Origin of the sequence: Nocardia mangyaensis (genome assembly GCF_001886715.1) — a bacterium.
GTDB classification, from domain to species: Bacteria; Actinomycetota; Actinomycetes; order Mycobacteriales; family Mycobacteriaceae; genus Nocardia; species Nocardia mangyaensis.
This window is the reverse complement of record NZ_CP018082.1, coordinates 3,789,932-3,847,602: the sequence shown is the minus strand read 5'-3', so window position 1 is coordinate 3,847,602 and position 57,671 is coordinate 3,789,932. Positions and strand designations below refer to the sequence as shown.

At 67.1% G+C, this 57,671-nt stretch carries 40 protein-coding genes (2 of these 40 running past the window's edge); 23 read left to right on the top strand and 17 right to left on the bottom strand.

All coding sequences use genetic code 11. The features are described 5' to 3' along the window. The 5 genes from BOX37_RS17310 to BOX37_RS17285 all read left to right on the top strand — a co-directional run. Window positions 1-450, top strand: the 3' portion of a protein-coding gene (locus BOX37_RS17310) for an FAD-dependent oxidoreductase (RefSeq protein WP_071928566.1). 390 nt of this gene lie to the left of the window's left edge; the window shows 450 of its 840 coding nt (coding positions 391-840); its start codon lies beyond the left edge, outside the window; it ends in the stop codon at window positions 448-450. Between the two features lie 1,134 nt (window positions 451-1,584). Further along, window positions 1,585-2,817 (top strand): helix-turn-helix domain-containing protein, encoded by a 1,233-nt coding sequence (locus tag BOX37_RS17300; protein ID WP_156910435.1) that lies wholly within the window; start codon window positions 1,585-1,587, stop codon window positions 2,815-2,817. Between the two features lie 300 nt (window positions 2,818-3,117). Then, a complete protein-coding gene (locus BOX37_RS17295) occupies window positions 3,118-6,090 on the top strand; it encodes an amino acid adenylation domain-containing protein (RefSeq protein WP_071928564.1) in 2,973 nt (990 codons plus the stop codon). 839 nt (window positions 6,091-6,929) lie between these two features. Further along, window positions 6,930-7,607: a helix-turn-helix domain-containing protein gene (locus BOX37_RS17290; RefSeq protein ID WP_240504907.1), complete on the top strand. Its 678-nt coding sequence runs from the start codon at window positions 6,930-6,932 to the stop codon at window positions 7,605-7,607. Between the two features lie 1,615 nt (window positions 7,608-9,222). Beyond that, complete coding sequence (locus tag BOX37_RS17285; RefSeq protein WP_071928563.1) at window positions 9,223-10,836, top strand: (2,3-dihydroxybenzoyl)adenylate synthase; 1,614 nt, start codon at window positions 9,223-9,225, stop codon at window positions 10,834-10,836. 55 nt (window positions 10,837-10,891) lie between these two features. On the opposite strand, the gene BOX37_RS17280 is transcribed toward BOX37_RS17285, so the two are convergent. After that, window positions 10,892-12,241 (bottom strand): salicylate synthase, encoded by a 1,350-nt coding sequence (locus BOX37_RS17280; protein ID WP_071931596.1) that lies wholly within the window; start codon window positions 12,239-12,241, stop codon window positions 10,892-10,894. 279 nt (window positions 12,242-12,520) lie between these two features. On the opposite strand from BOX37_RS17280, the gene BOX37_RS17275 reads away from it, so the two are divergent. From BOX37_RS17275 to BOX37_RS17205, 15 genes are all read left to right on the top strand, one after another. Continuing rightward, window positions 12,521-15,184, top strand: coding sequence for an ABC transporter ATP-binding protein/permease (locus BOX37_RS17275; protein ID WP_276207203.1), 2,664 nt, complete (start codon window positions 12,521-12,523; stop codon window positions 15,182-15,184). Next, window positions 15,181-16,935: an ABC transporter ATP-binding protein gene (locus tag BOX37_RS17270; protein WP_071928561.1), complete on the top strand. Its 1,755-nt coding sequence runs from the start codon at window positions 15,181-15,183 to the stop codon at window positions 16,933-16,935. Before BOX37_RS17275 ends, BOX37_RS17270 begins: the two co-directional genes overlap by 4 nt. 270 nt (window positions 16,936-17,205) lie before the next feature. Beyond that, window positions 17,206-21,210, top strand: coding sequence for a non-ribosomal peptide synthetase (locus BOX37_RS17265; RefSeq protein WP_071928560.1), 4,005 nt, complete (start codon window positions 17,206-17,208; stop codon window positions 21,208-21,210). Continuing rightward, window positions 21,207-23,039 (top strand): IucA/IucC family protein, encoded by a 1,833-nt coding sequence (locus tag BOX37_RS17260; protein ID WP_071928559.1) that lies wholly within the window; start codon window positions 21,207-21,209, stop codon window positions 23,037-23,039. The genes BOX37_RS17265 and BOX37_RS17260 overlap by 4 nt, the downstream gene beginning before the upstream one ends. After that, window positions 23,036-25,393, top strand: coding sequence for a penicillin acylase family protein (locus tag BOX37_RS17255; RefSeq protein ID WP_071928558.1), 2,358 nt, complete (start codon window positions 23,036-23,038; stop codon window positions 25,391-25,393). The genes BOX37_RS17260 and BOX37_RS17255 overlap by 4 nt, the downstream gene beginning before the upstream one ends. Continuing rightward, complete coding sequence (locus BOX37_RS17250; protein ID WP_071928557.1) at window positions 25,390-26,862, top strand: condensation domain-containing protein; 1,473 nt, start codon at window positions 25,390-25,392, stop codon at window positions 26,860-26,862. The genes BOX37_RS17255 and BOX37_RS17250 overlap by 4 nt, the downstream gene beginning before the upstream one ends. Before the next feature lie 92 nt (window positions 26,863-26,954). After that, window positions 26,955-28,496, top strand: a complete 1,542-nt coding sequence (locus tag BOX37_RS17245; RefSeq protein ID WP_071928556.1) for a pyridoxal phosphate-dependent decarboxylase family protein — start codon at window positions 26,955-26,957, stop codon at window positions 28,494-28,496. Next, complete coding sequence (locus tag BOX37_RS17240; RefSeq protein WP_071928555.1) at window positions 28,489-29,802, top strand: lysine N(6)-hydroxylase/L-ornithine N(5)-oxygenase family protein; 1,314 nt, start codon at window positions 28,489-28,491, stop codon at window positions 29,800-29,802. The genes BOX37_RS17245 and BOX37_RS17240 overlap by 8 nt, the downstream gene beginning before the upstream one ends. A 168-nt stretch (window positions 29,803-29,970) precedes the next feature. Continuing rightward, window positions 29,971-30,219, top strand: a complete 249-nt coding sequence (locus BOX37_RS17235) for an acyl carrier protein (RefSeq protein ID WP_071928554.1) — start codon at window positions 29,971-29,973, stop codon at window positions 30,217-30,219. Next, entirely contained in the window at window positions 30,216-31,379 is a 1,164-nt protein-coding gene (locus BOX37_RS17230; protein ID WP_071928553.1) for an acyl-CoA dehydrogenase family protein, read from the top strand. The genes BOX37_RS17235 and BOX37_RS17230 overlap by 4 nt, the downstream gene beginning before the upstream one ends. Further along, window positions 31,376-32,632 carry a wax ester/triacylglycerol synthase domain-containing protein gene (locus BOX37_RS17225; protein WP_206045669.1) on the top strand — a complete coding sequence of 419 codons (1,257 nt, stop codon included), beginning with the start codon at window positions 31,376-31,378 and terminating at the stop codon, window positions 32,630-32,632. The genes BOX37_RS17230 and BOX37_RS17225 overlap by 4 nt, the downstream gene beginning before the upstream one ends. 44 nt (window positions 32,633-32,676) lie before the next feature. Continuing rightward, complete coding sequence (locus tag BOX37_RS17220) at window positions 32,677-34,314, top strand: long-chain-fatty-acid--CoA ligase (protein WP_071928552.1); 1,638 nt, start codon at window positions 32,677-32,679, stop codon at window positions 34,312-34,314. Window positions 34,315-34,418: 104 nt separating this feature from the next. Continuing rightward, window positions 34,419-34,901 carry an MTB12 C-terminal domain-containing protein gene (locus tag BOX37_RS17215; protein ID WP_071928551.1) on the top strand — a complete coding sequence of 161 codons (483 nt, stop codon included), beginning with the start codon at window positions 34,419-34,421 and terminating at the stop codon, window positions 34,899-34,901. Window positions 34,902-35,010: 109 nt separating this feature from the next. Continuing rightward, window positions 35,011-35,748 carry an ABC transporter ATP-binding protein gene (locus tag BOX37_RS17210; protein WP_071928550.1) on the top strand — a complete coding sequence of 246 codons (738 nt, stop codon included), beginning with the start codon at window positions 35,011-35,013 and terminating at the stop codon, window positions 35,746-35,748. Next, window positions 35,748-36,536 carry an ABC transporter permease gene (locus BOX37_RS17205; RefSeq protein ID WP_071928549.1) on the top strand — a complete coding sequence of 263 codons (789 nt, stop codon included), beginning with the start codon at window positions 35,748-35,750 and terminating at the stop codon, window positions 36,534-36,536. Before BOX37_RS17210 ends, BOX37_RS17205 begins: the two co-directional genes overlap by 1 nt. 36 nt (window positions 36,537-36,572) lie before the next feature. Here the strand turns inward: BOX37_RS17205 and BOX37_RS17200 are convergent, their stop codons facing one another. From BOX37_RS17200 to BOX37_RS17185, 4 genes are all read right to left on the bottom strand, one after another. Beyond that, the gene (locus BOX37_RS17200; protein ID WP_240504906.1) at window positions 36,573-37,373 is read right to left on the bottom strand and encodes an ABC transporter permease; all 801 of its coding nucleotides are present in this window, start codon (window positions 37,371-37,373) and stop codon (window positions 36,573-36,575) included. Window positions 37,374-37,381: 8 nt separating this feature from the next. Beyond that, window positions 37,382-38,200 carry an ABC transporter permease gene (locus tag BOX37_RS17195; RefSeq protein WP_071928547.1) on the bottom strand — a complete coding sequence of 273 codons (819 nt, stop codon included), beginning with the start codon at window positions 38,198-38,200 and terminating at the stop codon, window positions 37,382-37,384. Next, window positions 38,200-39,174, bottom strand: a complete 975-nt coding sequence (locus tag BOX37_RS17190; RefSeq protein WP_071928546.1) for an ATP-binding cassette domain-containing protein — start codon at window positions 39,172-39,174, stop codon at window positions 38,200-38,202. Before BOX37_RS17190 ends, BOX37_RS17195 begins: the two co-directional genes overlap by 1 nt. Window positions 39,175-39,457: 283 nt before the next feature. Next, window positions 39,458-40,102, bottom strand: a complete 645-nt coding sequence (locus BOX37_RS17185) for a TetR/AcrR family transcriptional regulator (RefSeq protein WP_071928545.1) — start codon at window positions 40,100-40,102, stop codon at window positions 39,458-39,460. A gap of 95 nt (window positions 40,103-40,197) precedes the next feature. Here BOX37_RS17185 and BOX37_RS17180 point away from each other — a divergent pair, with 95 nt between their 5' ends. Then, entirely contained in the window at window positions 40,198-41,379 is a 1,182-nt protein-coding gene (locus BOX37_RS17180) for an FAD-dependent oxidoreductase (protein WP_071928544.1), read from the top strand. Between the two features lie 43 nt (window positions 41,380-41,422). Here BOX37_RS17180 and BOX37_RS17175 read toward each other — a convergent pair whose 3' ends face one another. Genes BOX37_RS17175 through BOX37_RS17155 form a run of 5 tightly spaced genes read right to left on the bottom strand, consistent with a single transcriptional unit; the run spans window position 41,423 to window position 47,492 of the window. Then, window positions 41,423-42,790 carry a hypothetical protein gene (locus BOX37_RS17175; RefSeq protein ID WP_071928543.1) on the bottom strand — a complete coding sequence of 456 codons (1,368 nt, stop codon included), beginning with the start codon at window positions 42,788-42,790 and terminating at the stop codon, window positions 41,423-41,425. A gap of 10 nt (window positions 42,791-42,800) precedes the next feature. After that, window positions 42,801-43,637, bottom strand: coding sequence for an ABC transporter permease (locus BOX37_RS17170; protein ID WP_071928542.1), 837 nt, complete (start codon window positions 43,635-43,637; stop codon window positions 42,801-42,803). A gap of 21 nt (window positions 43,638-43,658) precedes the next feature. Further along, complete coding sequence (locus BOX37_RS17165; protein WP_071928541.1) at window positions 43,659-44,597, bottom strand: ATP-binding cassette domain-containing protein; 939 nt, start codon at window positions 44,595-44,597, stop codon at window positions 43,659-43,661. Beyond that, entirely contained in the window at window positions 44,594-45,868 is a 1,275-nt protein-coding gene (locus BOX37_RS17160; protein ID WP_071928540.1) for a glycosyltransferase, read from the bottom strand. Before BOX37_RS17160 ends, BOX37_RS17165 begins: the two co-directional genes overlap by 4 nt. Before the next feature lie 4 nt (window positions 45,869-45,872). Continuing rightward, the gene (locus BOX37_RS17155) at window positions 45,873-47,492 is read right to left on the bottom strand and encodes a condensation domain-containing protein (RefSeq protein ID WP_071928539.1); all 1,620 of its coding nucleotides are present in this window, start codon (window positions 47,490-47,492) and stop codon (window positions 45,873-45,875) included. A 546-nt stretch (window positions 47,493-48,038) separates the two neighbouring features. Between BOX37_RS17155 and BOX37_RS17150 the strand changes: the two genes are divergently transcribed. Then, complete coding sequence (locus BOX37_RS17150; RefSeq protein ID WP_071928538.1) at window positions 48,039-48,410, top strand: YybH family protein; 372 nt, start codon at window positions 48,039-48,041, stop codon at window positions 48,408-48,410. 4 nt (window positions 48,411-48,414) lie between these two features. On the opposite strand, the gene BOX37_RS17145 is transcribed toward BOX37_RS17150, so the two are convergent. After that, window positions 48,415-48,753: an LSm family protein gene (locus tag BOX37_RS17145; RefSeq protein WP_071928537.1), complete on the bottom strand. Its 339-nt coding sequence runs from the start codon at window positions 48,751-48,753 to the stop codon at window positions 48,415-48,417. A gap of 160 nt (window positions 48,754-48,913) precedes the next feature. On the opposite strand from BOX37_RS17145, the gene BOX37_RS17140 reads away from it, so the two are divergent. Next, window positions 48,914-49,636, top strand: a complete 723-nt coding sequence (locus BOX37_RS17140) for a 2'-5' RNA ligase family protein (protein ID WP_071928536.1) — start codon at window positions 48,914-48,916, stop codon at window positions 49,634-49,636. Between the two features lie 198 nt (window positions 49,637-49,834). Here BOX37_RS17140 and BOX37_RS17135 read toward each other — a convergent pair whose 3' ends face one another. The 6 genes in view from BOX37_RS17135 to BOX37_RS17110 are tightly spaced (at most 29 nt apart) and all read right to left on the bottom strand, a layout consistent with a single transcriptional unit that may run on beyond the window. Next, window positions 49,835-52,000 (bottom strand): MMPL family transporter, encoded by a 2,166-nt coding sequence (locus BOX37_RS17135; RefSeq protein ID WP_084759760.1) that lies wholly within the window; start codon window positions 51,998-52,000, stop codon window positions 49,835-49,837. Then, the gene (locus BOX37_RS17130) at window positions 51,997-53,202 is read right to left on the bottom strand and encodes a peptide synthetase (protein WP_071928535.1); all 1,206 of its coding nucleotides are present in this window, start codon (window positions 53,200-53,202) and stop codon (window positions 51,997-51,999) included. The genes BOX37_RS17135 and BOX37_RS17130 overlap by 4 nt, the downstream gene beginning before the upstream one ends. A gap of 29 nt (window positions 53,203-53,231) precedes the next feature. Further along, the gene (locus BOX37_RS17125; protein WP_071928534.1) at window positions 53,232-54,275 is read right to left on the bottom strand and encodes an NAD-dependent epimerase/dehydratase family protein; all 1,044 of its coding nucleotides are present in this window, start codon (window positions 54,273-54,275) and stop codon (window positions 53,232-53,234) included. Continuing rightward, window positions 54,272-55,933, bottom strand: a complete 1,662-nt coding sequence (locus BOX37_RS17120) for a fatty acid CoA ligase family protein (protein WP_071928533.1) — start codon at window positions 55,931-55,933, stop codon at window positions 54,272-54,274. Before BOX37_RS17120 ends, BOX37_RS17125 begins: the two co-directional genes overlap by 4 nt. Next, window positions 55,930-56,829: a beta-ketoacyl-[acyl-carrier-protein] synthase family protein gene (locus BOX37_RS17115; RefSeq protein ID WP_071928532.1), complete on the bottom strand. Its 900-nt coding sequence runs from the start codon at window positions 56,827-56,829 to the stop codon at window positions 55,930-55,932. Before BOX37_RS17115 ends, BOX37_RS17120 begins: the two co-directional genes overlap by 4 nt. Before the next feature lie 8 nt (window positions 56,830-56,837). Continuing rightward, window positions 56,838-57,671 carry the 3' portion of a 3-oxoacyl-ACP synthase III family protein gene (locus tag BOX37_RS17110; protein WP_071928531.1) on the bottom strand. The gene runs 216 nt beyond the window's last position, so the window shows 834 of its 1,050 coding nt (coding positions 217-1,050); the start codon falls outside the window, past its right edge; it ends in the stop codon at window positions 56,838-56,840.

Genomic DNA, 57,671 nt, shown 5'->3' with positions numbered 1-57,671 from the left:
CGCGGGGCCTCGTTCCGCGCCGAATGGGGTCTCGATCGTCAACCGGTGCAGGCGCAGCCCTGGCGATCGGTGACGTTGATGCGGCGAACCGGGAAGATCGGCGCGGGAATCGGTCTCACCACACGCTGGGTCGCTGTTGGTGCCCTACGCCATAGAGGAGCACGCATGATCACCGGCGTGAACTATCGCGCGATCACCGACACGGGCGTGCTGGTAGCGACCGAGCGCGGGCACGAGTTCATCGAAGCCGACACCGTGATCCTCGCAGCGGGACAAGAACGCAACGACGGGTTACTCAGGGCCCTCACCAGTCTCGACATCCCACACCGCGTCATCGGTGGCGCAGCCGACACTGCCGGACTGAATGCGGTACGCGCCACGAGTCAAGGTCTGGAAGCGGCCCATGACCTGGCAAGAGAGCTGCACGGCAGGACGAACACGCGAACTTGAATGCATGCCGAGCTCACAGCTGACCGGTCGCCTCGATACCGAGGAGAACGAACACTCACCTCACCAGTCGCACACTCGCAGTGAGGATGCGAGCATAGGACTTATGGACGAGTAATTGTCGATTCTTGTAGATCTCGTGCTTCTCAGATTGCTCGCAGCCAGTGATCGAGGGCTGCGAATTCGTCGTCGCTACGAGCTCTATCGGGTTCGATTGCTGAGTCGTCGCCAGCAAATCAACGCAGAAGCGAGGTCGAGGAATCCTTGGTGGATGTCGGTGCGCCGTTCCCAGCGGATGGCCAACCGTCGGTATTGGTGCAGCAAGGCCAGGGTTTGCTCGACGATCCAGCGGCCGGCGGTGACCTTGTCGCGAGTGCCGCGGCGTGGGATGTAGCCGGTGATCGGTCGACGCTCGAGCTGGTCGTTGACGCGCGGATAGTCGTAGCTTTGTCCGCGATCAGGGTCGTGATCTTCTCACGTGGTCGGCCTGGGCGTCCTCGAAGCGGCCGTACTCGGTCGAGCAGTTCGGGTAGCACAAGGTGGTCGTTGACGTTGGCCGCTGATTGCATGACCGCGAGCGAGAGCCCGTTGCCGCAGGTCAGGATGTGGTGCTTCGCGTGGGATGTCGTGCCCGCCCAAGGCGTGAGCACTTTTCATTAGGTCGCGGAGTGTTCTCCTGAACGCTACCGATATCGAAAGATGGTGATACACAGGAGGACTGCTGGTGCTTTCGTCGGAGACGACTGGGCCCAAGACCATCACCACGTGGAACTAATGAACCAGGCAGGCAAGAGGCCTGGCCCGAGCCCGGCTACCCGAAGGCGTCGATGGAACCACGCGATTGCACGCACTGATCGGCGAACACCTCGACGCCGACGCCGCAGAAGATGCCGTAGTCATCGGCATCGAGACAGACCGAGGCCCATGGGGCGCGGCCCCAGTCGCCGTCGGAGCAGATCCCCGAGATGTGTGACGGCCACTTGGAGAGATGGATTCTGCATCAACACAACGGATTACAGTCCGAGATTGATGTTTCACCATCACACTTGAGGGCAATCGTCGGCCAACGGCGTTCGGCATGCCACCGAGACTGGTCATCTGCCCGGAGGTCCGGTCGTGGACGATGCAGGGAGCGCGATGGATGCCCTCGAAGGACCTCAGCGCAGCGGACTGACCGTCGGAGAGCGGATCGAAATGTACCGTGTGCAACGCCGACTTTCACGCTCGGTGGTGGCGAACCTGGTCGGTCGCAGCGACGAATGGTTGCGCCTCGTTGAATCGGGGCGGCAACGCCTCGATAGCGTGCAGGTCATGAGCCGACTCGCCGAGGTTTTGCGGATCGACGACTTCAACCAATTGATCGAACGACCGGTCCGCGAGGTTCGCGGAAGTACCGCGGCTGCCCGGCCTATGACAGAGCTCCTGGAACAGGCGATCGTCGACCATCCGAAATTCCATGCCGCGGGGGCGTTGACAGAGAAGGGCGAATCGCTGACGGCTATACGGGATGAACTCTCGCAATGTCAGCACGCTTGGACGACCTCACCTCGACGATATTCCACTTTGGTGGAGCGGATACCGAGTATTCTCGCCGAGGCCCGGGCAAGGAAGCTTCGGCTCGCCGGACTCGAGACGGACCAGCTTCTGGTGCGCGCCTATCACTTGGCGCGCCAGCTTCTCACCCGATTCGGCGAACACGGCCTGGCGTGGACCGTAGCCGATCGGGCAATGGAGATCGCAGCATCCACGCACTCGCCGGGCTTGGTCGCCGCCAGCGCCTGCCACGTCACAAACGCACTGCTGCATCTGGAGCAGATCGATCAGTGCCGAAGCTACGCCCGGTCCGCGGCAACCCATCTACTCGACGAGGTAGTCGACCCCGGGGACCGGGCCGTGCTGTCGGGGACCTTGGCTCTATTGGCTGCCAAAGGGGCGGCCGCGACTCTCGATCTGCTCGAAGCCGACCGGCTCATAGGCCAGGCGCAGCGGGAGGCCGCAGAGCTGGCGTCAGAGCATCAGGTGTTCGGGATCGACTTCGGGCCGTTCCAGATAGCGCTGGCGCGAATGGAAATCGCCCTGGGGCATGCCAGCTTCGACGACGTGGTCCGAATCGGTTCAGATGCCGAGGTCGTGGAAGGATATCCGGTCGGTGGCCGGGCTCGCTACCACATCGCACTGGCCATCGCCTTCGCCCGCCGCGACGAAGACGTGGCAGCCGCATTCGCGCTCGCTAAAGCCGCCGAGGCCTGCCCGGAAGACCTTCGATTCGACCCGGACGCCCACCACACCGTGCTGCACCTGATCCGCCGCGACAATCGGTTGATCAGCAGAGATGTCACCCGGCTGGCGAACCTCGCCGGCCTCGGCTGACTGCGGAATCGGTGGCTGGCGCGCCGCATGGTCGTCCAAATCTATATCGGTATCGGAGTCATTGTGCGACTGTCCATGACATTCGCCGGGAATCCACCACAAATCCAACTAGAGAAAGACACCAAATTCGCTTGGTGCACACCAAAGCCTTGTCGCTAGAATTTCTAGCGACTGTCGCATCGCCGGACTGTACTGCGACAGTTGAGTTCACTCCACAGGTCGGGCCAGGCCGAGTTGACCGTTGCGAATGATTCTGCCACCCAGCTCGGTTCGTGACCTGCCGGGCAAGGATGTTTCGCAATGACGCAGAACTCCATTCTCGATCATTTCCGTCAGCAGGTCGCCGAGCAGCCGAACGCGCGTGCAGTCGTGGGGCCTCGACAGCATTTGACGTATCAGGATCTCGACGAGCTCAGCGACCGGCTGGCCGCCCGGTTGCGGCAAAGGCACATTCCCCGAGGTAGTTTGGTGCCGATCGTGGCGCACCGGTCTTTCGAGCTGGTGATCGCGGCGCTGGCTGTCATCAAGATCGGCGCAGCCTACGTGCCGATCGACCGGCGGTATCCGGCAGCACGCCGCCGACGCATCATCGACCAGTGCCGTGCACCCCTCGTGCTCGCGACCGCCTCGGACCCCGACGAAGTCGCCGGTGCAGGGGTACTGGACGTCGACGCAGTAATAGCCGATGCGGACACGTCAGGATTCCGGCCCGCCACAGTGGCCTCGGCGGACTCGGTCTATGTCATTTTCACCTCAGGCACCACCGGCGAGCCGAAAGGCGTCATCGTCGAGCATCACTCACTGCGCGACCTGGTCGCCTGGCACAACACCCGCTTTGCCATGCGGCCCGAGTGTCGCTCGACCTTGCTGGGTGGGCCGAGTTTCGATGTGACCCAGTGGGAAATCTGGTCACCGCTGGCAGCAGGCGCCAGCCTGCATCTCCTCGATGAGGCCACCCGCTCAGATCCGGTTGCCTTGCTGAGATTCTATGCCGACCACCACATCACCCACGCCTACGTTCCGACCGTCCTGGTTCCAGCACTCGTCGACACCGCGGTGCCGGACGGGTTGGCGCTGCGCTACCTGTTCTGCGCCGGGGAGGCCCTGCATCCACTGGCCACGCACCACCTGCCCTACACCCTCGTCGACTATTACGGACCCACCGAGGCCACCATCTTCGCCACCTACCGGGTGGTAGAGCCACATAGCGAGGACAAACCCCCATCAATTGGTGTGCCCATCATGGACACCGAGGCGTTCATCCTCGATGACAACCTCGATGAAGTGCCCGAAGGCGGAGTCGGGGAACTCTGTTTGGCGGGTAACTGCCTGGCACGCGGCTATCTGGACCCGGCCCTGACAGCTGAACGTTTCATCCGATCCGTAAAACTGGGTCGTCGCCTGTATCGCACCGGTGACTTGGCTCGCCGACTTCCCGATGCCACGATCCAGTTCCTCGGTCGTCGCGACGACCAGGTCAAGATTCGCGGCAACCGGGTAGAACTCGGCGACGTCGAGGCCGCGCTACTGCGGCACCCATTACTCAAAGCCGCTGCGGTACTTGCAGATACGAGCACCGGTGACGCGGTCAACCACCTGGTGGCATTCATCGTCCTCCGTGACGCATCGAGCTCCGACGAAGCTGTCGTCGCCGCAGTGCGCGCCGCGATGCGCCACGAACTGCCCGACTACATGCTGCCCAGCCTCTATCGCTGCCTCACCGCACTACCCACGACGCTCAATGGCAAGATCGATAGATCCGCTCTGCGTCATCTCATCGCCTCCTCGACCTTCTTGCCAAGTCCCACCGCCTTCGACGACGAGGTCGAAGCGTCCGTCGCCACCGTATGGCGCGAGCTTCTCGGCCACGGCCAGTTCACCGCGACCGACAACTTCTTCGACGTCGGCGGCCATTCTCTAATAGCTACCGCGCTGGTCAGAAGAATCGGCGAGCGACTGGGAACCCGGACCTACATCCGCGACATCTACGAAAGCCCCAGCGTGCGCGGCCTTGCCGCGGTGTTACGACAACGCCTACACAGCGAGCAGGCCACCCTCGACAGCGAACCCATTCACCAGCTGCAAGAAGATGTTTGGCTACCCTCGGACCTCGACTTCGGCGCCGGATTCGACCACACACAACTGACTGCCCCACGCCATATCATGCTTACCGGAGCCACCGGCTTCATCGGCGTGCACCTGCTGGCACGGTTGCTGGACACCTGCGCTGCTATGGTGCACTGCCCTGTGCGCGGCATCGACGCCGCCGACAGACTCCGCCAGGTGGCCACACGCTACCGTGTACCGATCACCGACTGGCAGCGGGTCATGGTCTACACCGCCGATCTCGCCGAACCTCACCTCGGTTTGCCCCGCAGTGACTACGACACGTTGTCGCAGCGAGTCGACCTCATCCATCACTGTGCGAGCGCGGTCAACTTCATCCAGCCCTACTCCCATATGAAGCGCGACAATGTGGCAGGACTACGCCACGTGATCGCGTTCGCAGCCCACCAGCGCGTCAAACCACTGATCTTGTCGTCGACCATCTCTGTCTACAGCTGGGGCCATCTACACACCCACAAGACAGTCATGCACGAAGCCGACGACATCGATCAAAACCTGCCCGCCGTCAGCACTGACCTCGGCTACGTCCGCAGCAAATGGGTCATGGAAAAAATCGCCGACCTTGCCGCCGCCCAAGGTCTGCCGCTGATGACCTTCCGCCTCGGCTACGCCACCTGCCACAGCGCCACCGGGCAGTGCGCCGACTATCAATGGTGGGGCCGGATGGTGAAAACCTGTATCGCCCTGCAAGCCATCCCCGACCTGCGCAATCTACGAGAAGGACTCACCACCGTCGACTACATGGTGTCTGCGATATCCGAAATATCCAAACAGTCAAGCGCACTGGGGAAGAAATTCAATCTGATCCCCTCCCCGGAGCGAAATGTCACCCTGCAAGCTTTCTTCGGACTGCTTTCGAAACACTTCGGATACACCTTCGCTGTCCTACCGTTCCGGCAATGGGTGGGGTTGTGGGCGAACGATTCCCAGGCGCCGCTGTACCCGCTGCTCAGCATGTTCGAAGACAACGTGTTCAACGGAAGAACGACAGTAGAATTGTATCAGGACACCTATCTTTGGGACTGCCGAAATGTCGACCTCCACCTCGCCGACAGCGATATTCGCGAGCCGGACTTCAACCACGAGACTCTGGCACGCTACCTCCGTCACCTGCTGGTAGAGCCCTATCTTCCGACCGAATCCTGAAATCACGGCACAACGAATTTCGCGATCACCTGGAACACGGGGCAAACCAGCACCATCAACGCGAATCGCACGTCGACCCTGACAGGCGCGACCGTGGTCGTCACCTCACTGGGAACATCACTTCAGGGCTGTTCGCCGGCCACAGTTTTCTTTCGATCAATACCGGCGTGTCTACCGACTTGGTCGCTTGCAACGCCGGGCTCGGAACTGTTTCCAGAAATTTCGTATTGACCACCCTGGAAATCACATCCCTTTGATGGGGTTCAGGTGTGGGCGAAAAGTACCTCCTACGGAAGTCGGGTGGCGTGCCGATGCTCTTGTAGCCACCGGAGCCAACCGAAGTGCAATATGACAGTCGGCCACCCGCGCAGAGGCAAACAAGGTCTTCCCCGATCTCGAGAGCAGAGACAGGTTGATAACGACCGTCGGCCGCGCTTCGTGCCCAGCGCTGGTTCCCGTCACCGTAGGTGCTCATAACCCGGTGTCGACGCGGTACCGGAAGGTATCGCGCGGTCTGCACCCATCGGGTCTACGTGGCCGGCTACGAACGGCGAGCTTTTGCGACCGCGCAGCCGATCAAGCGTCGCCTTGCGCGGGCGCAATGACGCAGTGAGCCATTCTCATCCTGCCGCTGAAACACGTCGCAGCACAAGAGGAGTCAGGCACTCGGCCTCGATCAGGTTGGCGCGGGTGTCGCGGGTGTCGAGGAGGTCGCCGAGCTCGATCGTGTTCTCGAACTCTCTTCGGAGAGCTCGATCAGTTCGAACCGGTCGGGGAACTTCTGGGCGAGCCGTTTCGCCTCGGCGAGGACGTCGGGATGCGGGGGATCGCCGGCGTGGATGACGTATTCGCTGACCTCCTCGAATCGACGTGAGGCGCAACGGGCTGCGATTGTGCTGGCTTGCGCTGACGGTATGTCGATCGTGTTGACCGTCGAGGAGCATGAAACGTTGCAGCGGTGGGCGCGTAGAGCCAAGTCGTCGCAGGCTCTCGCGGAACGTTGCCGGATCGTATTGGGTTGCGCGGCAAGCAAATCCAATTCCGATGTGGCAGCTGAACTGGGAATCACGGCCCAAACGGTGGGTAAGTGGAGGACGCGCTTCGCGCAGAAACGCCTCGAGTGGTTGTCCGATGAGCCACGGCCGGGGCGTCGGCCCTCGATCCTGTTGGACAAGGTCGAAGAAGTCCTCACGACGACCCTGGAACAGAAGCCGGTCGATGCGACGGATTGGTCGCGGACCTCGATGGCCAAACGAAGTGGGTTGTCGCCCTCGACAATTGGGCGGATCTGGAGCAAGTTCGAGCTGAAACCGCATGTAGCCGACGGGTTCAAGCTCTCGACCGACCCGTTGTTCGTGGACAAGGTCGTCGATGTGGTCGGGCTGTATCACAATCCGCCGGAGAAAGCTCCGAGGCGGGGCTGCTTCCGTCACTGGAGATCATACTGGATACCGGCTCGTCAGCCTCAAAACGGTCGCCAAACGGTCACAAGCGAAACGTGTTGCCATCGTCCGTAGACGTGGCCTACCGGCGGTTCGCGTCTCTCCTTTGGAGTTTGACGTTGCGCCGACGCGGCGTGGTCTTGTGGCTGCGCGATGGCTTCCGGTTTCTCCTATGGACCGACTTCACGTACTTCCCAATGCGCGGGGAGTTCGGTAGACGCTCGACTTGAAACCGCTCGACTATCGGCGTGTCGGAGCGCGAGGTCTGGAGGAATACGGTGAGGCGCGGTTTTCGGCGAAGCCGACGTTCAGATGCAAACTATCGGCCTCCACGACCATCCCGCACGCCGATGGGCACCGAAAACATCTCGCTTGCACCTATTTTCGATACCGCCAGGCTGGCTGTCATGCGCGCCGAACCCATCTACGACTCAGCGCCCACTCATCACATGCCGGGCTGCTACGCACCGCTCTGGACCGGTTGAACCGTACTGAACAGCACAAACCATCCCAACACCCCCTGAAAGGGAACACCTCCCCGGGCCCGTGGACCCGGCAGCCAACCCGCTGACCGGGGCACTACTGATTGCCCGAAAACTGCTGATCAGCAGTTTTCGGGCAATCCGAAACCGATCAGTCCAGGCCGCTGGCCTGGCGAAAGGTCGAGGCTAGACCAAGCTCGTCAGCGTCACCGTGGTCGGACCAGTAACCGAAGAGACGCCACCCCCGAGTAGGCAAGCCATTTGGTCGTTCGCTATCAAAGTCACCTCCGTAATGATCGAATCGCCCTGGAACTGACCACTGGTCACTGTTCCGGTACTCACCGTGACCACATTCCCATTGGGTCGAGTCGCGGTCACGCTCGTGATCTGTGCTGTCGACGAATTCCCGTTGTTCCAGTGGAAGGTCAATGTACCTCCTGCGCCACCGGTCAGGCACCCGATCGTGCCCGACGAAGCGCCACCAAAGGTTCCAGAGGTGAGGGTTGGATCGCTGGAAACAATACAATTCACCTCAGCGTCTGACGTAATCGAGGTGGGCCGGGGTGTGGGAACTAGCGGAGGTGAGTAATTTGCGGTGACGGAGCCAGCGCAAACAATATCCACAGGAGCTTCGGCAACTGCGGAACCAGCCGACAGCAGCGAGCCTGTGACAATCGCCGCTGCTGTCATGCCCACGATTCCTCGAATGCGCATCGTTATCATGAGACTCTCCCCAAAGTCGAGCGTATATGACAGGAATTACATCGACAGTGCTCGGGTGTCCGTTACGGAGCAGCTTCGGGATCGCAGAGCTGGGGCCTCTGCCGTCACCGGAGATCACCCCGGATACCGGCTCGTCACCTTCAAACGGTCACAGGCAGAACGCGCTGTGTCTCCGGCAACTTGGGTACCGAGACCGGTCGCCGGTGCCGCTGGACGAGGGCGCTGGATCTGGCGGCAACCGGGGGGTGCCGCCCAAGTTCGAGGCGCTTGCCCACGGCCCAGGCCGAGATGTTAGCTTAGCCTAAGCGTATTTCGAAAGCGGAAAGTCGGGGTTCGGTGGTGAGCGGCGCGTCGGCGATCCCCACGAGGCCGGTGCGTGCTCGTTCCGGACGGGTCACCGGGCTCGGTGGGCCTCCGAGGCCCGGTTGATCATCGAATCATGAAGACTTGCAGAGGCTCCCGTGCCAGTACCTGAGAGGCGAATCGTGCTTCCCCTTACCTCGTCCACCGCCCATCGCGACGGCTACGTTCCCTTTCCCGCCGGGCCGGCCGCGGAGTACCGCAGCGCTGGCTACTGGCAGGGGCGCTCGCTCGGTGAGCTGCTGCGTGAGACCGCCCGGCGGCATCCTGATCGGACCGCGCTGCTGGGCGCCGATGCGCGTAGTTACGCGACGCTGGACGCGGAGGCCGATCGGATGGCACACGGGTTCCGTGCGCTTGGAATCGAGCCAGGGGCCCGGGTGGTGGTGCAGTTGCCGAATGTGGTCGAGTTCGTGCCGGTGTTGTTCGGGCTGTTGCGGGCCGGGGTGATTCCGGTGCTCACGTTGCCCGCGCATCGGCGTAGCGAGATCGAGCATCTGGCGCGGCTCTCCGAAGCGGTCGGCTACATTGTCGCGGACCGGATGGGTGACTTCGATTACCGAGAGTTGGCTGCCGAGGTGCAAGCGGCAGTGCCGTCGGTGCGCCACGTGCTGGTGCTCGGCGACCCTGGCCCGTTCGTCGATCTGAATTCTGTGCCGCGCGAGGGCGACTCGCTACCGGCGATCGATCCGGGCGATATCGCGCTCATGCTGGTTTCCGGCGGTACCACCGGGCTGCCGAAGCTGATCGCCCGCACCCATGACGATTACGTGTACAACGCGACCGCGAGCGCGCAGGTGTGCGAGCTGACCGAGGGCGACGTGTACCTGGCGACACTGCCCGCCGCGCACAACTTCCCCCTTGCCTGTCCCGGCATTCTCGGCACGATCGCTGTGGGTGGCGCAGTAGCCTTCGTCACCGAGCCCAGTCCCGAGAACGCATTCGCCGCGATCGAGCAGAACCGGGTGACCGTTACCGCGGTCGTCCCGCCGATTGCGCAATTGTGGTGTGCGGCAGTCGAATGGGAGGAGGCCGACCTGTCCTCGCTGCGGTTGCTGCAGGTCGGCGGCGCCCGCTTGGCCGAGGTGAACGCTCGCGAGGTCGAGCCTGCGCTCCAAGCGCGGCTGCAGCAGGTGTTCGGAATGGCCGAGGGGTTGCTCAACTTCACCCGCCTCGACGATCCGGCCGAGTTGGTCCACGCCACGCAGGGTCGGCCGCTGTCCCCGGCCGATGAGATCCGTGTCGTCGACGGTGACGGCGATGACGTCGCTCCCGGAGAGGAGGGTGAGCTGCTCACCAAAGGCCCCTACACGATTCGTGGCTACTACCGGGCCCCCGAGCACAATTCCCGCGCCTTCACTCCGGACGGCTATTACCGCAGCGGCGACCTGGTGCGCCGCCTGCCCAGTGGCCATCTCGTTGTTTCCGGCCGCATCAAGGACGTCATCAACCGCGGCGGTGAGAACGTCTCCTGCGACGAACTCGAGGAGCACCTGCTCGCTCATCCGGCGGTCCGCCATGCCGCTGCGGTCGGGCTGCCCGATGCCGTGCTCGGTGAGAAGGTCTGCGCCTTCCTCGTTGTCGGCGGCGAGATGCCGACGCTGTCCGAGATCAAGGCATTCCTGACCGACCGCGGCGTTGCCACGTACAAGCTTCCCGATGTGCTGCGTCGTGCCGACGGCCTACCCACGACCGCAGTCGGCAAGATCGACAAGAAGGCCCTGCGGAACGGGGGATGACGAGCGGGGTGTTCGGGATGGTGCAGCCGATCGGTGCGGGATTCCGTGGCCGGGCTCAGCGGAGCGTTGGTTGTCCGGTGCCGACGCTCGGTGATGCCGCTACGACGTAGGGTGCGATGCTTTCGAGCTTCTCGCAGGTTTCCTCGAATTCGCGCTCGGGTGTGGATTGTTCGATGATTCCTGCCCCGGCGCGTAGCCACGCGCCGTGGATGTCCTGGTAGACCGCACGCAGCACCAGCGTGGCCTCCAGTGAGCCCGAGGGTGAAACAGTGACCACCGCGCCGGAATACAATCCACGCGGATCGCGGTCGAGCCGGAAGATGGCATCGACGCCTTCGCGTTTCGGGATGCCCGAGGCGGTGACGGCTGGGAACAGGGCTTCCAGGGCATCCCAGCTGGTTCGGTCGGCGATGAGCAGGCCCCGGACGGTGGAGGTGAGATGCTGGACGCTGCCGCGCTCGCGCACTGTCATGAAATCGACGATGGCCGGCGTGTCGGGCGCGGCGATCGCGCTGACCTCGGTGAACGAGGTGTGCACCGACATCGCGTGCTCGGCGATCTCCTTGGGGTCGCCGAGCAGATCCGTGCGCGCGGCGAGATCGGCCGCGGGGCTGTGGCCGAAGCGCCGGGTGCCTGCCACCGGTCTTGTGGTGATGACTCGGTCGTCGTCGACGGAAACGACCAACTCCGGGCTGAACCCCGCCGCCGCCAGCCCGCCCAGTCGCAACAGGAAGGATCGAGCGGGGGTGTTGTGTGCCCGGCCGAGCCGGTAGGTGGCCGGTACGTCGACCATGAAGGGCAGCTCGACCTTCCGCGACAGGATGACCTTCCGGTACCGGCCGTCGCGGATTTCCGCACTCGCCTCGGCAACTCGTTCGCGGTAGCCGGTCCGATCGCTGCGGACATCGGTCGGATGCGGTAGCGGCAGCGCAGTGTCCTGGGCGGCGGTGACCAGATCGTGGATCGCCCGGGCCTCGGCGGGTGTCGCACCGGAGATCCGGATACCCGACATCGCGATCCGCACCTCGATCCGCGGAATCATCAGGTGCGCCAGTGCCGTGGGCGCTGCCACATGGGCGGTGGCATCCAGTGCCCAGGCGCAGAATTCGAATCCGATCCATCCGTAGGCGTTCCGTCCATCCAACGGTAGTGTGCGGAGTGCCTGGTCGAGGGCGCTTGCGGGTCTGCCGGTCCACCGGTGGGTGCTGGTGCGTCCGTCCCATTCGACGCGCAGCTCCTCGACGCCCAGTTCGACAGTGCCGATCGGGTCGGCCGCGAACACCCATTCTCCCGGCCGTTCGTACACCACATACTCGCCGAACAGGTCGGCTCCCGCCAGCCCTGCCACCGCCGCTACCGGATCGGTCACATAGCCCGCGTGCGAGCGCTCGTCCGTGATCGACAACGGGTCCTCCAAGATCATGCCTGACTGCGAGAAATTAGGCTAGCATAGCCTAAATTGGACAGAATCGATACTGCCGCGCAGTGCGAAAGCTCGGTGCTGTCCCGGCGCCGCGGGTATGTGTAGGCTAACCAAGGTTGCTGAACGTGTCCCGGCCGGGACACGGGAAGGCGGCGGATGGCCGGTACGACTCGCGCGTCGTGTTGTTCGGCAGGTGACCTCGACGGTCATCGAGTCTGGTACGGAGGACACACCGCAGTGGCGCGTAGAGGATTTCAAGGTGTGGTACTGAACGCCTTCGGCGTTCAGTACCACACCGCCACCGTCTCTGGTGCAGAGCAATTGACACCGCGAATGCGCCGGGTCTGGTTGAGTGCGCCGACATTGTTGGCCGATATCGATATCGAACCGACGGCGTGGCTGCGGATGTGGTTCCCCGACGACAAGGGCTCGGACGCGGAGTTCCAGCGCGGGTACACGATCGCGGAGGTCGATCCGGATACCGTCGGCCGTTTCGCGGTGGATTTCGTGCTGCACGAGCCCGCGGGGCCGGCCTCGGCATGGGCGTTGAACGTCACCGGCGGGGAGACGATCGAGGTGACCTCGTTCGGGTCGCGAGGGTTCTCGGTGTCGGAGGATCCACCGGCCGGCTATCTGCTGATCGGTGACTCGGCCTCTGTTTCGGCGATCAATACGATCCTGGCGGCGGTGCCGCATCAGGTGGCCGTCGAGGTCTACCTGGAACAGCATCACGACGATGATCTGCTGATGGCGCTGGTTCACCACCCGCTGGCGCGGGTGCACTGGGTCCCGCGGACCTCGGAGGAATCCCTTGCCTCGGCCCTGGAAGTGCGGGACTGGTCGAATTGGTACGCCTGGATGGGGCCGGAATCGAAGGCCCTCAAGCACCTCCGGGCGCGGGTGAAGGAGTTCGGTTTTCCCAAGACCGACGTGTACGCGCAGGCGTACTGGGCGCACGGCCGGGCGATGGGCAAAGAGCGCGGTGCCGAAGAACGTGCTGCCGCGGACTCCGGTCTCCCGGCCGCGGCAGCGCAGGGTACGGCCCCCGCCAGTGCTTCGGGCGATGCCGCGTCGCCGGCGCCCGAAGAGGCGGCGCCGGCGGCTGTCGAGGTCGGATCGACACCCGAGGCGGTGACGGCGGCGGACGTTGCCGTGGACGGTTCGGCGCAGCGTGCACGATCCGTTCGGGCCGGAAGATGGCGCTCCCAGGCGGGCAGCCGCCTGTTCGCCGACGTCAAACCGAAGCTGTACGTCGCGGGCATCCTGCAATTCTTCGTCACGCTGATCCAACTGGCGCCCTATGTGCTGCTGGTGGAACTGGCGCGGGAACTGCTCGCGGGTAGTGGAAGCGACACGCTGTGGCGGCTCGGCCTGTGGGCGCTCGGGCTGTTCGGGCTGGGCACCTTGCTGGAATCGGCGTTGCAACTGTGGCTGCACTCGGTCGACGCGCGGTTCGGTCGTGAGCTACGCGGCCGGTTGCTGGGCAAGCTGGCGAGACTGCCGCTGGGCTGGTTCACCGCGCGCAGTTCGGGTCAGGTGGACAAGCTGATAAACGGTGACACGCTGTCGCTGCACTATCTGATCACGCACGCGGTGGTCGATGCGGTGGCCGCGGTGGTGGCGCCCCTTGCGGTGCTGGTCTACCTGTTCTTCGTGGACTGGCGAATGGGTCTGGTGCTGCTGATACCGATTCTGGCCTACATATTCACGATGATGACGATGATGGCGACCTCGGGGCCGAAGACCATGCAGGCGCAGCGCTGGGGCGAACGGATGAAGCGCGAGGCGACCTCATACATGGACGGCCAGCCGGTGATCCGGGTGTTCGGTGGTTCGGCTGCCTCGCCGTTCCGGCGCAGCCTGGATCAGTACATCGCCTTCTTGGACGGCTGGCAACGGCCGTTCGTCGGCAAGAAGTCGGCGATGGACCTGATCACCCGGCCGGTCACCTTCCTGTGGCTGATCCTGGTGGCGGGAACCGCGCTGGTCGTGGCAGGCAGTGTGGAGCCGGTGGATCTGCTGCCGTTCCTGTTCTTGGGCACCACATTCGGCTCACGCCTGCTCGGCATCGGCTACGGAATGATGGGGTTGCGGGAGGGCCGGGAAGCCGCGCAGAAGATCCAGGTCGTGTTGGACACCGACGAACTCGAGGTGCGACCCGGGCAGCCGAATCCGGCGGATGAGGCGGGCCGGGTGGTGTTCGATGAGGTGAGCTTCGGCTATCGGCCGGGAGTGCCGGTGATCGAGAACATATCGCTCACGCTGGAACCCGGCACGGTCACCGCGCTGGTCGGTTCCTCCGGCGCGGGAAAGTCGACTCTGGCCGCGCTGCTGGCCCGCTTCCACGACGTCGGTTCCGGGGTGATCCGGGTGGGGGGCCGCGATATCGCGACACTGTCACCGGATGAGCTGTACGCGCAGGTCGGCTTCGTTTTCCAGGACACCCAGCTGGTAGGCGGAACGGTGCGGGACAATATCGCCCTGGCGGTACCGGATGCCTCCGATGACGCGATCGAGCGTGCCGCGCGCGACGCACAGATCCACGACAGGATCCTCCGGTTGCCGCAGGGATACGACACGATGCTGGGGGCCGGAACCACAATGTCGGGCGGTGAACGGCAGCGGCTCACCATCGCTCGGGCGCTGCTGGCCGACACCCCGGTGCTGGTGCTGGACGAGGCCACGGCGTACGCCGACCCGGAGGCCGAGTATCTGGTTCAGCGGGCGCTCAACCGGCTGACCATCGGGCGGACGGTACTGGTGATCGCGCACCGGCTGCGCACGATCACCGCGGCCGATCGGATCGTGGTCCTGGACGGCGGCCGGATCGCCGAATCCGGGACCCACACCGAACTCCTCGCCGCCGAGGGCCGTTATCGGCAGCTGTGGAATGCCGGCGCCGATGTGAAGGAGATCGCCCGATGATCCGCACCATGCTGAGTCTGTTGCCGGCCGAGCAGCGCCGCCGGACCACCGGCTATCTCGGCCTCCTGCTCGTTTCGGTGGTCCTGCGAGCGATCGCCGTGGTCCTGGTGGTGCCACTGGTCACGGAACTGTTCGGGGACACCCCGGCCGACGCGTGGCCGTGGGTAGGGGTATTGACCCTCGCCGTCGCCGCCGGCTGGGCTGTGGACACGATCACCTCGCGGATCGGTTTCGATCTGGGTTTCCACCTGCTCGACAACGCCCAGCGGTCGGTATCGGCGCAGGTGGCGCGAATTCCACTGCGCTGGTTCACGGAGGACAACTCGGCCATCACGCGGCGCGCGATCGCCACCACCGGCCCGGACCTCGTGGGTCTGGTGGGGTACCTGATGACGCCGCTGATCCAAGCCGTCGCGCTGCCGGTCGCGATCGCCGTCGCGCTGGTGCCGGTCGCATGGCAGTTGGGCCTGGTCGCGCTGCTCGCCTTGCCGTTGATGCTGGGCTCACTGTGGCTGACCAACCTGCTCACCCGGCGTGCGACCGTGGTGTCCAGGGAAGCCAACAGCGTGCTCACCGAGCGCATTCTCGAGTTCGCGCGTACTCAGGCCGCATTGCGCGCGGCGCGGCGCGCTGAGCCGGCCCGCAATGAGACCGGTGCGGCGCTGTCCGCCCAGCACGGCGCGACGACTCGGCTGCTGTTGTTGAATGTCCCGGGGCAGGTGCTGTTCGGTCTGGCGAGCCAGATCGCGCTCCTGGCGATGGCGGGAACCGTCGCATGGCTCGCCGTGGCGGGCACCATCGGGGTTCCCGAGGCCGTTGCGCTGATCGTGGTGGTGGTGCGGTTCCTCGAGCCGTTCGCCGCGTTCGGTGATCTCGCGACGGCGCTGGAAACCAGTCGTGGTGCGCTGCGCGACATCGGCACTGTCGTCGAGGCGCCCGAACCGAAGCGGAACAGCGCGGCGGTGTGTGATGCCGAGGAGCCCGCCTCGGTGGCGTTGCGCACGGTGTCTTTCGCGTATGGCGCCGAGCCGGTGGTCGATGGTGTCGATGTCGAGTTCGAGGCAGGCCGGGTCACGGCGGTGGTCGGACCGTCGGGGTCCGGCAAGAGCACGCTGCTCGCACTGATCTCGGGCTTGGAAGCGCCTACGTCCGGCAGCGTCACCATTGCCGGTGTGGACCGCGGTGCTCTCGATACCGCGGACCGTTCGGCAGTGGCCAGCATGGTGTTCCAGCAACCGTATCTGTTCGCCGGCACCATCCGGGAGAACGTCCTGGCGGGCGCCCCGGACGCCGATCCGGACCAGTTCGCACAGGCTCTGCGCCTGGCACGGGTCGACGAGTTCGCGCAGCGGCTGCCGGACGGGCTCGACACCCTGGTCGGAGAAGCGGGGACCGCGTTGTCGGGTGGTGAACGTCAGCGGGTGTCGATTGCGCGGGCACTGCTGAAGCCGTCTTCGGTGTTGCTCGTGGACGAGGGCACCAGTGCGCTCGACGCGGAGAACGAGGCCGCGGTGGTTGCCGCCATCACCGGCGATCCGCAGCAGCGCACGCGCGTGGTGGTGACGCATCGGCTCGCCACCATCGTGGGCGCGGACCGGGTGCTGTTCCTGGATGAGGGCCGGATCGTGGAGGACGGCACGGTCGACGAATTGCGCGCTGCCAATGGTCGTTTCGCCGAATTCTGGGCGCAGCAACACGAGGTCGCCGGGTGGCGGATCAGTGCAGACCCCGCGCCCGTGGGTTCGTTCTGACCGCAGGATCTGTCTTCGTCGGGCAGGTCATTCATCGGTAGGCGGGTGCCCGGTTCTGTCCGGCTATGAGGGTAGGCGTAACGCCCCACCCGCGGTCTGTAATAGTGTAGGCTAAGCTAACTTTTGTCCGCCTTGTGGCTCGGGCCCTCATTGTTGCACTGCGGTGCAGTGGGTTTCACCCAGAGTGCATTCGAACGAAAGATAGGTTAGCCTGTCCTAAATGTTTAGGGTAGGCTGAGCCCGCAAGATTGATCCTCGAGAGGCGTTCCCATGGTGATTGCTCGTCCGGAAGCGAGTGTGGATATCGATATCCGGGCAGAGGTGGCAGCGATCCTGGGTATTTCACCGAGGTCTCTCGCGCTCGATACCGACCTGATCTCACAGGGTTTGGACTCGTTGCGCATGATGCGCCTGGCCGGCCAGTGGCGTAAGCGGGGAAGGGACATCGACTTCGCGCGGCTCGCCACGGCGCCGACGATCGCCGCGTGGTCGCAGCTCCTGCGGTCCGGCGACAGCCCGGAACTGCACGGCCGCACCCACGATGCCGCACCCGAGTTCGATATCGAGCAGCCCTTCCCCTTGGCGCCGATGCAGCACGCCTATTGGATAGGCCGCTCCCACAGCCTCACCTACGGTGGTGTGGCCGCACACCTCTACGTGGAGTTCGACGGCCGCGAGCTCGATCCCGAACAGTTCCGGACGGCCGTGGCAGCTCTGGTAGCGCGGCACCCGATGCTGCGGCTGCGGGTGCTGCCCGACGGCCGGCAGATCATCGGGCAGCAGACGGACGTATTCGAGCTGTCCGACCTGTCGTCGGAAACCCCGCAGGCGGCCATCGAGATCCTGGAACGCCGCCGGAGCGAGGGTACGCACCGCGCGCTGCCGGTCGAGGACGGCGAGATGCTGCGCGTGGAACTGACCCAGCTTCCCGCGGGCGGCTCGCGGGTGCACCTGGATGTGGACATGATTGCCGCCGATGCCATGAGTTATCGGGTGCTCGTCGACGATCTGGCCCGGCTCTACCGGGGCGAGGAGCTGCCGGAGCTGGGCGTGACCTTCCCGGAGCTGTCGGCACAGCGCGCCGGGCGTACCGCCCGCGCCGAGGACATCGCCTGGTGGCAGCACAAGATCGCCGACCTGCCGGGCCCGCCGGAACTCCCGGTGAACCAGGACCGAGCCGACTGGGATGCCGCCACAGTGCGGCTACATCACGTCATCGACGCCGGGGACCGGCGCCGTCTCGAGGAACACGCGCATCGTCGTGGAGTGACACCGGCAGCCGCAGTAGCTGCCGTTTTCGCGGAGGCCGTCGGCGCGTACTCGGGCACCCCGCGTTTCCTGCTCACCGTCCCGCTGTTCGACCGGGACATGGCGCACGCCGATGTCGACAAAGTGGTCGGCGACTTCACTTCCTCGCTCGTGGTCGATGTCGACCTGCGCACGCCCGCGACCCTGGCCGAGCGAGCCGCGCAGCTGCGTGCCGCGATGCACGAGGCCGCTGCGCACGGCAGCTTCGATGGCCTGGAGGTGTTGCGCGAACTCGGTCGCCGGCGCGGCGAACCCGTGGTGTCGCCGGTGGTTTTCACCAGCGCACTGGGACTCGGCGAACTCTTCTCGCAAGCGGTCACCGACGTGCTCGGTGAGCCGTCCTGGATCGTCTCCCAGGGACCGCAAGTACTACTGGATGCCCAGGTCACCGAGGTTTCGGGCGGACTGCTGCTGAACTGGGACGTACGTGCCTCCGATCTCGACCTGCGGACCGCGCAAGCGATGTTCGCTTACTACGTGCGCCTGCTGGACCTGCTGATCGCGGGGGAGTGGGACGGCCCCGCACCCGACCCGGTACCGGACGACGTGCGGGCCCAGCGGCGGGCGACCGAGCGCTCGCTACGCCCGGCCGAGGTCTTCGACGGCACACTGCACGGGCATTTCCTGGCCGTGGCCGACCGCCGTGGGGACGCTCCCGCCGTCATCACCGATGCCCGGACATGGACGCATGTCGAGGCCGCCGATGAGGCGCGGTGCATCGCGGGCGCCCTGCACGCCGCGGGAGTGCGGTCCGGCGACACCGTGATCGTCGACCTGCCCAAGAGCGGTGACCAGATCATCGCCGTGCTCGGTGTGCTGACCGCCGGTGCCACCTACGTGCCAGTGGCGCCCACCCAGCCGCGGGTGCGCAGGGCACGGATCGCCACGGTCGCGACCCCCGCCGCCGTCCTCACCGATCGGCCCGACCGCTGGGCGGAATCGCCGAACCAGGTTCTCGACCTGGCGACGGCGCGTCTCGCCCCGGCTGTCGAACCGGTGCAGGTCTCGCCGGACGCGCTCGCCTACATCCTGTTCACCTCGGGTTCGACAGGACAGCCCAAGGCGGTCGAGGTGCCCCATCGCGCCGCGGTCGCCACCCTCACCGACCTGACCGGGCGATACGGTCTCGGTGCCGAGGACCGCAGTCTTCTGGTCTCGTCGCTGGAGTTCGATCTCTCCGTCTTCGACATCTTCGGGTTGCTCGCCGTGGGCGGCGCTGTGGTGGTCCCCGATGCCGACGGCGACACCAAGGTCGACGATTGGTCCCGGCTGCTGCGCGACGGCGCGGTCACCGTGCTCAACTGTGTGCCCTCGATCCTGGGCATGCTGCTGGACCTCGCGCCGCTGCCGGAGTCGCTGCGGGTGGTGATCATGGGTGGCGACAAGGTCCCCGTCTCCTTGCTCGACCGTGTTGGGCAACAGTTGCCGGGTTGCCGGGTTGCCGGTCTCGGCGGTACCACCGAGACCGCGATCCACTCGACCATCTGTGCGGCCGCCGATGTGCCCGCGGGCGCTGCCTTCGTGCCCTATGGAGTCCCGCTGGACGGTGTGCGGTGCCGGTCGGTCGATCGGACCGGCCGGGACCGGCCCGATCTGGTCCCCGGTGAGCTGTGGATCGGCGGTGCGGGCGTGGCCGATGGATACCGGGGTGACCCGGAGCGCACCGCGGACCGATTCGTGGACTACGACGGCGTCCGCTGGTACCGCACCGGAGATATGGTTCGCTACCTGCCCGGCGGCATCCTCGACTTCCTCGGCCGGGCCGACCAGATGGTCAAGATCCGCGGCTATCGGGTGGAACTCGGCGAGGTCGAGGCCGGCCTGCTCACCCTCGACGCCGTCACCGCCGCAGTGGCCTGGTCCGATGGCAAAGAACTGTGCGCGGCCGTGACCGCGGCAAGGTCGAACGGTACGGCGATCCGCGAAGCGCTCACCGAAGTGTTACCGCCGCATATGATTCCGCGGACCGTCACCGTGCTCGACGAGCTGCCGCTGACCTCGAACGGCAAATACGATCGCCGTGCGATCGGCGCCCTGGTCACGGCCGTCGAACGGGTGGAAACCGTTGCTCCCCGCACTCCGCTGGAGAGCGCGCTGGCCACCGTGCTCGGCGAGCTGCTGAGTACCCGTCCGATCGGGGTCACCGACGATTTCATCGCTCTCGGTGGCGATTCCGTGCTGGCCACCGCATTCGTCGCACAGGTACGCCAGTGGCTGGACGTGCCGCGCCTGACGGTGTCGGACATCTTCCGGCGTCGCACCCTGGCGGCGCTGGCCGAACGCCTGGTCGAACTGGAAGGCGCGCGGACCACACAGGTCGCCGAGATCTTCCTCGAGGTGGCGCAACTGTCCGACGAGCAGGTCAGGGCTGAGGTCGGTGACGGGGCCAGGACCTATCACTTCCAATCCCGCGGAATCGATGTGGACCGCGATCTGAAATCCGTACACCGATGGCTCAACCACCCCAAGTCCCACTACTGGGGCATGCTGAACAGCTCGCTCGGCGATGTGGAGAAGCTGATCCACGATGCCGCCGCCGATCAGGATCCGCGCTTCGGTATGCGCATCGGGTATTTCGAGGGTGAACGCCAGTTCCTCTTCGAGTTGTACAACCCACTGACCAGCGATCTGGCTGCGCCGGGCACGGGTTACGTGTACGAAGCCGGTGATGTCGGCATGCATCTGCTGGTCTCCAGCAGTGAGCGGCGCCTGCCCGGCTTCACCGGTGCGGTCATGTTGCACATCATGCGCACCGCCTTCTTCGAGGTCGGCGCCCGTCGCGTGGTGGTCGAACCCGATGTGCGCAACACCGACGTGCAGCGGCTCAATGCCGCCGTCGGTTTCCGGGTGGCCGGTGACATCCCGGTCTCGGGCAAGACGGCCCGGCTCAGCTACTGCACCCGAGACGATTTCGCCCGGGTGACCGACAACGGCCGCACTGTGGTGGCCGGAGAGGCCGAGTCGTGAGTACCGATGTCCGGGGAGCCGTCGAGGCACCTGTTCCTGCTCGCTCGTACCGGCAGGTGTACAACACCCGGCTCGCCAAGAAGATACTGGCCGAGTTCTGCCATGAACGGTTCGTGCGGCCCACCGAGCTGTCTCCGGGCGAGTATGTGGTCTATTCCGACGGTCGCGAGACCGAATACCGGTTCCGCGCCGAGGTTCTGTCACTCGACAGCTGGTGTATCGACGCGGCGTCGCTGCGCCGGATCCGTCGAGGCGAGGAACTCCGAATCGACTCGATCGACCTCGTCGTCGATCTGAGCGGCAGCCTCGGCATCCCGCTCGAGGCCCTACCGGAATACCTCGAGGAGCTCACCAATACTGCCTCGATCAGTATGAATCGGCCCGACACGCGCCGGATCCCGGCGGCAGATCTGGCGGTCGCGGATTTCCAGACCATCGAGAAGACGATGACCGAGGGCCACCCGTGCCTCGTCGCCAACGCCGGCCGGCTCGGATTCAGTGCCGACGATGTCGAGCGGTTCGCCCCGGAGGCGGGCGGTCGTTTCGCGCTGGCCTGGGTCGCGGTGCTGCGGGCGAACACCGATTTCGCCGCGATGTCGGGTATCGACTACGCCGGCCTGGTGCGCGACGAACTCGGTGCCGACACCCTGGCCCGATTCGATCGCATGCTCATTGGGCAGGGGCTCGACCCGGCGTCCTATTACTACATGCCGGTACATCCGTGGCAGTGGGCGGCGAGAATCGCCCGGATCTACGCGGCCGATATAGCGGAAGGCCGGATTGTGCCGCTGGGTGAGGGACCGGATCGGTACCAGCCGCAGCAGTCCATCCGGACCCTGTTCAATGTGTCGGTTCCGGCGCGCCACTATGTGAAAACGGCTCTGTCCATCGTCAACATGGGCTTCACCCGGGGGATGTCCGCCGACTACATGCGCACCACCCCGCTGATCAACGACTGGGTCCGCGAGCGGCTGCACGGCGACCGGTATCTGGCCTCGATCGGTTTCGAGATGATCTACGAGGTCGCCGCCATCGGCTATCGCAACACCACGCTCACCGCGATCACCCAGCCAGGTTCGGAGTACCGCAAGCTGCTGAGCGCGCTGTGGCGCGAAAGCCCCGTTTCCCGGGTCGCCGAACACGAGCAGCTGACCACCATGGCAGCTCTGCTGCATATCGACCACGACGGTATTCCACTGGTCAAGGTCTTCATTCAGAAATCGGGGATTCCCGCGCAGGAGTGGCTGGCCCGGTATCTGCGGGCCTATCTGCACCCGATCATCTACCTCCTCTATCGCTACGAGTTCAAGTTTTCTCCGCACGGCGAGAACCTGATCCTCGTACTCGACGGCGGGGTACCGGTACGCGCGATCCTCAAGGACATCGGTGAAGAGATCTGCATATTCGGTGCTCCCGACGATGTTCCGGAGGACTGCCGTCGTGCGGTAGCCGAGGAAGCCGACGAGATCCGCAATCTGGGTGTGCTCTCGGATGTCTTCGACGATTTCCTGCGCCACCTCGCGCTGCTGCTGCACGAGAGCGGGCTGATCACCGACAGCGACTTCTGGGCCACCGTCGCGCACAGCGTCACCGAATTCCAGGACCGGCATCCGGATCTGGCCGACCGCTTCGAGAAATGGGATCTGTTCGCGCCCACCTTCCCGGCCATTCATCTGAATCGCCTGCAGCTGTCCAACAACCGGCGCATGGTGAACCTCGGCGACTCGTATTCGACACTGGTGGACACCGAGCACGCGCTGGTGAACCCCATTGCCCGGCACCGCTCCACGACCGTGGCGGCCTCCGGTGAGGGGGTGCACGCCGCGTGAGCACCGCAGACAACGGCAGACCCCCTCTGGAGATCATCCGGGACCCGCGGGGCATCCCGCACATCACCGGGGACTCGGCCGAGGCCGCACTGTTCGGCCAGGGATACGCGTGCGGGATCGACCGCGCCTGGCAGCTCGAATTCCTGCGGCTGCGTGCCGAAGGACGCACCGCGGAGGTTTTCGGGGCGGACACCATCGAATGGGACGCCTTTGCCCGTCGCTCCGGAATGGATCGCGCCGCGCGCAGGATCTACCAGAACTCCTCGGCGCGCTCCCGCTCCCTGCTCGCGGCCTACACCGAGGGCGTCAACAGCACTCTCGATGCGGCCGATACCCCGGAGCTGACCGAGCTCGCGCACCGGCCTGCACCCTGGCAGCCGTGGACACCGGTCGCGGTATTCCTCATGCACCACATCCTGTTCGGCCGTTTTCTCACCAAGCTGTGGCGACTGCATGCGGTGCGCGCGCTCGGCCGCGACGCGTTGACATTGTTCGATTGCGAGGGTGTCGATCCGGCGGGAGACACGGTGCCCGAGTATCCGGACGACGCGTTCCTCACCGAACTGCTGGCGAATTTCCCCGCCGGGCCCGAGCGGAGCGCCTCGGCGACACGGTCGTTCGGTGACGCCTTGTCCGGTAGCAATGCCTGGGGCGTCGCCGGTACCCGCACCGCGAGCGGTGCACCGTTGATCGCGGGCGACCCGCACCGGTTCCTGGAGCTACCGGGCATCTACCAGCAGGTCCATCTGGCGGCACCGGAATTCGACCTTGTCGGCTTCGCCTTCGCCGGGGTACCCGGCACGCCGCATTTCGCCCACGCGGGCACCGTGGCCTGGGGCATCACCAATGGGATGGCCGACTACCAGGATCTGTATCTCGAACGTCTCACCCGGGCCGGAGCCGACGTGCTCGCGGACACCGCCACCGGCCGACGTCCGGCCGAGACCAGAACCGAGCGGATTCTCGTGCGCGATGGCGACCCGGTCGAGATCGAGATCATCACCACGGGCAACGGCGCTGTCGTATTCGGCGGTCCGGACGCCTCCTTCGCGGTGAGCCTGCGCACGCCCATGCTCACCGATCCCGAGACAACGTTCGACGCCGCACTGGATGTGCTGTTCGCCCAGAACACCGCCGACGTGGAACGAGCCCTGACCCAGTGGGTCGAGCCCGTCAACCGGATCGTCATCGCCGACGCCGCCGGGCGGCTCATCCACCACGTCACCGGAAAGTTCCCGCGGCGAGCCCCGGAGAACTACTGGCTGCCGGTGCCCGGCTGGGACGAGCGATATCAGTGGCGTGGCTACGTCACCGAATCGGTACGCGACAAGCAATTCGACGCCATGGTGACCGGCTATTCGGTGATCGCCAACCAGCGCATCCCGGAGACGATTCCGCTGCAGCCGACCACCACCGAGACCGTGCCACCCCATCGAGCCGACCGTATCGATGCTCTCCTCGCGAACGGACCGGCCATGACGGTGGCCGATTGCGCCCGCGTCCATGGCGATGTGCACAACAGCGCAGCCGATGCATTGTTGCGCCTGCTGCCGCATCTGACCGGGCTGGGTGCGGGCGCCGACCGGCTCTGTGGCCGGCTGCTGGAATGGGACCGCCGGATGCACGCCGCCAGTACCGATGCGTATCTGTTCGCCGAAGTGCGAGCTCATCTGGTCCGGGCGATCGCGGCCGACCCCGCGCTGTCCGGGCTCGCCGCACCACACGGCTTCGGTGCTACCTTCACCCCGTGGTTCGTGGCCCAGACCCGGATCGCGGCCGCACTGGAATCGGTGGTCGCCGGTGCCGCGGCGCTGGGCGTGGACATCTCCCGGCTGGTCACCGGCGCACTCGAAACGGTCGCGGAAAACGCCGACGCCCAAGCGGAGCTTCCGACGTGGGGCAGTGTGCATGTACTCGCTCCGATCCACGGGTGGGACCTCGTCGGTGCGACACCGAAGCACCCCGAGGTCGCGCGGCAGCTCCGCCCACAGCCGCAACCGCTGGGCGGGGATGCCGAGTGTGTCATGGCCAATGGCAGTGCGGTGGGCTTCTCGCATGCCTGCGGTGTCGGATCGGCCGCTCGCTATGTGTGGGACCTGGCCGACCGTGACGCGAGCCGATGGATCGTGCCGCTGGGCGTGAGCGGTGATCCACGTTCCCCCTGGTTCGAGGATCAGGCGCCGCTCTGGGCACGGGGTGAGCTGATCGACATCGTCAGCGACTGGACGACACTGCGCGACACCGCGGTGCGGCGCGACGAATTCACCCGGATCGCCGGGACGTTGCGGCTCGAACACGCAGCGACCGCAGCAGCTGAGCAGTCCCCGATCGGCCCGAAGCAGGAAGTAAAATGACGACCTTACTGACCGACGAGCGACTGGAAGTCCTGCGGCGGCGCCTGGCTGCCGCGGGAGCCGGCGCCCGCCCGGCGGCGAGCCCCGCGACCGCCGAGACGGCTTCCACCGGCGGTCTCGCCGTCGCCGAACGCCGTATGTGGAAGATCTACCAGCTCGACCCGGACTCGATATCCCACAATATCGGCCTGATCCTGGACTTCACCGGCTCCCATACGATCGGCTCGGTGATCGCCGCGTTCGAGCTCATGGTGGGCCACGCGGCGGTGCTCCGCTCGGTGATCGTCGCCGGGGCGACGGGCGATCCGCGCCGCAAGGCCGTCGAGCACAGCGGCCGCTGGGTCGAGCCCGGCGCCGTCTGGGAGTGGGGCACACTGCCGCCGCACGCCGCACTGACCGCTACCGGTGCACCGATCGGCCGCGAGCAGATCCGGGCGGCTGCCGAGGCATTGGCTCAGGCCCCGTTCGATCTCACCCGGGAGCCGCCGTTGCGGGCGCGGATCTTCGCGGACGCCGACGGCGCGGTCACGGCGGCGCTGGTCGTCCATCACCTGGCCGTGGACGACACCTCCTGGCCATTGCTGCTGGGTACGCTGGTCTCCGGTTCCTGGCCCGCCGTCGCCGGCCGTCCGGCCCGCCCTACGAAGGTCGCGAGTCCCGACGAGATCGACCGGGTACTGCGGCACGCCCAGGACACCTGGGCGGCCGCGGACGTCCGGTACCCGTTGTCGGGTGAGTTGCCCAGTGACAGCGCCGAGCAGAGCTGGCTCGCTCCGCTCGCCGATGCCGTCGGTCTCCGCCTCGAAACACCGATCGAGTCCGCGGGCATCGAGGCGTTGGACGGGGTCGCCCGCGAAGTCGGCGCCACCCTCAACGCACTTCTCATCGGAGTGTGCGCGGTGAGCGTGTACACCCTCACCGGCGCCGCCGACCATGTCCTGCTGGTGCCCGCCGACAACCGTGATCCCGATGACGGCCCCGACCGGGTCGGCTACAGCGGCAACATCGTCCCGATGCGCTTCCGCTTCGATCCGGCGGCGAGCGTGCGTGATGCACTGCGCGCGGCGGTGTCGGTGGTGTACCGGGCGATGGAGTTCGCCACTGTCGACTACGGCACCGTGCTCACCGCGTTGCGCACCGCGGGCGGGCGCTTCCCCGTCGCCGAGATCATGGCGTCCGTGCGCAATGCGCCACTACGCGGCATCCCGGTGCCGGACCAGGGCCCGGTGAACTACGAGTCCGTATTCCACGGCGTCGGCAACTACCCCCTGACGCTGGCCTTCGAACGCGGCGCGGACGAAGGCGTCCACCTGGAGGTCGATTACCAGCCGAACGCGGTCGGCGCCGAGTTCGCCCGCGGTGCGGGCGTTGTGGTCTCCGCAGTCGTCACAACCATTCCACGTGCGTTGGACCGGCCCCTGAACGAACTCGTTCGGACCGTCCGGGAATCCACCGCCGCAACCACCTAGATCACGCAGTCGAAGACTGCTTCGCGCGCCGCGGTGGGGACGGTCGGAAGACGAACGCAGTCGCTATCCATATTCGAGTCGATGGGCTACCCGTGTCAGAGAAAATCGCATTCCCACGAAGGCAGAGATCCAAGTTCGCCAACCCGGGAGACGGGTGGACGGCCATCGGCCACGGCCTCGCGCAGTTGGCCGGTCCGGTCGAATCCCGGCATCACGGCGCACCGCTGCCCTGGGGAAACCCGGCCGAAGTGCTCGAGGCCGTGGCCGAGCAACTGGGCCCGGAGCAGGTTCCCGACCACGGGGCCGGAGAGGACGCGGCGCTGAACCGGGTGGCCGAACTGATCGCCGCCTACGGCCTGGACCTCACCCACCGGCATGCGACGGCGCACCTGCAGCCACCCTCGCTGCGGGTGGCGGTGATCGCCGATGCGCTGGCCAGCGCCACCAACGCATCGCTGGATACCTATGATTCGGGGCCGGCGACACTGGCCATCGAGAACTGGACCATCAGCGCATTGGCCAAGCTGGCCGGTTTCACCGAAAGGTCCGGTGGCGTCTTCGGCCCGGGCGGCTCCTACTCGAATCTGCTCGCGCTGCTGATCGCTCGTGACCACTGCGCCGCCCGGCTCGGCATCGATACCCGCAGCAACGGCGTGAGCGGTCTGCCCCGCCCGGTGGTGCTGTGTTCGCAGATCGCGCATTTCTCCGTCCACCGCGCGTGCGCGGCACTCGGTCTCGGAGAAAGCGCGGCGATCGGAGTTCCGGTCGATTCCGCGCACCGGATGATCCCGGAGGCACTCGACGAGCTGCTCACCGGACTCGCCGACAGCCACACCCCGGTCGCGATCGTGGCCACGGCAGGCACCACCGATTTCGGTTCCGTCGATCCGTTGCCCGAGATCGCCGACATCGCGGCGCGCCACGATGTCTGGATGCACGTCGATGCCGCATACGGCTTCGGCACACTGTTCTCCGACAAGCTGGCCGGTCTGCTCACCGGCCTCGAACGGGCGGATTCGGTGACACTGGACCTGCACAAGGTCGGCTGGCAGCCGGCCGCCGCCAGTGTGCTGCTGCTCGCCGATCAGCACCGATTCTCCTCGCTGAACCGGTCGGTGGCCTACCTCAACCCGGACGACGATGTCGAGGCCGGCTTCGGTGGCCTGCTCGGCCAGACCTTGCAGACCACTCGTCGCCCTGATGTGCTGAAGGTGCTTGCCACCTTTCTCGCCTACGGCCGCACCGGGTTGGGGGAGATGCTCGACACCTGCCACGATCTCGCCCGTCATGCCGAGCGCCGTATCGCGAACGAGCCGCAGCTCGAGCTCGTCGCACCGGTCACCATGACCACGGTCGTGTTCCGCTACCGCTGCGAGGATCTGGACCACGATCAGGTGAACGGGGAACTGCGCCGTCGCCTGATCAGCTCCGGTAAGGCGCTCATCGGGCGTACCCAGGTGCGCTTCCACGGTGCGGGCGAGCCCCGTACCTGCGTGAAGCTGACCCTGCTCAACCCGGAGACCACCGAGCAGGACATCGATGCCCTGTTCGATGAGTTGTTGCGTGTCGGGCTGGAAGTGGAATCCGAAGGTCTGCGTAGCAGCCACGGCGAGATGGTGAAGATCCATGAGTGACATCCGCAAAGTCGACGTTCTGGGAGTCGGCTGCGGGCCGTTCAACCTGTCGTTGGCGGCCATGGCCTCGACGGTCGACGGCCTCGACATCCTCGTGGTGGACTCCGCCGAGGAATTCCGCTGGCATCCCGGCCTCCTGTTCGACGAGGCGAAACTACAGGTCAGCTTCCTGTCCGATCTGGTCTCGCTGGTCGACCCGACGCACCCGCTGTCGTTTTTGGCCTATCTGGCCGACGTCGACCGGTTGTACCCGTTCCTGGTGCGTGAGGACTGGTTCCCGACCCGGCGCGAGTACGAGGCGTACCTGCTGTGGGCCGCCGGGAAGCTGGACTCACTGCGGTTCGGCACCACCGTCGACGCGGTGCGCTGGGATGGCGAACGCGGGCACTTCGAGGTGTCGATGTCAGGTTTCGGCACCACCTCGACGCTGTACGCGCAGCATGTGGTGGTCGGTGTGGGTACCGAACCGTCCATTCCGCAGGCGCTGTCGACCGGCTCCTCCGCACTGGTACACAGCGCGCACTACCTGTACCACCGCGATACCGCTCATCGCGCGGAGGCCGTCACCGTGATCGGCTCCGGTCAGTCCGGCGCCGAAATCGTCGTCGACCTGCTCGAAGAGAATCTGCGCGGCGGTCCGGCTGTGCGCTGGTGGACCCGGACCCCGTGGTTCGCGCCACTGGATTTCACCAAGCTGTCCTTGGAGATGACCACACCGGCGTACATGGACTACTTCCACAGTCTTCCCGAGGCCACCCGGGATCGAGTGCGGGCCGGGCACTGGCAGTTCCACAAGGGCATCTCCACCGACACCTTGGAACGCCTGCACGATCTGCTCTACCGACGTCAGTTGCTGGAGAAACCGCAGCCGGTTGAGCTGCGCAACGGTGTCGCGGTCGAGGGGCTCGATACGCTGCCCGACGGCCGCCTCCAGGTCCGGGGTGAGCACCGAGACACCGGAAAGAAGATCGCGCACACCACCGATCTGGTTATCGCGGCCACCGGTTACCGGCACCGCAGGACCGACTTCCTCGAACCCCTGGAAGAGCACCTGCGGCGTGATTCACGCGGCCGTCTGGTGATCGAGAACAACCATTCGGTGCACGCCGACGACGCGCTGCGGGGCCGGCTGTTCGTGGCCAATGCCGAGGAACACAGCCACGGTGTGTCCGCGCCGGACCTGGACATCGGTGCTGTGCGCAATGCCAAGATCCTCAACGCCGTGAGCGGTCGCGAGGTCTATCGCATTCCGCGGAATACCGCGTTCACCAGCTTCGGGGTCAGCGGCGAGGAGGCCGTCGAATAGGGGGACGGCACCCTTTGTCAGCTATGCCTCGCACTGTGCGTCCGGGGGTCGTGCACGGCCGCCGTGCCGGTTCGCCGGACGCGCATCACCAGTGGTGTCCCTCCGGTCCGACCGGAGGAAACGTCGGCCCCGGGCCGGCGGAACCGAACATTGAATGAGGAGTTCTAGATGTCCGACCGAATTCGCGACGTGCTGCACAACATTCTGGAAGAAGATCTCGACCTGTCGCTCACCGACATCGACCGGGAATCGCTGCTGGTCGAGGACCTCGGCATCGACTCGGTCGCCTTCGCCATCGGCGTCGTCGCCATCGAAGAGCGCCTGGGCGTCAAGCTCACCGAGCGGGAGATGGCCGAGGCCGCCTCGGTCGGTGATCTGGAGGACCTGATCCGCGCCAAATCCGGCGCAACCGCATGACAGTCGCCGCGCCCGCCGGCTCGTATTCCGATCTGCTCGCCCGGGCCTTCGACGACCGGGTGGTCCGGTGGACCGAACAGGCCGAACAGGACAACACGTTCCCACGGGTCCTGCTCGAACATCTCGGGGCCCAGGGTGTGTTCGCCCGGAAATGGAACGACCGCAAGGTCACCGACCTCGGTGAGCATTTCGCGCTGGCCCGCGAATTGGGCGCGCTCGGTTCGGCGGCCATCGGCGTCGGGGTCAGCCTGCACGATTCGGCGATCGCCGTGCTGCGCCGATTCGGGCGCACCGATTTCCTGCGGCAACTCGCCGAGGAGGCGATCGCGGTCGAGAAAGTGCTGTGCATCGGGGCGTCGGAGGAATCCGGCGGCTCGGACCTGCAGAACGCCCGGACCCGGATCGAGCCGGAAAGCGGCGGCTATCGGGTTGTCGGGCACAAGAAGTTCGTTTCGCTCTCGCCGATCGCCGACTACATCGTCGTCGTCGGGCGCAGCCTCGGCGACGAACCGGCGACCGAATCGGGCAATGTCGCGCTGGCCGTGGTGCCGGTATCACAGGTGCAGGTCGGCAAGCCCTACCGCAAGCTCGGCGCCGGTCCGCTGGATACCGCCGCGGTGAGCATCGACACCTGGATCCCGGAGGACGCGCTCATCGCGCGTCCCGGCACCGGTCTGGCGGTGATCAGCTGGGGGCTGGCACACGAACGCTACTCGGTGGCCGGCCAGATCGCCGCGTCCTGCGAGCGCATGCTCGGCGTGACGCTGGCCCGGATGTACGACCGCGTCCAGTTCGGCCAGCGGCTCTACGACCATCAGGCGCTGCGGTTACGCGTCGCCGACCTGCAATCGCGGGTCGATACCCTGCGCCACGCCTTGGCCGGCGTCGCAGCCGAGGGGCGTGTCAATCTGCGTACCGCCGCCTCGCTCAAAGTCACCGCGGCCAATCTCGGCGAAGAAGTGGCCTCGGAGTGCCTGCACATCTGGGGCGGAATCGGCTACCTCGACACCGGGCTTCCACTGAATCGCTGGTTCCGGGACATGAAACTGGCGCGCGTCGGCGGCGGCACCGACGAGGTGCTGTGGGAGTTGGTCGCTGCGGCCATGAAGCCCGACACGGACGGCTACCAGGCTCTACTCGCGAAAGTGGACACGCAATGACAGACACCTCGGTGATGAAGCTGACCCCTTCCGATCACACCTACCTGCACCTGGACACCGCGAGCAGTCCGATGCACTGGTCGATGCTGCTCGAACTGTCCGCCGACGGCACTCACCTGAAAATGGGCGATGTGCGCGAACGGGTGCGTGAGCGCAGTGGACTGTTCGAACTGTTCCGGCTGGGCATCGAGCACGGGCGCTGGCGCCGACCGCGCGAAGTGGTGGCCGAGACGGTCGATGTGGACAGCCATCTGGCCGCCGCCGAATACACTGACGCGGCGGAGTTGAGCACGCAGGTCACCGCGCTGCTCGAAACACCGCTGCCCAGGCCGCAACCGATGTGGCATATCACGCTGTTCACCCCGGCCGGTGACGGCTCCCAATACTTCCTGCTACGAGTGCATCACGCGGTGTCCGACGGCATCGCCGGCGCCGCGTTCGCCGCACTGCTGGCCGACGGTACGGCCGAGGAACTCGCCGAGTTCGAGCGATTCGCGACCAGCCCCCGGTTCCGCACGCCCGACATCGAGCCGGGGGTCCTGAAGGAAGCGAAGGCTGCCTTCGCCGAACAGCACGCGGCCGGAAAGACCGGCCGTAGCTGGCCGAAACTCACCACATCGGGCCGGCGCGAATACGCCTTGTACAGTGCGTCCACCCGAGATCTGCGCCGCGCCGCCAAGGCGCACGACGCCTCGGTGCACGAGTTCCTGCTCGCCGCCGTCGGCCGCGCGATCAGCCTTGCCCCGCCCGGTGCGGTGCCCGCCGAAGTCGTGCGGGTGACCCTGCCGGTGACCAACGACCCGGATTTCCGGCACACCGGCAACGCCGTGATCGTCACGCCGTTCAATCTGGCCGGCAACGTTCCCGATCTCGATCGGCAGATTCAGCGATGCAAATCGGAACTGGCCGGCATCGAGAAGCGCCGCCCCGAACTGACTTCCGCGGCGCCGGCGACCGAACCCGGGCTGCCGTGGGCGCTGCGGCGCGTGATCGGTAGCGCGGCCATGAAGCACATGAGTCCCGATATCCATATCGGCATCAACCCCGGATTCTCCAGGCTACGTTCCGTACTCGGGAAACCGATCACCGAACTGAGCGCGCTGTCGCCGCTGGCCGGTTACTCGTTCTCGGTGACGTCGCTGATTCTGGGCAAGCGGACATCGTTCGGCATCGTGATGGACCCCGCGGCCCTGCCGCCGGGGTACGCCGACACCTTCGTCGAGTACTTCGACCAGGTACTCGGCGAGGCGTAGTGCGCCACGGCCGGAAGTACCCGGCAGGCAGAAATGGAATTCCAATGAGCAGAATCACCCAGTTGCTTTTCGACGAACCAGTTTCCGAGGTCAACGGCTTGTGGAGCGGACCCGACGCATCGGAGCTGACCTTCCGGTCCTGGGATCAGTTGCGGGCCACGGCCCGCCGGGTCGCCGCCGGATTGGCCGAGGCGGGGGTGCAACCCGGTGACTCCGTCGCGATCCTCGCGGGCCCGGCGGACGAGGTCACCGTGGCCGTCCAGGCGATCTGGATGCGTGGCGCGGTGTTCACCATGCTGCACCAGCCCACCCCGCGCATGAATCTCGAGACCTGGCTGACGGATACGCGTTCGGTGATCGAGATGCTGGGCGCCCGGGTGGTGGTGCTGAGTGAGCCGTTCACCGAGGCCGTGCGAGATCTCGATCTCGGTGCGCCGAGTGTTGTCATCGATGAGCTGGCCGAGCGGACCGACACGATCGAGCCTGTGCCGACCGCCGAGGACGATACCGCCATCCTGCAGCTGACCTCCGGCACCACCGGTGTGCCGAAGGCGGTGGCGATCTCCTACCGGAATCTGCATCAGAATCAGGCTGCCATGGTGGACCGGACAGGCTTCACCGCCGACTGGGTGGGCGTCAGCTGGTTGCCGCTCTACCACGATATGGGCATGATCGGTTTGCTCCTCGCCCCGCTGTTCGCGCAAGCGACAACGGTGGTCGTTCCGCCGCTCGCGTTCCTGAAGAATCCACTGTGCTGGGCGGAGCTGATCGGCCGATTCGATGGAAACTACACGGCGGCGCCCAATTTCGCCTATTCGCTGATCGCCCGGCGGCTGCGCCGGGCGCCCGAGGGCGCCTATGACCTGTCGTCCCTACGGGTCGCGATCAACGGCGCGGAGATCGTCGACGAAGCGACCCTGCTGGAATTCCTGGATGCGGCAGCACGGTTCGGGTTCCGTCCGGAGGCTCTGATGCCGGCCTACGGTATGGCCGAGACGACCCTTGCCACATCGTTCACCGATGCCGGCGCACGCTATTCGGTGGATGTCATCGATGCCGGACGGTCCGAAGGCGAGGGCGTGGTCGAGCGTGACTCGGTCGGCGCATCGCGAACGCTGATGCGGTTGGGAACACCTGTCACCGGGATCGAATTGAAGGTGGTCGATGGAGCCGGGACGGCGCTTCCGGCCGACCGGATCGGCGAGATCCTGGTCCGCGGAGACGCGGTGACCCGGCGGTATCTCCTGCCCGATGGTTACGTGTCGGCCGTGGATGCCGACGGCTGGCTGGCCACCGGCGACCTGGGGTACGTCACCGCTACCGGTGAGACCGTGGTGACCGGACGGCAGAAGGACATCATCATTGTCTCCGGCCGCAATATCGCGCCCACCACGGTGGAGCGTGCGGCGGCCGGAGTCGACGGTGTGCGCGCCGGCAGCGTGGCGGCATTGGCCGTGCGCCTGCCCGGGATGGCGCGCGAGGGCATCGCCGTGATCGCCGAATCCGATCTCGCCGAGGACGCCGAGCAGAGTGAGCGGATCCGGAGGGAAGTGGCGCGGGCGGTCTACGACGATATCGGCATCGCCCCGGCAGTCGTCACGATCGTGCACAAGGGCGCACTGCCCAAGACCCCGTCGGGCAAGCTGCGTCGTTCGTCGGCCGCGAGCCTTATTCCGGTCTGAGCCACCAGTGGCAAGTTAGGTTTGACTTGCCTAACGTTTGCGGAATATTGTTGGTCCGCCCGGAGATCCGGGCTTGTTCGTCATTTGGCTCGAAGGGATCGCCCATGCCGAGGCTCATCAGGATTGTTTCCGCCGTCGTCTTCGCCGCTCTGCTCGGCCTGGGCTTGGCCCAGCCGGCCGCCGCCGATGTGTCGATTCGCGACGGCAAGGTCGGCGACCTCTACGTTCGCGACGAAGTGCCGAACCTCGGCCAGCTCGAGCGGCAGTTCGCTGCCTTCTGGAACCCGAACATCGGCGTCGGCCCCAAGCTCGAGGTCAGCTACAACGGCCCGCAGGCGCGCGGTGCGCTCGAACGGGTCATGGCGAGCAGTCAGACCATGGACTTCTTCTCGATCCAGGGCCGTGCCGTCGGCGGTGTCAACATCTCCGGCAACACGATGTCGGTGCGGGTCGAGGGCGTGATGGCGGGCTTCCCTGCCACTTCCACCACCTACCACTTCATCCGTGAAGGCGGTCTGTGGAAGTACGACTGGAAAGCGACCTGCGCCGAAATGCAGTGCGCGGGTAACCCGGACTTCGGGTACTGACAGCCGCAGAGATCTCCGGAACGACTCCCCGGCAACGCCACGGCCGCACGGGGAGTCGTTCTGCGTATGTGCCCACCCACCAGCCACTCAGTCGTTCAGGAATCCATCGATGATCAGCATTCGCGGCCTGTCCAAACGCTACGGCGACATCGTCGCCGTAGACGATGTCAGCTTCGAGGCCGAACCGGGCTCGATCACCTATCTGCTCGGGCCCAACGGCGCCGGCAAAACCACCGTTCTGCGGATGATCGCCGGCCTGACCCGGCCCACCGAGGGCAATCTCACGATCAACGGTAAAGGCCTGCTGGACTTCCGCGACACCCTCCGCGAAATCGGGTTCGGCCTTGGCGCTTTCACCCGCAATCCCCAGCACACCGCGACACAGCATCTGCTGTGGCAGGCCCGCCTGGGCGGCGTGCCGGCAGCCGCCGTCGGCCGGGTGCTGGAACGGGTCGGGCTGGAAAAGGTCGCGAAGCGTCCGGTCGGCAAGTTCTCCTACGGCATGCTGCAGCGGCTCGGTATCGCCGCGGCGCTGCTGGGCGATCCGCGCACGCTGGTGCTGGACGAACCGGCCAACGGGCTCGATGTCGAGGGCACGCTGTGGCTGCGCGAACTCGTCACCGGGCTCGCCGCCGACGGGACATGCCTGCTGGTGGCTTCGCACAACCTGACCGAGGTGGAGATCACCGGAGATCGGATCGTCATCATGGGGCAGGGAAAAGTGCTGTCCGATACGAGCAAGGACGAGTTGGTCGCCCAAGGCTCGGGCACACGACCGCTGGAGTCCGCTTACCTCGAGATCACCGCGAGCAGCGTCGAATACACCACGGGCGGGGGTGAAGGCTGATGCTCGCCCGCTATCTGGTCCGTGCAGTCCGCAGCGAACTCGTGAAACTGTCGTGGCGTAGCTCCCTGTGGTACGCGGTCGTCCCGCTCGCGATCCTGATCCCGGTGGCGCTCAACTTCGGAATCGCCAAAGCATCGCAGGCCGAAACCATCAACGGTTACGGCGGAATGGAGACTAGCAATGCCACCTACTGGGTGCTGATCTTCTCGACCTTCATCCTCATGTCCGGCGCGGTGTCCTCGCTCAGTAATGAGTTCAAGGACAAGACCGTCGAGACCGTCGCCGGCATCCAGGCGCGCCGCTGGCTGCTGCCCGTCGCCAAGTTGATCGTGTTCGGCCTGCTCTCCGGTGCGGTCGCCGGTGCGACCACATTTCTTCTGCTGGGCGGCTTTCCACACCTGTTTCCGGATGTATGGGGCGAGGTCGATGCCTTCTCCGGCGCCGGTATCCGCCTGCTGATCTGCGTGCCGATCTTCACCGTGCTGGTCTGTGCGCTCGGCCTCGGCCTGGCCGCACTGCTGCCGAAGCCGGGCCTGGTGGTGATGATCGTGCTGCTGTGGAAGTTCGGTATCGAGGTTTTCGTCACGTTCGTCAACAACGACCTGGGGCGCATGCTGCAACGGTTGTCGCCGTTCAAGAACGGCGAACTGGGCGTCGGCCAGCTCAGTACCACCGACAGCTACTTCGGCGGCCCGAACGGATCACTGCTGTACTTCGCGGTGCCGTGCCTGGTGGTCTTCGTGCTCGGAACCCTGCGCCTGTCCACGGGTGATATGAAAAGCGACTGATCACGGCCCGCGGCAGCGGTACGCGCTGCCGTGCGGTCAGCGGCGTTCTGCGGCATGCCGGTAGCCGCGGAACGCCACCGGACCGAACACGATGATCAGTCCGACCGTCCAGAGCACCGTGATGGCCAGTGGCTCCGCCACCGGACCGCCCTCGGTCAATCCACGAACAGTATCGATCGCCGGTGTCATCGGCTGATACCGGACCACCGGCTGGAGCCAGCCCGGATACTCGCTGACGGGTGCGAAACCTCCGTTGAAGAACAGCAGCAGGAGAAAGAATCCATTGAGCTGCTGCACGGCCTGCCGGCCGGAGGCCACCGTTGCCATGGCGATCACCGGCACCGCGATACCGACCGCGAACACCATCGCCACGAGCACCGCGCCGATTCCGGCGGCGATACCCTGCTCGAACCGGAATCCGAGCGGGATCGCGACGGCGAACAGGACAACGGTGGCTATCCCGGTGCGCACCGCCTCGGCGAGCAGCCGGCCGACGAGGAAACCGGGGCGCGGCACCGGCAGCGTCCACATCCGAGCCAGCAGTCCGGTGTCGCGCTCGTGGATGAGGCTGATCGCCGTGGCCAGAGTGCCGAACAGCGCACCCACCAGCGCCACCAGACCGGTGTTGCCGAAGATGCTGTCGCCGCCGCCCATCGAGGTCACGGTCTTGCCCAGGACCAATTGGAACATCAGCAGCAGGAAGACAGGAAAAACTATCGACTGCACGACGATTCCCGGATCACGCGACCAGGAACGCAGCAGCGCACTCGCCTGGACGACCGATTGACGCAATACCGGCACGGCCTGCCGGGCCGGCCAGCTTGCTGCGTCTGTCATCGTCTCCGTCATCGTTTCACCTGCGCTCGGCCCGCGATCACCATTGCCGCACCGCCGATGGCGAGCAGTGCCACCGACCAGAGCACCACCGCGGTGAATTCGAGGTCGGTGCCCGCGGCGAGCGCCCGGAGAGCGTCGGCGTAGACCGACATCGGCTGATTGCGAACGAACGGCTGTATCCAGGCGGGGAATGCCGGTGCGGTGACCAGGCCGGTGGACGCCATCACCAGGATCAGCTGCGGAATCATGAGAACGCTCGCGATCGACACCGAATTGCGGGCCACGGTGCCGATCGCATCGGTGACCATGCTCAGTGCCAGTCCGAAAACGATGACGAGAGCGACGAAGACAAGCGATTCCACGATGGTGCCCTGGAGCCGGAAGCCCAGGGCGCAGCCGATGGCGAGCCCGCCGCCGAGCGTCAGGCCCATCCGCACCACCACCCAGGCCATGCGTCCGAAGAACGGCGCGACGCGCGGGATCGGCAGCGACATCATTCGCTCGTGCACACCGGCTCGTGCGTCCTGTCCGGCGGACTCGGTGGCGGTGATGGCGGTGAAGAGCCCGGCCTGCAAAAGGATTATCGGGGTGAGGAATTGCGCGTAGTTGCCCCCGCCGAGTTCGAACTGGCGGTGTAGCGGCGTATAGAAGCAGAGGAAGAACACGACCGGCCCGAAGACTGCGAAGACGACATCACCCGAGCGGATCGCGGCCGAGATCTTCTGGCGGGCGAGTGTGGCGGTGGCCGGTACGAGCCCGACCGAACTCCGGGGCATGGTGGTGCTGGGGGAGCTCGAGGTGGGTGCGTGTCCGACAGCGGTCGTCATCAGCTCGTCTCTGTCAGTTGGAGGAACACCTCGTCCAGCGAGGGCTGGCGCAGGCCGATGTCGACCACGTCGATTCCCGCGGTGTGCAATCGGTCGATGACGTCGGCGACCGTCGCCATGGCGTGCGGAGCCCGGACCACCAGTCGCGGATGCGCCTGGGCTCCCGCGGCCGCGCCCTCCGCTGGTGACTCGACGAGGTCCAGGCCGTCGAGCAGGCTGATGACCCGGGCCGTATCGGTTCGCTCCACGAGGGTCACTTCGCATACAGCCGCGCCGACCTGCTTCTTCAACTGCCCCGGTGTGCCGGCGGCAACCACCGATCCGCGGTCGAGCATCACGATGCGATCGGCGAGCCGGTCGGCTTCCTCCAGATACTGGGTGGTCAGCAGGACTGTGATCCCTGCTTGCCGCAGCCCGGCGACGGTGTCCCAGACCGAGGCGCGGCTGCGTGGATCCAAGCCGGTGGTCGGTTCGTCGAGGAACAGCACCTCGGGCCGGGTGACCAGAGCGCTGGCGATATCGACTCGGCGTTGCATTCCGCCGGAAAGGGCACCGACCCGCCGGTTGCGCACCGTGGTGAGGTCGAACTCCTCGACGAGGTCGTCGATGCGGGTGCGCAGAGCCGGGCCGCGTAAACCGGTGAGCCGGCCGAACACGGACAGGTTCTCCACGGTGGTGAGACCCTCATCCAGAGCGGCGTATTGCCCAGTGAGCGAGATGGTTTCGCGTACCCGGGCAGCCTCGGCGACTACATCGTGACCGCAGATCCGGGCGCTACCGGAGGTGGGTCGTTGCAGGGTGGACAGCAAGGTGACCGTTGTGGTCTTACCGCTGCCGTTGGGGCCGAGTAGGCCGAGTATCTCGCCACGGGCGACCTCGAACGAGATACCGTCGAGGGCCACCACCTCACCGTATGACTTGACGAGATCGGTGACCTGGATCGCTGCCACAAGTGCTCCTTCTGTGGAGGCCATCGCATCGGCACCGAGTTCTGTCTGGGCCGAACGAGTCGCCGGCCTGTCACTTGGTGCGCGGCAGCCATTCGATGCGTGGTGACATGGATTTTCTGCTTCCGCTCGGTGGGTCCCGCCGAAGACCCCTCCGTCGCTTAGGTAAGGCTACACTACCCAATTTCCTTCAGCAACGGTGCTATTCGGCCGGGGCGTGTTCGGCATGGTCTACTCCGTGGTGTCCGTCGGACGGTCGCTGGGTGCAGGCACCCGGCACGGACGAAACTCAGCGCCGCCGACGGCGACCTCACGCCGGTGGTGCTGGTCGTCCGGCGCGATCGGCGGCCGTGTCGTGCCGGGGCGACGCCACGGTGAACGGGTCGACGAGTCCGGCGATGGCGCGCCGGGTGCGCGTGCGGACCTCGGCTTCGGAGTCTTCGGTCAGCACGAGGTGATGGAACACCCCGACCAGCGCGAGAGCGAGTGCGGCGGGATCGGCGGCCCGGCTGACCCGGTCGTGGCGTTGTTCATCGGCCAGGTAGGTGGTGGCAGCGCTCTCGATCGCCTCCAGGCCGGCCGTCTTGTCGCCGAGTACCGCGTGCACCCGCTCGGTGAGTTCGGGGCGGGCGACGAGGAGTCTGGCGGAGGCCAGCACTGTCGGAGCCGGGATCGACAGGATCGCGCCGCACAGGTTCCCCGCGACGCTGCCCCGGCCCGCCCGGTCGCGCAGCGCGGCGGCCTCGGCGGAGACCAGGAAGGCGCGGTCGACGGCGTAGGCGGCGAGGAAATCGTCGAGATCGGCGAAATGGGCATAGAGCAGCCCGGTCGCCACGCCCGCCTCGCCCGTCACGGCCCGGCCGCTGAGCCGACCTGGCCCGTCGCGGACGGTCACGCGCTCGGCGGCCGCGAACAGTTGCTGTCTGATCTCCGGAATCGCGACTCCTCTTGGCACATCCTCGAGTCTACGTGACTTGCGCCGAGGATGAGCACATGCTCATACTAGGTTTGAGCGAACGCTCATACCTGGGCTCGAACGAAGGAGAGACAGTGTTCGACAGCGGGGTACGGACACGACGAGCGGTCATCGCGGGTGCCGGCATCGCGGGCTTGGCCACCGCGCTGCGGCTGCACCGGGCGGGCTGGCAGGTGCTGGTGGTCGAGCGTGCCCCCGCACGGCGCAGCAGCGGCTATCTGGTGAACCTGCTCGGCAGTGGCTACGACGCCGCGGCGGGTCTCGGTGTGCTCGAACGGCTGGCGCAGCGCGATCTCGGGATGTTCACCTCGATCCTGGTGCGGGCCGACGGCCGGGAGAAACTCACGGTGCCCGCCGCGTTCGCCACTGCCGCCCTGGGGCCGCGCGCGCTGACGGTGTTTCGCGGCGATCTGGAATCCGCGCTGTTCGAGGCATTGCCAGAGGACGTCACCGTCCGCTTCGGCATCACCGTGCAGGCGGTCGACCAGGACCAGGACGAGGTTCGGATCGGACTGAGTGACGGCTCGCGGCAGCGGGCCGAGCTGCTCGTCGGCGCCGACGGCCTGCACTCCGGTGTCCGGGGCATCGTGTTCGGCCCCGAGGACGAGTTCCGCGTGGACATGCGCCACCTCGTCGGTGCGTTCCCGCTCGACCGCGTTCCGGGCGAGGTGCCCGACGCCGCGGCCGCCACCTTCATCGGACCGGGCCGTACGGCGGCGGTGATCAATCTGGGACCGCAGCGGGCCTCGGCATTCTTCACCTACCGCCACGACGATCCGGCGAGTGAACTGCGCGACGGCCCGGTCGCGGCGCTGTCCGCGGCCTTCGGCGATCTGGGCGGCGCGGTGCCCGCCGCGCTGCACCAGCTCGCCGCCGATCCGGGCGCTGCCTACTTCGATTCGGTCAGTCAGGTGGTGATGGACACCTGGAGCCGGGGCCGGGTCGTCCTGCTGGGCGACGCGGCCTGGTGCGTCACACTGTTCGCCGGGCACGGCGCCGCTCTGGCGCTGGCCGGGGCCGACCGGCTCGGCGCCGCCCTGGACGACCACGACGTCCCCGCCGCGCTGATCCACTGGGAAGCCGCACTACGCCCGGAGGTACGCAAGCGACAGGCATTGGCGCGCAGGGGAATGAGCCAGTACGCCCCGCGCTCCGAAGCGCACATCTGGGTCCGCGACCTCATGATCCGGGCGATCCAGCTCCCCGGAATCCGCGGCCTGGTCGAGCGCTCCATCCAGCGCGCGAGCAGGTCCTGACCTCGTCGTCGAGATAGGTCGGAGTCTCGTCGGTGCGTGATTCCTACCAGTAGTGCGGTGTCAGGTCCCAGCTCGTCAACTCGGTGGTGAGCAGGGCGCGCAGGGCGGCGCGCGTGGGGAAGCGGTCGGGATCGGCGCCGGTCACGGCCAGGGTGATGGTGTGGCCGTCGGTGCACAGCGACAGGTTCACCCCGACCTCGACGCGGCGGAACAGTTCGGTCTCGCCGGTGCACACGACCGGCCGCATGAGTACCGCGCAAGCGCGATGTCCGGCGATGTCGGCCACACCCTGCGCGGTCTCGCCGAGGTTGGTGCACAGGCACTCCGGCGCCTTGGCGGTGCGGGCGAACCGGTGCAGGACCCAGCGCGGCAGGATCATCTGCGCCGGCTGCAGATGTTGCAGGGCGGGGGTGGTCGCGGGATCACGGTAGGCCAGCGCCGCGTTCTTCACCGCGGCACGGACTCCGGTGAGATCGACGCGCTTGCCTTGCCGGTAGGGCACCGAAATGGGCAGTCCGGTCGTGGCATTCGCGCGAGGATCGTCCGGGGTGCGCATCGAGTGCGGGATGTCGACGCGGATGTCGGCGCTCTCGCCGACCCGGCCGCTGCGTCCGAGCAGTCCGGCGCCGAGTGCGATCAGCAGCCCGTTCGCGGTGCCGGAATGTGTTGCGGCGGCAGCGTTCCACTCGTCGTGGTCGAGTTGTACCACCAGATCCGCGGGCGACCACCGGGGCGGCGAGGGCAGTCGAGGATCGTCTGGACGCGGTGTGCGGTCGGGCTCGGTGACCTTCCGCGCGGCGAACGCGCCGCGAATGCCGTGTGCCACCGCGCGCAGCTGGCTGCCCGCGTCGGTGAGGTCGGCGCGGACCGCGTCGCGTGGGGCTACGCCGACGAGACGGCCGGAACCCGTTGTCCGGTCCGGCTGTTCGCCATCGCGCAGGCGGGTGAGCGCGTCACCGACGGCGAACAGCACCGCACCGCCGTCGGAGGCGACATGCGAGGTCACCAGCGAGACGAGGGTCCCGCCGCAGGTCGTCGGCGCCGCGGACAACCGCCACACCCGACCGGTGTCGGGATCGAAGTCCACGCGGCTCTGCGCGAAGTACCAGTCCAGGATCTCGTCGTCGGCGACCGGAATCGTGTCCCAGCCCAGCGGTAGCGCGTCGGTGGCGGGCACCCAGTAGGGCCGGGCGAACGGGATCCGGGTGCGATGGACACGGCGGGCCAGGAACCCGTGGGCGAGCTGGGCGTGGAAGCGATCGAGCAGCGCGTGGCCGAGTGGTTCGTCGAACCGCCAGGCCAGCTGGTTGACCAGTGCGTTGCCGTAGAGACTGTGCAGCTTCAGGAACAGGTCGTCGTCGGCGGTGAGCCGGTTGACGGCGGCGGCGGTCGGCGGTGCGGTGAGTGTCATGGGTGGCTCCTCAGCGGGCACGCAGGGTGCGGATGGTCAGCGGCGCGAACACCGCGGCGACGACGAGCGAGGCCAGCACCGCCCAGCACGCGTCGGCGCCGACGGTCCCGTTCTCGGCGAGCGCGCGCACGGCCGAGACGAGGTAGGACACGGGGTTGTAGTCGGAGACGTACCGCAGCCAGGTGGGCATCGCCGCCTCGGGGACCAGCGCGTTGGAGGCGAAACTCAGGAAGGTGAGCACCAGCATCGACATGCCCTGCACCGCGGCCGGGCGCGACACCGTGACCCCGATGAACGCGAACAGCCAGCTGATCGCGGTGGTCGCCAGCACCACCAACACCGCGCCGGCGACGAACCCCACCGGATGATCGGGCCGGTACCCCATGGCGAACCCGACGATCACCACCGTGGTCGCCGCGATCACATACCGGGTCGCCCCGGCCAGCAGGGCGCCCGCGACCGGCGCCGAGCGGGCGATCGGCATGGCGACGAACCGGTCGAACACTCCCGACCGGATGTCCTCGGACAGCTGGACCCCGGTGGCGACCGAGGAGGTGAGCACGATCTGCACCAGCACGCCGGGGATCAGGATCGGCAGATACGCCTGCGTACTGCCCGCGATGGCGGTGCCGAAGATGCTGCCGAACAGCAGCGGCCCGACGATCGGCAACAGCAGTGCGTCGTAGAGCAGCTGCGGGCTGTGCCGGAAGGTGAGCAGTCCACGCCAGGCCATCATCAGGGACTGGAACAGTGCGGCGCGCACCCCGACGTGGATGATCCGGGGGCGGCGGTCGATCGTGGTGCGAGTGGTGGGCTCGACGGCGATCTCGGCGATGGTGACGGTCATGTGTCCTCGGCTTTCTCGAGATCAGGCGGCGCGCGCGGTGAGAGCGAGGAAGACCTCGTTCAGATCCGGTCGGTCGACGGCGAAACCGCGCAGTGCGATGCCGTCGGCGCGGCAGGCGGCGACGATGTCGGCGGCGATGTCCGCGTCGGTGAGGGCGACGGTGAGGGTGCCCTCGGCAGGGTCTTCGGGCGGGACTCCGGTGCGCTCGGCGACGATCGCCTGCGCGCGGACGGACTGGGTCGCGTCGGCGAGATCCAGCCGCAGGATCTGTTCGCCGATGGAGGACTTCAACTCCGTGGCGGTGCCTTCGGCCACGATCGCGCCGTGGTCGATGACGGCGATCCGATCGGCGAGCGCGTCGGCTTCCTCGAGGTACTGCGTGGTGAGCAGGACGGTCGCGCCGCGGGCGACCAGCGCACGGATGATTCCCCACATGCGGTCGCGGGTGTGCGGGTCCAGGCCGGTGGTCGGCTCGTCGAGGAAGATCAGCGGCGGATCGGTGAGCAGCGTCGCCGCCAGGTCGAGGCGTCGCCGCATCCCACCGGAGAACTGGCCGACCGGCCGGTCGGTGACCTCCGCCAGCTCGAACTGCGCGAGCAGCTCGGCGCTGCGGCGGGCCGCGGCGCGCCGGGTCAGCCCGAGCAGCCGGCCGAACAGGCGCAGATTCTCACCGGCGGTGAGGGTTTCGTCGACCGAGGCGTACTGGCCGGTGAGCCCGATCATGGAGCGCACGGCGGTAGCGTCGCGCACGACGTCGTAGCCGAAGACCTCGGCCCCGCCGCGATCGGGACGCACCAAGGTGGCGAGCATGCGGACTGTGGTGGTCTTGCCCGCGCCATTGGGTCCGAGCAGGGCGAAGACCGTGCCCGCCTCGACGGTGAGATCGACGGCACCGACAGCTGCGAAGTCGCCGTAGGACTTGCCGAGACCGGTGGTGCGGATGGCGATATCGGTGCTCATGACGACCTTCCTGCGGCGTGGATCGATGCGGGTGCCACGGTGCCGACCAGATGCTCCACCGCGTCGGCGGCGCGCGCGACGCCATCGGTGCGCAACCCGGCGGCCCAGCTCGCCGCGCGCCTGCCGACTTCGGGTGCGACGACCAGGTCGAGCAACACGGTGAGTTTCGCCCCGGTCAGTGTTCGGGCCGGAGTCGTCGCGGCGAGACCGAGACGCTGCAGTGCCTGCCCCCAATAGGGTTGGTCGGCCTGTACCGAGCAGATCACCTGCGGTACCCCGGCCCGCAGCGCGGCGGCCGTGGTCCCGGCACCACCGTGATGCACGGCGGCCACGCACCGCGGCAGCACGCGAGCATGATCGACCTGGCCGACGACGGCGACCCGTTCGTCGATGCCGGGCGCGATATCGGCCCATCCCGACGCGAGCAGCAGCCTGTGCCCTCGCGCGGCACAGACGGCACGCAGCATCGCCACGAACGCGACCGGATCGCCGACATCCATCGACCCGAACCCGACATAGATCGGCGCGGTCCCGGACTCGAGCCATGTTCGCAGCGCGTGATCGGCATCGCCGCCGAAACCCGTGGTGGCGAGTCCCGCTGTTCGATCGCGCAGCAGCCCGTCCACGTCGATCGGGAACCCGGTGAACGGACCGGGCAGCTCGGTGCGCAGGCCAGGGAAGAGATCGGGGTCGTAGGCCTGGATCCGCACGCTCGGTGTGGCGGGGCCGGGATCGGCGGGTAGCACCGGGGACACCGCCGCCGCCCTGGCTCGCGCCAGCATCGACCAACCCCGGCGGTGCACGACCCCGGGCAGCCGCGCCGCCCGGCGTGTGGGCACGACCGGAACGGCGGTGTTGGGCTGGATGGGGAAGAAGTGCACGGCGGCGAAGGGCACGCCCATCGATCGGGCCACCGACTCGGCGAGTTCCTCACCCGCCATCCCCGCCACCACGACGTCGTGTCCCGGCGCGAGCGCACGAAGATCCGCGAGCGCCTCGGGCACACCTCGACGCTGCAGATCGAACAGTGCCCGAAGGCGGGCCCGCGGATCACGCGCCGCGAAACGCCGATCCGTGCGCTGGGCGAGCAACAGGTCCCCGGTATCGCACCCGAACGGCACGGCCGCCACCCCGTGCTCGGTCGCGAAGGCCACCAGATTCGGTGCGAGCGCCACCGTCACCTCGTGACCACGCTCGCGCAGCGCCTGCGCGAGCAGTATGCCGGGCTGGGCGTCACCCCGACTGCCGGTGAAAGCCAACAGTGCGCGCATCCGCTCATCCCACCTGTGCCGCAGCGGACAGCGAGACCGCGGCATTCGCGTCTGATTCGGGACGCGCTGATCCGGCGCGGCGCGATGTTTGCGCGCCTTCGACGACCGGCGTGCACACCGGATCGACCGGGCGTGTGTCGAGAACAGCGGGCGTCGGTTCGGTCGTACGGTGCCCGACGGCGGCTGGTGCCGAGAAGGCGGGAGGCGTGGGTGCCGGGGTGATCGAGGTCGGATCGGCTGGTGCCGCCGCGTCCGGATGTGGGGCGCTGGTGATCGAGGTCAGCGCCGAGCCGAAGGCGGTGAGGTAGTCGTCCATGACTTCGGCCGGGAGTCCGGCCGGGTAGCGGGTCGAGACATAGAGGCCGTCCGCGGCGCGGACCACCCAGAGGAACACTTCGTCGGGCGAGTACGACACCGCGCGCAAGGTCCGTCCGCGCAGTGCGGCGACCAATTCGTAGCCGGGCAGGACGCGGATGTCGAGGAAGGAGACGCCGAAGCGGGGTGTCTCGGTGACCTCGAGCAGTTCCAGCACCCGCGACCAGGAGGCGTCATCGGCCGTGCGTGACCGCCGCAATGCCGTGCGCGCGGACTCGAGCGCACCGGCGATACCCGCGCCGGGCTCGAGCGCGATGTCGACCGGGACGACATTGACGAACCACCCCATGGATTCCAGCCACCGCAGGTCCGGCCTGGTCGCGATCGGCATCACGGTCCGCAGCCGGTCCGTGCCGAACCGCTCCCGACCCGCCACGGCGAGCGCGGCGAACACCGCCACCGACATCCGGTGCCGGACCCGGTCGAGCGCCTCTTCCAGGTGTTCGAGCTCGGTGAGGTCGAGCACCCGCCGGGACACGCTGGGCTGCGGTAGGCCGGGCGGCACGGGCCGGTACGCGTGCGCGGCGAACCGCGGCATCCCGTCACCACCGGCGAGGAATGCCCGCCAAGTCGCCACGGCGGGGGAGTCGATGACGAGTTCCGCGGCGGCCGCCCGCTCGAGCACGGCGTAGTCGGCCGCACTGCCGAACGTGTCGGACGCACGCGATGCCTCGCCCGCGCCGACCTCGCCGTAGACCGCCCGCAGCTCGAGGATGAGGATGGCCTGGGAGTAGGCATCCATCACCGAATGGTCGGCGGCCACGAGCACCGTGAAATCCTCGGTCTCGGCATGGACGACCGTGGCGGTCACGCAATGCGGCCACACCAGTGGCGACAGGCGCAGTTCCAATGCAGCGCAAAGGAATTCATTGATCGAGGAACCGTTGGTGAGACCGTCCACCGGGTGTTCGACGATGTCGACGGCGCTGGCGTCGGCGACCAGCCTGCGCGGTGGTGATCCGGGCTCGACGGTCACGGTGGTGCGCAGCCCCTCGTGTCTGGCATGCCAGCGGCGCAGCGTCTCGCGCCAGGTGGACGCGTCGAACGGGGCGTCCATTTCGAACACCGTGCCGATCCAGCGCCCGCGTCCCGGCCGCGGGTCGGCGGGGTCGATGCTCGCGCAGTAGCCGGCGTGCACGCTGGTCAACGGCCGGTTGTCGCGCTGCCAGGCACCGGCGGCGAGTTCGGGCGTCCAGATCGACAAGGCGCCGGAGCGGATCTCGAATTCGGACAAATGGGTGTATTCCATGGCGGGTTCACCTCGTGACGAATACATGCCGATTCGGCGAAAGAATGGGATTCGGGAGAGCACGTCGCTGTGTCGCCCGAGGCGCTCCGGATCTTCGGCGGGAGAAACTCCCGGGGAAGCCTCGGCGAGGTAGAGCGTATAGGCGAATTGGTGCAATGCGCGTGCGTGACCGGCATCACGATATGGGCTGAACAAAAGTGCTTTGCCTGGGGTTATGCGGGTTTGCGCCATCGATTTCGCTTGCTGTGCAGAATGTTTCGAAATGGAATTATTCGCGAACGGTGCTGTCCGCCGGCATTTTGTTCACGGGCGAAATGTGTCCGCTGTCGCCGTGATCACAGTGCTCGTGGGCGGTTGTCCAACTGTGTTTCCCTTTTGTTCATCCGCGCCATTCATGGGCGAACGGCGATATGTCCGATGCGATATGTATCGATATGCCGATTCCGTCGGCAGCATGCCGTGGGCCGCCTTGTCGAGTTGCGCGGATCGAACGTGTCGGACCCCGGCGTTACCGTTGTGGCACAACCCATGTCGAGGAGGGTGGCGATGACCGAGAACATCGAGGCGATGCGTGAACGCGCGCGACGCCCGGAGGATCTGAGCCGACTGGTGGTCGAGCGGTTGAACGACGGTGACGTGGACGGCCTGGTCGAACTCTACGAATCCGACGCGGTGCTCGCCCTGCCGAACGGGGTCGTGGCCACCGGCATCGAGGAGATCCGGGCCGCTTACGCGCGCCTGGTCGCCGACCGTCCGGTGTTCCAGCTGGGCAGCCAGGCGCCCGCCTTGCGCGCGGGCGATCTCGCCCTGACGTCCTCGCGCCTACCCGGCGGTTCCGGCGCGACCGTCGAGGTGGCGCGCCGCCAGGCCGACGGCAGCTGGCGCTGGATTCTGGATCAGCCCAACGTGCTCGGCTGAGCGCTCAGTTCTGCTCCAGGCCGGTCGCGAGCACCACGACCACCTTGTCCGGCGTGACCTCACTGACCCGCACGTTCGTGCCGCCCGCGGCCTCGGATTCCCCGACCGGCACGGTCACCCGCTGGCCGCCGATGCTCAGGGTGACCAGGTCGCCGTCGACGGCGACCAGCTCCGCGTCGATGCCCAGGACCGAGGCTTTCGCGCTCACGCCCCGTTCGAAGGTGACGGTGCACCCGCTGACGGCGCACTCGGTGGTCGTACCGTGGCCGGTCATGGTGCAGGCGGAGGCGAACGGGAGGAGGAAGGCGAACGCGGAGAGCGTGATCAGCCGTCGAACTGGCATGCGGTCAGTGTAGAGACTCCGGTGAACGGATTGTCGGTCAAAGCGTGGACTCGGAATCGAAGGCGCAACAGATCGGTCTCGCTGCGTTGTGACCGGGTCTCGGCGGGAATAGCGTCGCTGACAGGTAACTGGCATCGCACAGATCGGTAGGTGGAACACCATGATCACAAGCGAGATGACTGTTGCCAGCCGCTGGTGGTGGCGGCCGGGGTGGACGCCGGGCCGGTCGTTCTACGACTGGCAGGTCACCCCCACCCAGCCGGTCGCGGACAAACTGGTCGAGATCTTCGCGCCGGTGCTGACCCGATTACGTGGGTTCGAGCAGGTCGACGCCACCCGGCTGCGGGTTTCGGTGCAGGGCATCGGATTCGTCGATGGGGTCAAGGGGGTGGACCTGGCGGCGCTGATCGCCGGTGCGCGCGACCTTCTGGCCGCGCACGCGCCATTCCCACTCACCTTCGGACCGCCGGTGGTCGCCGCCGATTCGGTGCGTTTGCCGATCGCCCTGCCGGAGGAACTGTTGCGCGTCCGTGAGGACCTGGTCAGCGCGCTGACCGGGGTGTGGATCCGCGAGCGGATCCCCGAGTTCGGCGAACCGCTACACCCTCATCTGACCCTGGCCCACGCGGCCGAGCCGAGGCCGGTGCGCGCCATCGAGGCCGCGCTCGCCGCGGACGGCTTCGCCGATTTCTCCCTCGACGACACGGTCTCGGAGGTGTCGCTGGTCGAGCTGCTGTGTGAGAACAGCCGCTATGACCTCTGCGAAGTCAGCGCCGCCGAACTGCTGCGCGCGCCCGATCCCGTGGTCGAGCGCGTCGGCGACGACGGTCCCGTGTTCGGCATGTCGACGCGTCACGTGGGCGCCGATCTGCTCGCGGGGTGAGCCGCGGCGGACGCGAACTCACTCGAGCGCGCCCGGTCATCGCCCACTGCCCCGCCTGGTGTACCGCTCCACGACAACCTGTACGCGGATATCGAAGGCAGGTGCTCAGCGAAAGCCGTCGACCGTCAGTCGTCGGATTCGGCGCCCTCGGCACGCGGCGGGACCGCGCCGGACAGCCGAATCACCCCTGCGTCCAGGTCAAGATCGAGGCGCGGCTGCCTGGGTTGCCCGTTCGAGTCGCCCGTCTCCTCGTTCTGCAGCTTCTTGCCCGGAAACAGCTCGCCCATGATTCCCACGCCTCCACGATAGCCGCGGTAGCCACCAGTTGGCCGGGCCCATGAGCTGGACGAGGGCGGGGACGAGGAGCATACGGACGAGGGTGGCATCGAGGATCAGCGCGATGATCATGCCGATCCCGAGCAGGCGCATGGGGGTGAGCGGGGAGAGGGCGAAGGCGCCGGTGACCAGGATGAGCAGGACGGCCGCGGCGGTGATGACGCGGGCGGTGGCGACGGTGCCGGTGCGGACCGCGGTGGCGGTGTCGGCACCGTCGCGGTGGGCTTCGGCCATCCGGGAGAGCAGGAAGACCTCGTAGTCGGTGGACAGGCCGAACACCACGGCGATGATCAGCACGGTCATGCCCGCGGGCAGCGGACCGGGACTGATGCCGAGGACGGAGGCCAGATGGCCTTCGTAGAAGATCCAGGTCAGCACCCCGAAGGTGGCAGCCAGGCTGAGGAAGGCCATCACCACGGCCTTGAGCGGCAGCACGATGGACCGGAACGCCACCGTCAGCAGGACCATCGTGGCCAGCACCATGACGACGATCATGAGCGGTAGGGTGCCCACGGTGGACTCGACACTGTCCAGTGTCGCCGCGGTGTCGCCGCCCACGGCGACCGTGGTCCCCTCGGGTGGTTCGAGCGCGCGTATGGCCTCGACGGTCGCGGTGGCCGCCTCGCTGCGGTCGGCGGCGGTGAGGAAGACGTGCACGACGACGAAATCCTCGTCGCGCCCCACCTGGACCACCTCGTCGACCCCGTCCAGCGCACCGAGAGCGGTGCGGACCCGGCTCACCGCCGCCGACTGCGGCGCGGCACCGTCCACACCGCGCAGCAGCACCGTCGCCCCGCTCGCCGCGGCGGGGAAGGAGTCGGTGAGCTCGTCGACGGTGTCACGCATATCGCTGCCGAGCGGCAGCGCGCGATGGTCGATCTCCCCGAGCCGCAGGCCGGTGAGCGGAGCCGCCAACACGAGCAGGATCGCGCCAACGGCGACCGCGACCGCCCCCGGCCGTCGCAGCACCCCGTCGACCACCCGGCCCCAGAAATGTTCCGTGCGTGTGGAGGACTTCGCCCGCCCGATCCGCGTCCCGAACAGCGTCAGCAGCGCGGGCAGCACGGTGAGCGAGAGCGCAGCGGCCAGCGCCACCGCGGCGATCGCGCCGATGCCGAGCGAGCGCAGCACCGCCTGCGGGAACACGAGCGTGCCCGCGAACGCGCAGATCAACAGCAGCGCGGAGACCGCGACGGTGCGCCCGGCGGTCGCGTAGGTCCGCGCGACGGCCGCACGCACGTCCCCACTCGCGCCGTACTCCTCCCGGAACCGGCTGACCAGGAACAACCCGTAGTCGATGGCCATGCCGAGGCCGAGCAGCGAGGCGATGTTGACGGCGAACGTCGTGACCTCGGTCGTCTCGGCCAGCAGCCGGATGGCGCCCAGCGCGCCCCCGACCGCGAGTACGCCGACCACGACGGGCAGCGCGCCGGCGGCGAGCCCACCGAACACCAGCACGAGAATCGCCAGTGTCAACGGTAGCGAGATCGACTCCGCCACAATGAGATCGCGCTGCGAACGCTCGATGATCTCGGTGTTGAGCGCGCTGTAACCGGACAGTCGCGTCTCGACATCGGGCAGCTGAAGAGCCTCGGCGATGTCGGGATAGGCGGCGATGCGCTCGGTGTCGTCACCCGCGGTGAACACCACCGCCACCGCGTGCCGCCCGTCCGCCGAGACGAGGAAGTTCTTGCGCGGCGGCAGCGCGGTCCAGTAGCTGTCCACTGGGCGCGCCAGCAGCGCCGGATCGATCCGTTCGATCCCCGCGCGGACCCGCGGCCCGAGCTCGTCGATGCTCATCCCGTCGGGTGCGGTGTAGAGGGCGACCACATCGGGACTCTGCGGTCCCAGATGCTCGGTGACCACCCGATCCACCAGCGCGGATTCGCTGTCCGGGTCGGTGAACCCGCCCGCGCTGAGTCGTTCGGTGACGCCCGCGCCGTACGCGGCACACAGACCGATGAACACCACGACCACCGCCAGGACGGCGCGCGGTCGGGCGAGGACGAGCCGAGCCAAGGCGGTCATCGTCGCGGATCCGCCGAATCACGCATGGGCAGTTCGGCTTCGAGCATGGCGACGATCCGATCCAGAAGTGCTTCGAGCCGCTCCTCGATCCCGGCGCCGTTGCGCGCGGACACGGTGAGCTGGGTGCGCCCGTCGAACTCGGTGAGCCCGAACAACAGCGGCATGGCGACGCTGTGCTGGGGCAGCACGAACAATCCGGTCGGCCGGAAACCGGGCACGGCGAGCTCGTCGGCCGTGAAACGACCCATGTGCGACACCGTCGCCGAGGCCAGATTCCGGCCGACCCGCGCGCCCAGCCAATTCGTGGTGTGCAGGACACCGCGATTGATCCGGTCGGGCACCAGCGTGATCCGGGTGTTGGCCAGCTGGTTCAGCTCGCGGCGCTCGCGCAGCCCGGTCTTGATCTGATCCCGGACCCGGGTCCAGTCGCTGCCGGGCGCGATGTCGAGGAACAGTGGCAGCGCGAGGTTGGCGGTGGACCGCAGTTCGGGATCGTGTCGGCGCAGGTCGACCGGCATCATGATGCGCGAAGGACCGGTCGTCTCGGCGGCCAGCAGCGCGCAGACGCGGGCCAGCGCGCCCGGCCCGGCGGCGTCGACGGACCGGGTGCGCAGCAGATGCCGGGCCAGGCCACGCCGCTGCCTGCCCCGCCCGACGGCACTGCGATAGCGCGGCACCATCGGTGTCGGCCTGCCGGGCGCGCCGACCCGCTGCACCAGTTCCTGATCGGCGATCGGGTCGAGCTGCGGGAGCGGGTCCTGCCCGCGCAGCGCCCGCAGCACGTTGCCCGCCCAGACGACCATGCCCATGCCGTCCATCACGCCGTGGAAGACCCGGAAGATCAGCGTCACCGGGGCACCGGTGAGCAACAGGACCTCGACGGTGGCCTCCGGCGTCGGGCCGATGGCGCTGGTGAGCACCGGGTCGGTTTCGAGCGCGGGCTCGAGCAACCGGTGGCCGGGCACGATCCGGACCGCCGGATCGACACCACTGTCGACCCATTCCGCGCCGCGCCGAACCAGCCGGGCCCCGGGCGTCACCGCCGCGGCCACCGCGACAGCCCGGCGCAGCCGCTCGGGGTCGATCTCACCCTCGCCGGGGATCGCCAACTGCATGAGGAACGGCGGCGCCAGCTCCCGCATCGGGAAGTACATGCGCTCGGTGGTCGAGATACCGCGACGGAAAGGATGGGTGGCGTTCATGATTCTCCGGTGAGTCGGTCGGGCGGTGACTACCGCAGGTCCCTGGTCAGCGCCTCGACGCCACCTTGGCGGTCGAGCCAGTCCAGGAACGCGGTGAGCCCGGTCTCGCGGTCGACGACCGGCGCGTAGCCGAGGTCGCGGCGGGCGGCGCCGGTGTCGTAGGTGGCGCTGCGGGTCATCAAGGCGACGGCATAGCGCGACAGCGGCGGCGACCAGCGGTTCGCCACCGCCGGAATCCGCCACACCGTCTCGATGGCCGCGACGACCGCGGCGAGAACCCGTGGATTCGGTTGCCGCGACGGTGGCTCGTATCCCAGCCGGGTCGCGACCTCGCCGAGAAACCGCCACACATCGGTCTTCTCGGCATCGGCGATGAAATAGGCCTTGCCGCCGATCGCCTCCGCGGTCAGTGCTAGCAAACCCGCGTGCACGATATTGTCCACGTGGCACAGCGAGGCCTCGACGGTCCGCCCGTAGGACAGATCGGGCAGCTTGCCCTCGGCGGTGCGCCCGAGCAGTCGCACGATCGGCCCCGATCGGTCACCCGCACCCCAGATCGCCCGCGGTCGCAGCGCGACCGTGGTGAATCCGGGCGCGTTCGCGGCGAGCACGGCCCGCTCGGCGGCGGCCTTGGTCTCGGAGTAGAAGTTGAGATAGCGCCGCGGGTACGGCAGCGATTCGTCGACGTCGCGCTGGTCGCCGCCGTCGCGATCCATCAGTGCGCTGGGGCTGGAGACGAAGACGAACCGGCTCGCCCCACCGCGCCGGGCGGCATCGAGCAGCAACTCGGTGGCCCGCACGTTCTCGGTCCAGAAGCGGTCCCTGGTCCCGCGTTCGTCGACGCGGGCCGCACTGTGGATCACCACGTCCATGCCGTCGGTGGCGCGCACCAGCGATGCCGCGTCGGTGAGATCGCCGTACACGATCCTCACCTGGTTCCCGGCCGCGCCGAGATCGTCGAGAACGCTGGTGCGGCGCACCAGGATCGACACCTCGTGCGCGCCGTCGGCGACCAGCGCCCGTACCAGCGCACCACCGAGGAAGCCCGAGGCGCCGGTGACCAGAATCTTCATCGCTGCCCATCCTCTTGCTTGGCCGCCCAGCGGGCGAGTTCCTCACGGCCGATCTTGGCATTGTGGCGGATGTCGACCGGGAAGCCCGGATGGATCGGGAAGTCGACGATCGGCGCGACGGTGTCGAATTCGGCCGCGCGCGTGCGCAACCGGGTCTGCGCCGCGACCGGATCCGCGCCCGGCTCGAGCTCCACGCACAGCACCGGTCGCTGCGCGCCCGCGGGGCCGACCCCGACGAGCGCGGTGCGCGACACTCCGGCCACCACATTGAAGACCTGCTCGACCTGCACGGTGAACATCGGTCCGTGCGCGGTCTCGACGCGCTGGCTCTTGCGCCCGCAGAACCAGATCCGGCCCACCTCGTCGATCCAGCCCAGGTCGCCGGTACGATGCCAGATCCGCTCGCCGTCGGCGATCTTGCCCGCCGTGTTCGCCTTCTCGGGCCAGTAGTAGCGCGTGCTGACATTCGGTCCCGCGACGACGAGTTCACCCACCGCGCGCTTCCCGGTCGGGATCTCGGCGTCGGCCCACTGCGCGACCGGGTCGTCGGTGATCGCCAACAACCGCACCTCGACGCGATCGGCCGGCCGCCCGATACACGTGCCCTCGCCCCGGTGAGCCCGCTCGACCAGACCGTCGAGGAGCTCGCGCGATTCGATGGTCGACATGGGCAGTGCCTCGGTCGAGCCGTAACCGGCGTAGACCTCGGCGTCCTCGCGCAACACCTCGCGCAACCCGGCCACACACCAGTCGGGAACCGGGGCGCCGCCGGAGAAGACGCTGGCCAGCGACGGCAGTTCCACCGGGTGTGCGCGCAGGTACTCGAGCAGTGGAATGAGCACGGCGGGGGAGGCGAACATGGTCCGTACCCCGAAACGGTCGATCGCGTCGACCACATGCGCCGGATCGGTGGAGCCGACCTTGCTCGGGATCAGCGGTGGCAACACACACCGCGACCCGAGCAGCAGATCGAGCACCCCGACCAGCGGCAGCGTGACCAGCGAGGTGTCCGGCTCGGTGCGCCCGCGCGCGGCGTGGACCTGCTCCACCATGGCGGCGAGATTGCCGTGGGTCAGTTCGACCGCCTTCGCCGGACCGGTGCTGCCAGTGGTGAAGCCGATGATCAGGACGTCATCGGGACGGGCGGGCACCCGATCGGTCAGCGCGCTCGTCGGCGTGCGCCCCACCGACCGCAGGGTCGGTCCGCGCCAGAACCAGCGCCGCCCGACCGTGAGGGTGGTGCGCACCTGCCGGAAGCTCCGGGCGAACAGCACCCGCACGGCGTGTGCCGCCGGGATACCGATGAAGGCCTCGGCCCGCACGGCCCGCAGACAGTGCACCATCCGCCGGATCCCCATGCCGGGGTCGATCACCACCGGCACCGCGCCGATCTTCAACAGCGCGAACAGGATCGCGTACAGCTCCGGACTGGGCAGCACGAGCACGATGGTGCGTGTTCCGCTGACCACCCCCGACCGGGTGAGCTGCTCGGCGATCGCCTCCGACCACCGATCGAGTTCGCGGTAGCTGATCGACCGGTAGTCGGGCAGGCCGTCGGCCCGCTTGCCGTCCGGGTAGATCACCGCCGCCCGCTGCGGGTCCGCGCGAGCGAGTTTACGGAATCCGTCGATGGTCTGCCAGTAGGTCGCTGTGCTCACGCGGTGGTTCCCGCTGGTAGCCGGTAGAGGGTGGCCGCCGCCGACGGACCCGCGCCCGCCGCGACGAACAGCACGTGGGTGTAGCCGTCGAGGGTGCCCGCTACGACAGCCCGGTCGTAGGCCAGCGGCAGCGCGGCGGTGTGCGGATCACCGTCGGTGAGATCGGGGGTGCGCACCGCGTCCTGGTCGATGCCGAGCGCGTCGGCCAGTCGCTTGGGGAAGTGCGCGCTGGGGGTCGAGGCGATCAGCGCGACCCGCGCATCGGCGGCCCCGGCCAGCGCCGCTCGCGCGACATCGCCTGCGACAGCGAGGATCCGGTCCTCGAAGTCGGCATCACGCTGGACGGTCATCAGTCCGCGCCCGGCGGTGCCCATGGTGGCCGTGTCGACATAGGCCTGCCCGGCGGGGCCGCCGGGTGCGGTCGCGATGTGCACCGGTCCGAAGCCCTCCGGTCCGTCGACCGTTTCGAGCAGTAGCGCCGCACCCGCTGTCGCATAGGGGAATTCGGCATCGGCTGCCGATCGGGTCAGCGAAGGATGGGTGTCGCCCGCGACGATCAGCACGTGGTCGGTGCCCCCGGTCGCCAGCACCGAACTCGCGACCTGCACGGCATTGACCACGCCGACCGCGCCGTTCATGAGATCGAAGGAGAAGGTGCGCGGATCGGTTCGGGTGTAGTCCAACCCGATTCCCGCAGCCTTCTGGATCAGCGCGGCGACCGCCGGTTCGACGGTGTTCGAGTCGCGGAAGATGCCGGTGTTGATCAGCACGCCGACCTGATCGGGCCGAATTCCGGCCCGCTCCAGGCTCTGTCGCGCGGCGCGGCCGCTGTGCTCGACGATGCTGTGGGTGTCGGTGGTGTTGCTGGTGCCGGTGGCTCGGATACGCACGCCCATGACGAACCTCAGACCTTCAGGGAGGAGATGGTGGTGGACAGGAAACCCGCGACGACGCCGGAGGCGGCGGGCACCATCAGCAGCTTCGACCCGGCCTCGATGTTCTGTTCGGACAGCTGGTCGTGCAGCACGATGAAATGTGAGGTCGTCGAGGTGTTTCCGTATTTTTCGATGACATTGAGATCCGGCGGCATCTCGGCGCCGAATTCCCGCGCGGCCACCGCGTTCATGTAGGGCACGGCGGCGGCGCCGAACTGGTGGTGAATGATGTAGTCGAACTGCTCGGCGGCGAAGTCGCTGCCTTGCTGCTCGAGGAAGGTGCCCTGCGCGTCGGGCCACAGCACGAACCGCGCCTCGTTGTGCATCTTGCGGTTGTCGGTGTACAGCGCCACCCCGGCGGACTTGTCGCTGGGCATGCCCAGGCACAGGTGCGAATGTTCGGCGGCGGTGAGCAGTTCGATGTAGTGGATCTTGTCGGCGTCGTCGACGGCCCGATCGAGGATCACCGCGCAGCCGGAATCACCGACCGAGAGCGAGGCGAACTGCAGATCGTACTTCTCCGAGATCTCGTTCACCGCGGTCTCGGCGATCGGGGTGATCGCCTCACCACTGACCACCATGCCGTTGCGCACCACGCCCGTGCGGATCATCCGGTCGAGAATGTATGCGCCGGTGAGCATTCCGGCGCAGGCGTTGGACACGTCGAAGGTGATCGCCTGCTCGGCGCCGAGGGTCTTGGCGATCGTCGAGGCGAACGAGGGCTCCATGTACATGCGGGTGCCGTCGTTGCTCCGGGTGATCGAACAGGAGATGATCACCTCCACCTCGTCCGGGGCGTACCT

Bases quoted from the DNA above. Each gene is read 5' to 3' on its own strand.
- BOX37_RS17270 (WP_071928561.1), top strand. From the start codon at position 15,181: ATGATCCGCACCATGCTGAGTCTGTTGCCGGCCGAGCAGCGCCGCCGG.
- BOX37_RS17130 (WP_071928535.1), bottom strand. From the start codon at position 53,202: ATGAACGCCACCCATCCTTTCCGTCGCGGTATCTCGACCACCGAGCGC.
- BOX37_RS17145 (WP_071928537.1), bottom strand. From the start codon at position 48,753: ATGCCAGTTCGACGGCTGATCACGCTCTCCGCGTTCGCCTTCCTCCTC.
- BOX37_RS17125 (WP_071928534.1), bottom strand. From the start codon at position 54,275: ATGAAGATTCTGGTCACCGGCGCCTCGGGCTTCCTCGGTGGTGCGCTG.
- BOX37_RS17230 (WP_071928553.1), top strand. From the start codon at position 30,216: ATGACAGTCGCCGCGCCCGCCGGCTCGTATTCCGATCTGCTCGCCCGG.
- BOX37_RS17265 (WP_071928560.1), top strand. From the start codon at position 17,206: ATGGTGATTGCTCGTCCGGAAGCGAGTGTGGATATCGATATCCGGGCA.
- BOX37_RS17295 (WP_071928564.1), top strand. From the start codon at position 3,118: ATGACGCAGAACTCCATTCTCGATCATTTCCGTCAGCAGGTCGCCGAG.
- BOX37_RS17170 (WP_071928542.1), bottom strand. From the start codon at position 43,637: ATGACCGTCACCATCGCCGAGATCGCCGTCGAGCCCACCACTCGCACC.
- BOX37_RS17290 (WP_240504907.1), top strand. From the start codon at position 6,930: ATGACGTATTCGCTGACCTCCTCGAATCGACGTGAGGCGCAACGGGCT.
- BOX37_RS17240 (WP_071928555.1), top strand. From the start codon at position 28,489: ATGAGTGACATCCGCAAAGTCGACGTTCTGGGAGTCGGCTGCGGGCCG.
- BOX37_RS17250 (WP_071928557.1), top strand. From the start codon at position 25,390: ATGACGACCTTACTGACCGACGAGCGACTGGAAGTCCTGCGGCGGCGC.
- BOX37_RS17210 (WP_071928550.1), top strand. From the start codon at position 35,011: ATGATCAGCATTCGCGGCCTGTCCAAACGCTACGGCGACATCGTCGCC.
- BOX37_RS17235 (WP_071928554.1), top strand. From the start codon at position 29,971: ATGTCCGACCGAATTCGCGACGTGCTGCACAACATTCTGGAAGAAGAT.
- BOX37_RS17195 (WP_071928547.1), bottom strand. From the start codon at position 38,200: ATGACGACCGCTGTCGGACACGCACCCACCTCGAGCTCCCCCAGCACC.
- BOX37_RS17135 (WP_084759760.1), bottom strand. From the start codon at position 52,000: ATGACCGCCTTGGCTCGGCTCGTCCTCGCCCGACCGCGCGCCGTCCTG.
- BOX37_RS17220 (WP_071928552.1), top strand. From the start codon at position 32,677: ATGAGCAGAATCACCCAGTTGCTTTTCGACGAACCAGTTTCCGAGGTC.
- BOX37_RS17215 (WP_071928551.1), top strand. From the start codon at position 34,419: ATGCCGAGGCTCATCAGGATTGTTTCCGCCGTCGTCTTCGCCGCTCTG.
- BOX37_RS17115 (WP_071928532.1), bottom strand. From the start codon at position 56,829: ATGGGCGTGCGTATCCGAGCCACCGGCACCAGCAACACCACCGACACC.
- BOX37_RS17165 (WP_071928541.1), bottom strand. From the start codon at position 44,597: ATGAGCACCGATATCGCCATCCGCACCACCGGTCTCGGCAAGTCCTAC.
- BOX37_RS17300 (WP_156910435.1), top strand. From the start codon at position 1,585: ATGGATGCCCTCGAAGGACCTCAGCGCAGCGGACTGACCGTCGGAGAG.
- BOX37_RS17190 (WP_071928546.1), bottom strand. From the start codon at position 39,174: ATGGCCTCCACAGAAGGAGCACTTGTGGCAGCGATCCAGGTCACCGAT.
- BOX37_RS17200 (WP_240504906.1), bottom strand. From the start codon at position 37,373: ATGACAGACGCAGCAAGCTGGCCGGCCCGGCAGGCCGTGCCGGTATTG.
- BOX37_RS17175 (WP_071928543.1), bottom strand. From the start codon at position 42,790: ATGACACTCACCGCACCGCCGACCGCCGCCGCCGTCAACCGGCTCACC.
- BOX37_RS17225 (WP_206045669.1), top strand. From the start codon at position 31,376: ATGACAGACACCTCGGTGATGAAGCTGACCCCTTCCGATCACACCTAC.
- BOX37_RS17150 (WP_071928538.1), top strand. From the start codon at position 48,039: ATGACCGAGAACATCGAGGCGATGCGTGAACGCGCGCGACGCCCGGAG.
- BOX37_RS17205 (WP_071928549.1), top strand. From the start codon at position 35,748: ATGCTCGCCCGCTATCTGGTCCGTGCAGTCCGCAGCGAACTCGTGAAA.
- BOX37_RS17155 (WP_071928539.1), bottom strand. From the start codon at position 47,492: ATGGAATACACCCATTTGTCCGAATTCGAGATCCGCTCCGGCGCCTTG.
- BOX37_RS17160 (WP_071928540.1), bottom strand. From the start codon at position 45,868: ATGCGCGCACTGTTGGCTTTCACCGGCAGTCGGGGTGACGCCCAGCCC.
- BOX37_RS17140 (WP_071928536.1), top strand. From the start codon at position 48,914: ATGATCACAAGCGAGATGACTGTTGCCAGCCGCTGGTGGTGGCGGCCG.